Below are 55,715 nucleotides of genomic sequence, written 5' to 3'. Positions count from 1 at the left end.
GGGGCGGCATGTGCCGCCCCTCTTCGCCTTTAGTGGCGGAAGTGGCGCATCCCGGTGAACACCATCGCCAGACCGGCTTCGTCGGCCGCCGCGATCACCTCGGCGTCGCGGACCGAGCCGCCCGGCTGGATCACCGCCGTCGCTCCCGCCGCCGCCGCCGCCAGCAGACCATCGGCGAAGGGGAAGAAGGCGTCGGACGCCACCACCGATCCCACCGTCGCGGGTTCGGACAGACCGGCCGCCTCGGCGGCTTCGCGCGCCTTCCAGGCGGCGATGCGCGAGGAATCGACCCGGCTCATCTGACCGGCCCCGATCCCCACCGTCGCGCCGTCCTTGGCATAGACGATTGCGTTCGACTTGACGTGCTTGCAGACGCGGAAGGCGAACAACAGGTCGGACAATTCACGGTCGCTGGGCGCGCGCTTGGTGACGACCTTCAGATCAGTCAGGGCGATGCGGCCATTGTCGCGGGTCTGGAACAACTGGCCACCGGCGACGGTGCGCAGGGTGAAGCCGGTCGCCGCCGGGTCGGGCATCGCCCCGGTCAGCAGCAGACGCAGGTTCTTCTTCGCAGCGAAGGCGGCGATGGCCTCGTCATCGGCCTCGGGCGCGATCACCACTTCGGTGAACAAATGGGCGATCTCGGCGGCGGTGGCCCCATCCAGGCGACGGTTGACCGCGACGATGCCGCCGAACGCCGACACCGGATCACAGGCCAGGGCCGCGCGATAGGCCGAGACCAGATCGTCGCCGACCGACACGCCGCAGGGATTGGCGTGCTTGATGATCGCGACGGCGGGACGGTCGAACTCGGCGGCCAGCTCAAAAGCGGCGTCGGTATCGTTCAGATTGTTGTAGCTCAGTTCCTTGCCCTGGACCTGACGGGCGGTGGCGATGCCGGGACGAGCCGCGCCGCCGACATAGAACGCCGCCTGCTGGTGCGGGTTTTCGCCATAACGCAGGCCCTGGCGCAACTCGCCCGCGACGACGACGCGGCGGGGGAAGGTCTCGCCGACCTGGCTGGCGAACCAGCGCGAGATCGCGGCGTCATAGGCCCCGGTCCGGGCATAAGCGGTCGCGGCAAGGCGGCGGCGCAGTTCCAGCGTGGTGGCGCCGTTATTGGCCTCCATCTCGGCCTTCACCGCCGCGTAATCCTCGACATCGACCAGAACGGTCACGCCGTCATGGTTCTTCGCCGCGCCTCGGATCAGCGCCGGACCACCGATATCGATGTTCTCGACACAGGTCTCGAAATCGGCCCCGCGCGCCACCGTCGCTTCGAACGGATAGAGATTGACCACCAGCAGATCGATCGGGGCGATCTCATGCTCGGCCATCGCCGCCTCATGCGCCGCGTTGCCGCGAATGCCGAGCAGGCCGCCGTGAATCTTGGGGTGCAGGGTCTTGACCCGCCCGTCGAGCATCTCGGGAAAGCCGGTGTGATCGGCAACCTCGGTGACCTTCAGCCCCGCGTCGCGCATTGCCTTGGCCGAGCCGCCGGTCGACAGGATGTCAACGCCGCGATCGGCAAGGAACCGGGCGAACTCAATCAACCCGGTCTTGTCCGAGACCGAGATCAAGGCGCGACGAATGGGAAGAGAAGCGGACATGGGTCAGGGACCTCCGGGGCGAAATGGGCAAAAGTGGGGCGTGATTCTGCGCTGTATAGCACAGCCCGCCGCTCTGGAGAGGAGGATTTTGACGAAAAAGGGCGGCCAAACCGACCCGAAACCGGTCGGAGCGGCACGGCTCGCAGGCACGACGGCGGACTTAGTCCCGGTTTTCACCCGTCGCGGCCAGCGCCTTCGCCAATTCATAGACCCGCTTGCGCACATGCGGATCGGGAATGGCGAAATAGGCGCGAATCAGGTTCATCGTCTCCTGACGGCTGAGAAGATCGGAATCGAACCCGCTTGGCTCTTCGGCCAGACCGGTGGCGCGGCTGGAATATTCCGCCGGCGTGGCCTGGGCCATATCCTCGGGCATGTCGTCGTAGAAAAACGACACCGGGACATCAAGCACCTGCGACAAATCGAACAGCCGCGATGCGCCGATCCGATTGGCACCCCGTTCGTACTTCTGCACCTGCTGAAAGGTCAGACCGATCGCCGAGCCCAGTTTTTCCTGGCTCATCCCCAACAACGTACGGCGCAGGCGGACCCGTGCGCCGACATGGATGTCGACCGGATTGGGATCGCCGTCTTCGGTACGGCCCCGATTGGCCTTGCGGCGCGGCGCTTGGGGCTGGCCGGTTGTGTCGTCGCGGCGCTTGGGGGGAGCCATGGTCAGTCCCGCTGGATGAAGGTCGTAAGACGCTCAGATTAGGGCGAAGGCCCGATACAAGTCAACACGTCTTGCGGGTGGGACTGGAAAACCCCCAGACTCCATTCGACCCTAAGGCGAGGTTTTGCGGAACGCCAGACCGGCGGCAAAACAGGCCAGAACCAGCGCCAATGGCAGCGAATCGCCCCAGCGTCCATAGGGCGTGATCGCGACCGGCCGGGGCAAAACCACGTCGAAGCTGCCGCGCTCGCCCAAGCCCAACCGCGCCACCTCGCGGCCCAGCGGGTCGAACACTGCCGAGATGCCGGTATTGGCGGCGCGGACCAGCGGCAACCCTTCCTCGATCCCGCGCAGACGGGCGGCGGCGAGATGCTGGTACGGCCCCGCCGACAGGCCGAACCAGCCGTCGTCGGTGATATTCAAAATCCAGTCCGGCCGGGGCTGGTCGCGTCCCACCACCTGTCCGGGGAAGATCGCTTCATAGCAGATCAGCGGTGCGACCGGCGGCAGGCCGGGCAGGTCCAGCGTGCGCGGCCCCGGTCCGGGGGTGAAATCGGTCGAGCCATTGGTGATCTTGGTAATCGGCAGCAGCCAGCGCAGCGGCACGTACTCGCCAAACGGCACCAGATGGGCCTTGTCGAACAAAGCGACGATCGGGCCGCCGGGGGCGATGGCGTACAGACTGTTCCACAAGCGGAACGGATCTTCGCCGCGCGGGCTGATCCGCAACGCCCCGGTCAGCAGCAGCCCATCGGGCGGTGCCGCCAGCGCGGCATAGGCGCGGTGTGCATCGTCAAGATTGAGGAAGAACGGAGCCGCCGCCTCGGGCCAGATCACCGCCTTGATACCGTCCAGCGACGTCCCCCGCGACAGCGTCACCGCATCGAACAGATGGCCCTCGCGCCGCCCTTCCATCCATTTGGTGCCTTGGGGAATGTGCGGCTGGACCACCCGGAGCGTCAGCCCGGTCTCGGCGGGCGGCACCTGCGCCAGCCGGAGCGAGCCGCCGCCCCACGCCGCCAGCGGCAGAAGAACGGTCAGCAACCCGACCAGGGCCAGCCGCCGGGATGACGGCTGATCCGCCAGCAGCGCCGGAGCCATCGCCGCCAGCGCGGTCAGCAGGCTTAATCCCCACAGCCCGCCGAACGCCCCCACTTGCAGCACCGGCAGGCTGACATCCCACACCGATCCCAGCGAATTCCACGGAAAGCCGGTCAGCATCCACGAGCGCAGCCATTCCGCCAGCGTCCACAGCGCGGCCAGCACCGCAACCCGCCCAGGTCCGCGCGCGCCGACCAGCCGCGCCGCCAGGGTGGCGGCCCCCATGAACACAGCGAGCAGGCCGGACAAGCCGAACACCGCGAACGGAATCATCCAGCCGAATTTGGCGGCATCGACCAGCAGGGCATAGGAAATCCAGTACAGCCCGACGATGAACCAGCCACAGCCCCACCACCAGCCGACGCCAAAGGCGGCCCGACGGGTGGGAGCGGCATCAAACAGCCAGACCAAAGCGGGCAGCGACAGCAGCAACACCGGCAGCAGCGACAGCGGCGGCAAGGCCAGCGCCCCCAGCGCCCCCAGCCCGACCAGGGTCAGCCGCCGCCGCCAACCCGACAGGGCGGCCAGACGGTCGGCCAGGACGCGGGCGGCGGCAAAGACGCGGGCGACTTTGTTCATCGATAGCTTCCTTGGGGAAAAGTCAGTCCGGCAGAGACGACGCGGTGCGGTCCAGCGGCATCCGCCGCACCCGCAACCGCTTGACGCGGCGGGGATCGGCGTCCATCACCTCGAATTCGAGCCCGGCCGAGTGATTGATCAATTCGCCGCGATCCGGCACCCGCCCGGCGACGAACGAGACCAGACCACCCAGGGTCTCGACCTCTTCGCGCTCCTCGTCGGTGAGAACCTCGCCCATCCGCTCCTCGAAATCCTCGATCGCGGTGCGGGCGTCGGCTTCCAGCGTGCCGTCGGCCAGTTCGATCATGTCGGCATCTTCGATATGGTCGTGCTCGTCGGCGATCTCGCCAACGATCTGTTCGACCAGATCCTCGATCGTCACCAACCCGTCGATGCCGCCATATTCATCGACCACCAGGGCAAGGTGATTGCGGCGCAGGCGCATTTCCAGCAACAGGTCGGTGGCGCGCATACTGGGGGCGACGAACTGGACCCGGCGCACCATCCGGGGCAGGCTGAACGGCTTGCCCTGGCCCAGGATTTCCAGCAGGTCCTTGATATGGACCATGCCGATAACGTCATCGAGGGTGCGGCGATAGACCGGCAGCCGCGAATGGCCGCAGGCGATGAACAGCCGGATCAACTCTTCCTGGGTGGTGCGGGATTCAACCGCGACGATATCGGCGCGGGGAACCTTGACATCGGCGGCGGTGACACCGCGCAGATGCAGAATATTGCCGAGCATCTGACGCTCGTGATCGTCGATCGGACTCTCGGAATCCTCACGATCCTCGATCAGTTCTTCCAGCGCCTCGCGGACGGTTTCCCCGCCCCGCGCCCGACGCTTCAGACCCAACCAGCCCCGAACCGAACGCAGCAACGAATCCCGGGCCTCGGACTCGCGCTGGCTGGGACTGCCACCAGGGTCGTTCATCGCCGGTCATCCTCGTCCTGATAGGGATCGGAGATGCCCAGGCTGGCCAGCAGGCGGGTTTCCAGCCCCTCCATTTCGGCGGCTTCGTCCTCGTCCTGATGGTCGAAGCCGAGGAGATGGAGCACTCCGTGGATCACCAGATGGGAAAAATGATCGGCCAGCGGACGCCCGCTTTCCGTCGCCTCGGCCGCGACCGTCTCCCAGGCCAGGATCACGTCGCCCAGCAGCAGCGGAGCGCCTTCGACCAGGGGGGCCTCGTCATCGTCGAGGGCGGCAAACGACAGCACGTTGGTGGGCGCATCCTTGCCGCGCCAGTCGCGGTTGAGCGCCCGCACGGTCTCGTCGTCGGCCAGCACCACCGACAATTCCAGCGGCCCCTCGGGGACGTCGTCGGGAGAACCGGACAGAGCCAGCAGAACCAGGCTCTGCACGCGCGCCTCGACGTCGGGCAAGGCCTCGGCCCAGGCTGGGCACTCGAGGCTGACGGCAATCTCGGCAACGGGGGCGGTCATGATGGGACGTTTTCCTTGTCGGCTCGCCCGGCCCGGTCATAGGCGCGGACGATGCGGGAGACCAGATCGTGGCGCACCACGTCGCGGTCGGTGAAACGGACGAAGCGGACACCCTCCATGCCATTCAGCACGGACAGGGCATCGGTCAGGCCCGAGCGCACGCCGGACGGCAGGTCGGTCTGGCTCGGATCGCCGGTAATCGCCATGCGTGAATGTTCGCCCATCCGGGTCAGGAACATCTTCATCTGCATCGGCGTGGTGTTCTGGGCCTCGTCGAGAATGACGAAGGCGTTAGACAGGGTGCGGCCGCGCATGAAGGCCAGCGGCGCGACCTCGATCTCGCCAGCCAGCAGCTTCTTTGCCACCAGATCGCCCGGCAGCATGTCGTACAGCGCGTCATAGAGCGGGCGGAGATAGGGATCGACCTTGTCCTTCAGATCGCCGGGGAGGAAACCCAGCCGCTCCCCCGCCTCGACCGCCGGACGCGACAGGATGATGCGGTCAACCTCGCCCGCGCTCATCATCGCCACCGCCTTGGCCACCGCCAGATAGGTCTTGCCGGTTCCGGCCGGGCCAAGTCCAAAGGTCAGCGGCACCTGATCGAGCGCACGGATATAGTCGGCCTGGGTCGGCGTCCGCGCCGAGATCGTCCGCTTGCGGGTGCGGATCACCGCCTCGGGTCCGGCGGCGGCAGAGCCGACCATCCGCATCGCGGTGTCGATATCGGCGGATTCGACATAGCCCTGGCGACGGGCCAGATCGTACAGCCCGTCCAGCACTTCGGCGGTTTCGGCCACCGGACCGGCCCCGCCGGTCAGGGTGATGGTATTGCCCAGCGGATTGAGCGCCACCCCCATCCCCGCCTCGATTCGATTGAGATGTTCGTTATGCGGACCGAACAGCATCCGGGCCAGGGAATTGTCGGGAAACTCGCGGACCTCTACGGTCATCCCCGGGGAAGGCTCGCTCACGCCGGGACCGCTTCCAGGCTGTTGGGATGAACGGCGGCGATGCGCAGCCGCACCACGTCACCGATCCGCTGGCCGGGGGCGCGGACGTGAACCGGCTGCATATAGGGGCTGCGCCCCAGCAACTGGTCGGCATACCGGCCGGGACGATCGAGCAGAACCGTCATTTCACGCCCAACGCAGGCCTGGTTGAACGCCTCGGTCTGGCGGTACAGCAGGGCCTGAAGCTCGGCCAGCCGCGCTTCTTTCACCGGCTCGGGCACCTGGCCCTCCATCGCGGCGGCAGGAGTACCCGGACGCGGGCTGTATTTGAAGGAATAGGTCTGGACGAAACCGATCTCGGCCACCAGGGCCAGGGTGTCGGCGAAATCGGCATCGGTCTCGCCGGGGAAGCCGACGATGAAATCCGACGACAGCGCCAGATCGGGCCGCGCCTCGCGCAGGCGGTCGGCTAGACGGCGATATTGGTCGCGATCATGGCCACGATTCATCGCGGTGAGGATGCGGTTCGATCCCGACTGCACCGGCAGATGGAGGAACGGCATCAGTTCGGGCAGATCGCGGTGGACGGCGATCAGCGAGTCGCTCATGTCGCGGGGATGCGAGGTGGTGTAGCGCAGCCGCTCGATCCCGTCGATTTTAGCCAGCGCGGTCAGCAGTGTTCCCAGATCCCAGCCGGGTTCGCCGTGCCAGGCATTGACGTTCTGGCCGATCACGGTGATCTCGCGCACCCCTTGCGCCGCCAGCGCCGCCGCCTCGGCCAGCACCGCCGCCGCCGGGCGGGAATATTCCGCCCCCCGGGTATAGGGCACGACACAGAAGGTGCAGAACCGGTCACACCCTTCCTGAATCGCCAGAAAAGCGTTGGTCCCCTCGGCACGGGCCTCGGGCAGGAAATCGAATTTCGGTTCGGTGGGGAATTCGGTGTCGAGCACCGCGCCGCCCGCCCGCGCCGCCTGGGCCACCATCTCGGGCAGGCGGTGATAGGTCTGCGGCCCCAGCACGATATCGACGAAGGGGGCGCGGCGCAGCACTTCCTCGCCCTCGGCCTGGGCGACGCAGCCGGCCACCGCCAGCACCATCGGCAAGCCTTCGGCGGCACGCGCCTCCTTGATCTTGCGCAGCCGTCCCAGGTCCGAGAACACTTTCTCGGCCGCCTTCTCACGGATGTGGCAGGTGTTAAGGATCACCATGTCGGCATCGTCGGGCCGATCGGTCGGGCCATAGCCCAGCGGCGCCAGGACATCCGCCATGCGAGCGGAATCGTAGACGTTCATCTGGCAGCCGAAAGTTTTGATGAAAAGTCGTTTTGCCACGGTCGTTCGCGGGCGGGGGATCCGCCGGTCATACAAGGGGAAAGGCTAAGACACCGGTGCCGTCGAAGTCAAGGACCGGGAATACGTGTCTCTCAATGTTCACCGCCGCCGCCACCACCGCGTGCAACCGGCTGAAGCAGCGGCAACAGCAACAGGCTGATCGCGAACACCCCTGCCATCATCATCATGACGTCGGAAAAGGCCAGGGTCAGCGCCTCGCGCCGAGTCAGTTGCCACAGCGTCTTCAGCGCCACCAGATCGGCCCCGCTGCCCAGGGTGGGATCGAACCGGCTGGTCAAGCTCTCGACCATCGCGGTCGCGTTCCCCCGCGCCGCCGTCAGCCGTTCCGACAGCCGCAGCATGTGGTGGTCGATACGGTGGGTCAGCGCGGTATTGATCGCCGCCAGCCCGACCGCGCCGCCCAGATTGCGCATCAGATTATAAAGGCCCGAGGCGTTGGGCACCCGCTCGGGCGGCAGATGGCCGAGCGCCACCGTGTTGATCGGAACGAAGCAGAACATCAGCGACAGCCCGCGCACCGCCTGGGGCAGGAACATCTCCCAATAGCCCCAATCCGAGGTCAGGGCGCTGTTCAGCCACAATCCGCCACCGAACAGAGCCAGCCCGATCCCCAGCATCATCCGGGGATCGAGAAAGCGGATCAGATTCCCGGCCAGCGGTGCCGACAGGAACTGGAACGCGCCGGTCACCATCATCGCGATGCCGATCTCCAGCGCCGAATAGCCCCGCACCTGCCCCAGGAACAGCGGCACGATGTAAACCGAGCCATAGAGACCGACGCCGATCACAAAGCTGTAGAAACAGCCGACGGCAAAGTTGCTGTCAGAAAACGCGCGCAGATCGACAACCGGATGGTGGGCGGTCAGTTCGCGCCACAGAAACCCGATCCCGGCGATAACCGTCACCGTCGTCAAAACCGATATCGTGCGGTCGTTGAGCCAGTCGTTGCGGTTGCCCTCTTCCAGCACGTATTGCAACGTGCCGAGGAACAGCGCCACCAGCACGATTCCGGTCAGGTCAAAGCCTCTCAACATATCAAGCCGCATCGGCTCGCGGCGGGCGAACAGCAGAACCGTAACGGCGACCAGTGCGCCCGGCACGATATTGACCAGGAACAGCCAGTGCCAGCTGGTGCTTTCGGTCAACCAGCCGCCCAGGGTCGGCCCCAGGGTCGGCGCCATCGTCGCCACCAGCCCGATCAGCACCGACACCGATGGCTGACGCTTGGGCGGAAACAGGGTGAACGAGGTGGTAAAGACGGTCGGAATCATCGCGCCGCCCAGGAATCCCTGGAGGGCGCGAAACACGATCATCGATTCGATGCTCCACGACATCGCGCACAGCGCACTGGCCAGGGTAAACGACGCCGCCGACACGAAGAACAGCCAGCGGGTGCTGAACACCCGCGACAGCCACCCCGACAGCGGGATCATCACCACTTCGGCGACAAGGTACGAGGTCTGGACCCAGGTCGCCTCGTCGGCCGAGGCGGCGATGCCCGACTGAATCTGGGCAATCGAACTGGCGACGATCTGGATATCCAGAATCGCCATGAACATCCCCACCACCATCGCCATGAAGCCGATCCAGTCGCGGACCGAGACGACGCGGTCTTCGGGGCGAAGGTCGGCGGCGGCGGGCGAGCTCACTGCCCCGGCTCGCGCGTATCGATATGGGCGGTCACCGACAGACCGGGACGCAGCTTACCGGCCAGCGGATTTCCTTCGGCCAGATGGATGCGGACCGGAACCCGCTGCACCACCTTGGTGAAATTGCCCGTCGCATTTTCCGGCGGCAACAGGCTGAACCGCGCCCCCGAAGCCGGGGCAAAGCTGTCGACCCGCCCCTCGATCTCACGCCCGCCAAAGGCATCGACGGCAATCGTCGCCTTTTGACCCGGCCGGATCTGGCTCAACTGGGTTTCCTTATAATTGGCATCGACCCACACCGTCGCCAGCGGCACCACCGCCAGCAAGGTCTGGCCGGTGCGGACATATTGACCGTCGCGCACGGCGCGATTGCCTATCATCCCATCGGCGGGGGCGCGAATCACCGTTGCCTCAAGGTCGATCTCGGCCAGATCCAACGTCGCCTGGGCCTTCTCGACCTCGGCCTCGGCGATCGCGCGTTCGCTGATCAGAACGGCAAGCTGGCGGCGCGCTCCCTGGGCCTGCGCCCCCGATCCGGCCAACCCGGCCTCGGCCTTGGCGGCGTCGGCCTGGGTCAGGTCAAAGCGCTGGCGGCTGACGAAATCCTCGCGCACCAGCCGGGCGGTGCGTTCGTGATCGGCCTTGGCCCGGGCGACTTCGGCCCGCGCCGAGGCAACCGACGCACCGGATTGGGCGATCACCGATTCCTGCACCGCGATCTTCTGATCGAGCTGAACCAAACTGGCCCGTTTGGCCGCCAGAACGGCGCGGGCCTCGTCAACGCGAGCGCGATAATCGCGGTCGTCGATCCGGATCAGGATGTCGCCCTTGGCCACCGGGCTGTTGTCCCCAACATTAAGCTGGACGATATGGCCGGGAACCTTGGGCTGGATCGGGGTGATGTCGCCTTCGACATAGGCGTCATCGGTCGTCTCGATCCAGCGCCATTCGGTGACCCAGCGATAGGCAGCCCAACTTCCCGCAGTGACGGCGATCAGGGCAAGAGCGATGGCGGCTGGCTTTTTCATGGCGACCCAGAGACAAGGGGGGAGCGATTGTACTGAACGGTTCAGTTTCTATCGCGGGGCCGGACCCGAGTCAAACCAATGCGACACGTCTGGTCACGACCGGACACTTGTTCGGAAGTGACCGTCTCGGCATAATGAATCGGTTACCTTCGGCTTAGGCATAATGGTCGGGCGAAAGAACATGGCGGCGGATAAGAATGGCAGCGCCGAATCCGGTGACGACGATATCGGCTTCGAACATAAATTTTTCACGTCTTTCGAAGATTTGTATTTCCGGATGACCGATTCCGGTGAACCTGTCGCCGTCCTAAAGCTCGCCAATAACGAGGCGATCCTCTCCTTCGATGGGCTGAAACGCGAGTTCATGTTGAAGGAGGACAGCCGCGACTTCCGGATGCTTGACCGCGTCGCCGAAGGATTGCAATTCGTCCGTGGCTTGCGCCCCGGCGACCGCCTGCCCAAGGAAGTCACCTCGCGCGAAGCCTCGTGGGAACCGCAGGACCGCCACCGCCGCATCGCCTATCAGCGCCTGACGATGCAGTTGGTCACCTGGCTGACCGGCAACGAGAACGTCATCAGCAACGTCACCGAACTGGCCCAGGTCGCCGAAGACCCCCAGGTTAAGAAGAACGTCCAGCTTGCCTTTACCGAGGCGGCGGAGGAATTGGGACTGGGGCGCGAGCGCCGCGACGAGGTGGTCCAGTATATCGAGACCCTGGCCCGTGAACTGGCCTATATCGAAGCGTTGCGCGACACCTTCGCCGAGGTTGAGCGGATCGATGAAAAGCTTCAGGGATTGCGCCGCATCTATGGAGCCGAACGCTCGATGATCGAAACCGTCGATCAGGTCGCCCGCCTGTCGCAGCGGGCGATCAAGCTGTTCCGCGATTATTTCGACCAGATCGACGCCCAGACCGGTGAAATCCTATCGATGCTGAAAAACATCGATAATCAGATCGGCTATATCCGTCAGGTCCGCGATGCCCTGCATTGTCGCCTGTTGCCGTGGGAAGATTTTATCCAGATCTGGAAGACGGTGTTCATCGTCCGCTCCGACGAAAACACCAATAAAATCCGCGATATCTATCAGTTCCTCGCGCCGCGCTACATGCAGTTCAACGATTGGGTTCTGGTCACCCGCCGCGGGGCGCTGAAATCAAAACCGATCGGCGGTCAGATGCGCTGGTAATACCAAGCGGCATTGAATGGACCTCATTGCAGCGCAAGGTTAAGCCCGAAGGGGCGCCGGGGAGCGTAACTGTCCCTGCCTTGCGAGGGTCGGAAATACCCTCCATATCTTTGCAGTCAAGCGAAGGATAATCCCTGCCGCCGATCCGGGGGGGGATATCCGGTCGAGTCGGAGAGCATCCATGGATTTCGAAAAATTCACCGAACGCTGCAAGGGATTCATCCAGGCGGCGCAGACGCTGGCCTTGCGGTCCAACCACCAATTCCTCACCCCCGAGCATCTCACCCAGGTTCTGCTGGCCGATAAGGAAGGCCTGGCCGCCAACCTGATCCGCGCCGCCGGGGGCAACCCGGTCAAGGCGCTGAACGGGATCGAGGAGGCGCTGTCCAAGCTGCCCAAGGTCGGCGGCTCCGGGGCGGGCATGCACCTGTCGAACGAGCTGGCCCGGCTGCTCGATCAGGCGGTCCAGCTGGCCGAAAAAGCCGGGGACAGCTATGTCACCGCCGAGCGGCTGTTGCTGGCCCTGGCCCTGGCGACCGGAACACCGGCGGCGAAGGTGCTGGCCGAGGCCGGGGTCACGCCGCAGGGGCTGAACCACGCGATCGAACAGATCAGAAAGGGCCGCAAGGCCGAAAGCCCGGCCGCCGAAGACGGCTATGACGCCCTGAAGAAATACGCCCGCGACCTGACCCAGGCGGCCCGCGACGGCAAGCTTGACCCGGTGATCGGGCGCGACGAGGAAATCCGCCGTACCATTCAGGTGCTGTCGCGCCGGACCAAGAACAACCCGGTGCTGATCGGTGAACCCGGCGTCGGCAAGACCGCGATCGTCGAAGGTCTTGCCACCCGCATCGTCAATGGCGACGTCCCCGAGGCGCTGAAGAACAAGCGCCTGATGGCGCTGGATCTGGGCGCGCTGGTGGCTGGCGCGAAGTTCCGTGGCGAGTTCGAGGAACGGCTGAAGGCGGTGCTGGCCGAGATGACCGCCTCCAACGGTGAGGTGATCTTGTTCATCGACGAGATGCACACCCTGATCGGCGCGGGCGCGGCCGAAGGCTCGATGGATGCCTCGAACCTGCTGAAACCGGCCTTGGCGCGCGGCGAGTTGCATTGCGTCGGCGCGACGACGCTGAACGAATACCGCAAGCATGTCGAAAAAGACGCCGCCCTGGCCCGGAGGTTCCAGCCGGTGTTCGTCTCCGAGCCGGGGGTCGAGGATACCGTCTCGATCCTGCGCGGACTGAAAGAGAAGTACGAACTGCATCACGGCGTCCGCATCGCCGACAGCGCCCTGGTCGCGGCGGCGACGCTGTCGAACCGCTATATCACCGACCGCTTCCTGCCCGATAAGGCGATTGATCTGGTCGATGAGGCTGGGTCGCGTCTGCGGATGCAGATCGATTCCAAGCCCGAGGCGCTCGACGAGATCGACCGCCGGATCATCCAGTTGAAGATCGAGCGCGAGGCACTACGCAAGGAAACCGACATCGCCTCACGCGAACGCCTCGTCAAGCTGGAGGACGATCTGCCCAAGCTGGAACAGCAATCGTTTGATCTGACCGAACGCTGGCGGGCGGAAAAGGATCAGCTTGCCTCCTCGACCAAGGTCAAGGAACGGCTGGAGGAAGCCCGGATCGAACTCGCCAATGCCGAACGCGCCGCCGATTGGGGCCGGGCCGGAGAGTTGAAATTCGGGGTGATCCCTCAGCTTGAGCGCCAACTCGAAGGCGGGGACGAGGGAAAGCGGATGGTGACCGAATCCGTCACCGAGGAACATATCGCCCAGGTGGTATCGCGCTGGACCGGCATTCCGGTCGAGAAGATGCTGGCGGGCGAGCGCGACAAGTTGCTGGCGATGGAAGACCGGCTGAAGACCCGCGTCGTCGGCCAGGACGAGGCGCTGAAGGCGGTGTCCGACGCGGTGCGCCGGGCGCGCGCCGGGTTGCAGGACCCGTCGCGTCCGATCGGCTCGTTCCTGTTCCTGGGCCCGACCGGCGTCGGCAAGACCGAGCTGACCAAGGCCCTTGCCGAGTTCCTGTTCGACGACGAATCCGCTCTGCTGCGGATCGACATGTCCGAATATATGGAAAAGCATTCGGTCGCCCGCCTGATCGGTGCGCCTCCGGGCTATGTCGGCTATGAGGAAGGCGGCGCACTGACCGAAGCGGTGCGGCGGCGGCCCTATCAGGTGATCCTGTTCGACGAGATCGAAAAGGCCCACCCCGATGTGTTCAACGTCCTGCTCCAGGTACTCGACGACGGCCGCCTGACCGATGGCCAGGGCCGCGTCGTCGATTTCCGCAACACCCTGATCGTGCTGACCTCGAATCTCGGTGCCGACATCCTCGCCAACCAGGACGAGGGACAGGAGACCGAGGCGGTGCGCGGCGCGGTGATGGAGATCGTTCGGAGCGCGTTCCGGCCGGAATTCCTCAATCGTCTCGACGAAATCCTGCTGTTCCGCCGCCTCGGCCGGTCCGACATGACCGGAATCGTCGATATCCAGTTGGCCCGGCTGCGCAAGCTGCTGACCGACCGCCATGTCACCCTCGACCTTGACCCGACCGCCCAGGTCTGGCTGGCCGAGCGCGGCTACGACCCGGTCTATGGGGCCCGGCCGCTGAAGCGGGTGATCCAGCGCACCTTGCAGACCCCGCTGGCCGGTCTGATCCTCGAAGGCGCGATCAAGGACGGCGACACCGTCCGCGTCGCGGCGGCCGAGGGCGGGTTGCTGATCAACGGCCGCTCGGTCGGGGCCGATCTGGTGTAACCCAGGATCGAACGGAGGTCGGGGGCGTTTGCCCCCGAACCCTCCAGGTTTTTAACTGATAGAAATAAAACAAAATGGCGGTTCGGAGGCATGTGCCTCCGAACGGGTCTGGGCGGTCGCCCGGCCGCGAAGCGGAAGTTTTCTCTCGCCCGATCAGGGCCGAAAAAAAGCCCCCCTCTGATCGGAGGGGGGCTTTTCCGTCTCTAAATACCGGCCAACCTATGTTTCGACCTGTTGGCCGGTATCTGGCCGCCATTGAGGCGGCGGCCAAGCGGGCGGATGCCCGCGCCCGGCGAGGGGCAATACGGCGGGTCACCGCCGGTATAATGCGACGTCAGCCTAGGCCGAGGTGTCGAGATTGCCGCCGCCCGACTTCGGGCCGCCCTTGGCGATGCCGACCAGGGCCGGGCGCAGCAGGCGGTCATGCAGGGTGTAACCCGACTGCATTTCCACCACCACGGTCCCTTCCAGCTTGGTCGCGTCCTCGATCTCCATCATCGCCTGATGCAGGTTGGGATCGAACCGCTCGCCCATCGCCGGAACGCGGCGGATGCCGTACCGCTCGAAGGTGGCGATCAGTTCGCGCTCGGTCATCTCGACGCCGACGGTCAGGGAATTGACCGCCTCGTCGGCCTCACGCGCACCGGCGGGCACGGCATCGAGAGCGCGGCGGAGATTGTCGGCGACCGACAGCACGTCCTTAGCCAGAGTCGACACCGCGTACTTGCCGCGATCCTCGGCCTGCTGTTCCAGGCGACGGCGGACGTTCTCGGTGTCGGCGCGGGCGTACAGAACATCGTTCTTCAGCTTCGCCACCTGGGCTTCGAGTTCGGCGATTCGATCGGTGGGGGCCGGCTCAGCGGCCTCGGCGACCGGGGCCTCGGCCGGAGCCGCTTCGGCTACGTCAACCGGGCTGGTGTCCACCGGCTGTTCGCTGGTCTGGTCCTGGGTCATGCTCTGTCCTCGATCCTCAAGGTTGTCCGATAAGGCGGCCGATCACCTTTGCGGTGTAATCGACCATGGGGATGATCCGGGCGTAATTGATGCGTTGGGGGCCGATCACGCCGATGGCGCCCACGATGCATTCACGCGAATCGCGATAGGGGGCAACGATCATCGAGCAGCCGGTAACTCCGAACAGCTCGTTTTCCGCCCCGATGAAAATCTGAACGCCGTCGGCCTCGCGGGTCAAATCGACCAGCCGCAGAAACTGTTCCGAGGTTTCCAGCGCCTCGAACAGAGCGCGGATCCGTTCCAGATCCTCGACGGCGGTAACGTCTTCCAGCAGATGCGATTGGCCGCGCACGATCAGCGGCGCCGGGCTTTCGCCCCCGGCCCAGGTAGCCAGACCGGCTTCGATGACGCGGCGGGTCAGCGAATCCAGCGTGGTCCGCTGCTGCTCCAGTTCGGCGGTGATCTCTTCGCGCATCGCGTCGAGCGAGCGGCCGGACAAGCGTGCGGTCAGGTAGTTTCCGGCTTCGACCAGGGTCGAGCGGTCAACCCCCTCGGGCAAATCGAGAATGCGGTTCTCGACCATCCCGTCTTCGGTGACCAGCACCACCAGGGCGCGGCGCGGCCCCAGCCAGACGAACTCGACATGCTTCAGCGAGCGCTGAATCCGCGGTGCCACCACCATTCCGGCGCAGCGCGACAAACCCGACAGAGTCGTCAACGCCTCGGACAGCAATTGCTCGACGCTGCGGCCCGAGGCCCGACATTGCAGATCGATATGGGTGCGCTCGTCATCGGCGATCCGGCCAACTTCCAGCAGGCCATTGACGAACAGCCGCATCCCCGCCTGGGTCGGCAACCGTCCCGCCGAGGTGTGGGGCGCGTAGAGCAGGCCGCATTCTTCGAGATCGGCCATCACGTTGCGGATCGTCGCCGCCGACAGCGACAGGTTGGGCAGGCGCGACAGGGTGCGCGATCCCACCGGCTCGCCGGTTTCGACATAGGACTCGACCACCCGGCGGAAAATTTCCCGCGAGCGCTCGTTAAGCTCGGTGATGACTGGCGCGGTGCCGCGTACCATCCGTCCTGGTGACCTTCCTGCTCTGTCGCGAAAATCTAGTGTCGCCCGCCCCCTCCGTCAATCGCCGCCCAGCGATTGGGCAAAGATACGGAGACGGGAATCGCCGGTTCAGCGCCGCGAGGCAGCGCGGGCGATCATCATCAGGGCGCGGGCGGTGATCTCGGGCGCGGGAAGGCCGGTGGTCTTGCAATCGAGTTCGGCCTCGGTCAGCAATTCCAGCGCGCGGCCCAGCCGATCGACCGGCCAGCGCGATACCTGACGGCGAAAGCGGTCGGCCATTTTAAAGATTACCGGCGGCTTCAACGCCCCCATCGCCTGATCGACCGACTTGCCCTGGGCGATCAGCCCGGCGACGAGGTGAAGACGGATGAAATGCCGCGACACCGAGCGCAACATCGCGACCGGCTGCGCCCCTTCGTTCAACAGCTTGTCGAGCACCCGCTGCGCCCCGATATGGTCGCCGTCGGCGGTTGACAGCGCCAGATCGTCCAGCCCGCGCGCGGCACTGTCGCCGACACAAGCCACCGCATCCTCAAGCTTGACCCGGCCCGGTCCGCCCATATACAGCGCCAGCTTGGTCAGTTCCGAGCGGGTCAGACGGCGGTCGCCGCCGAGATGTTCGACCAGATAGGCCATCGCGTCCGGCTCGGCCATCAGCCCGGACGCCTTTAATTCGGCAACGATCACCGTTTCCAGCGTCCCCGCCTCGTCGCCATAGCAGGCCAGGACGGCGGCATTGTCGGCGCCTTCGACCAGCTTGCGCAACGACGAGCGCGGCCCCAACTCTCCCGCCTCGACCACCACCAGCGAATCGCCGCGCGGATTGGCCAGGAACGAAGCCAGCGACGCGCTTTGGCCGTCGGCGGCATCGCGCAGCACCACCACCCGTCGTCCGCCCCCCATCGCAATCGCGGCGGCTTCGTCGGCCAGCGCGGCCGGGCTTTCCTTCAACTGAGCGGCGCGGAGTTCGGCAACGCGGAACGGATCGGACAAATCCGCGACCACCCCGCGCATCAGCCGTTCAACCCGTTCGCGCACCAGCCCCTGGTCGGGTCCATAGACCAAAACGGCGCGAATCTGCGGATCGGGCTGGCGCAGGAAGGCCTCGATCCGCGCCGCCGCAATCTTCACGGCTGGGTAGACGGCAAGAGGTCATCCCCGGGCGACCATCCCTTATTTCGGCGACGGAAGCGGGGATCGTTGGGATTGGCCAGATACCGCTCGATCGCGGCGGCGACCCGGCCGCGAATATCGTCGGCGATCTGAGTTGCCGCCCGTTCGCGGGCATCGCGTTCCATCACCACACTGGCATAGCGCGGGCCAAGATAATCGAAGCTGGCCACCGTACTGGCGGACTCGTTCAGCAGGTATATCCCGTCGCGCTGTAACCGGATCGTCGCGGTCAGGGTCAGATTGCCCAGCGTGGCATAGCCGTCCTTGCGATAACCGACATCGGAGGTCGTTTCGGCCAATTCGATCCGCAGCATATAGAGCGGATCGGCCGGTTCCCCGCGCGGACTGAGCCGCTCGACCAGGGCGTTACGGACCTGCTGGCCGACCCGGTTGTTGATCGGCTCGATCCGAACACGGGCCATATCCGCCCCAACCGGACTGTCGGCGGCGGAGCTGCCCGCCGTGGCATGAATCGCACGGAAGCCGCAGCCGACGGGGCCAAGCCCCGCCAGCACGGCGACCAGCAGGAGTCTAGGCCACAACATTGACGATCCTGTTGGGCACGACCACCACTTTGCGCGGCGGCTTGCCCGCCAGGACGACAATCACCTGCGGCTGGTCGAGCGCGGTGCGCTCGGCCAGCGCCGGATCGGCGTTCTTGGGCAGTTCGATCGTGGCGCGCAGCTTGCCGTTGACCTGGACCGCAACGGTCACACTGTCTTCGACCAGCAAAGCGGGATCGGCCTCGGGCCACGCCGTCTCGGCGATCAGGCTGTCACGACCCAGGGCCGCCCACATTTCCTCGCCCAGATGCGGCATCATCGGCCCGATCAGACGGGCGGCGGCCTCCAGACCCTCGCGCAGGACCCAGGCGGCATCGCTCTCGACGGCGGGAGCCCCCAATTCACCCAGCGCGTTGGTCATCTCGCGGATATGCGCCACCGCCTTGTTGAACTGGAAGCGGTCGAGATCATCGCCGACCACGGCAATGGTCTTGTGAACAAGACGGCGAAGCTTGGCTGCTTCGGCGCCCAATTCCGGCATCGGAGCATCGATCGCGGGCAGATCGGCGGTCACCGCCATCCGCCACAGGCGGTTGACGTAGCGCCAAGCCCCGTCGATCCCGGCTTCGGTCCAGTCGAGATCGCGGTCGGGCGGGCTGTCCGACAACATGAACAGCCGGGCGGTATCGGCCCCGTAACCGTCGATGATCCCGGCGGGATCGACGACGTTCTTCTTCGACTTGCTCATCTTCTCCGAACGGCCGACCGTCACCGGCTGGCCGGTTTCGGCATGGACCGGGCGGCCATCGGGACCGTCGGTGACATCGGTCGGGAACAGCCAGGCCCCGGCCTCGTCCTTATAGGTCTCGTGGCAGATCATCCCCTGGGTCAGCAGACCGGCGAACGGCTCGGCGACGTTCAGATAGCCGCACTGGCGCAGCGCCCGGGTGAAGAAGCGCGAATAGAGCAGGTGCAGCACCGCATGCTCGATCCCGCCGATATATTGATCGACCGGCATCCAGTAATCGGCGGCGGCGCGGTCAAAGCCGACCGTGGTGCTGGTGGGCGAGGTATAGCGGGCGAAGTACCACGAGGATTCGAAGAAGGTATCGAACGTGTCGGTCTCGCGCCGGGCGGGCTTGCCACAGACCGGGCAGGCGACATCCTTCCAGGTCGGGTGATGGGCCAGCGGATTACCGGGAATGTCAAAGCGGACATCCTCGGGCAATTGCACCGGCAGTTCGGATTCCGGCACCGGCACCGCGCCACAGCACTCGCAATGGATGATCGGGATCGGGCAGCCCCAATAACGCTGCCGCGACACGCCCCAATCACGCAGACGGAAATTGACGGTACGTGCCCCCAATCCCTCGGCCTCGATCCGGTCGATCGCGGCGGCCTTGGCCGCTTCGACGGCGAGACCGTCGAGGAAACCGGAATTGATCAAGGCACCGTCGCCGGTATAGGCGGTTCCGGCGGCGATCTGGGCGGCCACCGCCTCGCGGTCGGCGGCCGGTTCGACCACTTGGGTATAGCCCAGCCCGTATTTGTTGGCGAAATCGAGATCGCGCTGGTCATGCGCCGGGCAACCGAAGATCGCCCCGGTGCCATAATCCATCAGCACGAAATTGGCGACATGGATCGGCAGGGTCCGCGACGGATCGAACGGATGCACCGCCTTCAGCCCGGTATCGAAGCCCTTCTTCTCCGCCGTTTCGATCGCCGCCTCGGAGGTGCCCATCCGGTTGCATTCGGCGATGAACTCGGCCAGCGCCGGATTGCCCACCGCCAGTTCGGCGGCCAGCGGATGGTTGGCGGCGATGGCGACGAAACGGGCCCCGAACAGGGTATCGGGACGGGTGGTGAAAATCTCCAGCCCGGTGGCGCGGCCTTCGACCTGGAACAGCAGCCGCGCCCCTTCGGACCGGCCGATCCAGTTCTCCTGCATCAGCCGCACCCGCTCGGGCCAGCGATCCAGCGTCTTCAGGCTGTCGAGCAGATCCTGGGCAAAGGCGGTGATCTTCAGGAACCATTGCGACAGTAGCCGTTTTTCGACCAGCGCGCCCGAGCGCCAGCCGCGCCCGTCGATCACCTGCTCGTTGGCGAGAACGGTGTTCTCGACCGGGTCCCAATTGACCCAGGATTCCTTGCGATAGACCAGCCCGGCCTTGAGGAAATCCAGGAACATCTTCTGTTCGTGGCGGTAATAGTCCGGCTCGCAGGTGGCGACCTCGCGGCCCCAATCGTAGGACAGACCCATCGACTTCAACTGCTCGCGCATCGCCGCGATATTCTCGCGGGTCCATTTCGCCGGATGGACCCCGTGCTGGATCGCCGCGTTCTCCGCCGGAAGGCCAAAAGCGTCCCACCCCATCGGATGCAGCACATTGTGGCCGCGCGCCCGCTTGTAGCGGGCAACGACGTCGCCCAACGTGTAATTGCGGACATGGCCCATGTGGATGCGCCCCGACGGATAGGGAAACATCTCCAGCACATAATATTTCGGGCGGTCGGATTCCTCACGCGCGATGAAGCAGCCGCGGTCTTCCCAGACCTTCTGCCACCGGGCTTCGGTGTCCTTGACGTTATAGCGATCGGCAATAAGAGAATCAGGGCGCGACATTTCGTCGTCTGTCTTTCCGGTTAGCGGCTAAAAGTAGGGTCGGTCAGTCCTGCGAGACGAGGCGAAGCTGGCGCGCCCGGGTCAGGATCGAGTTTTCAAGATCGGTCGCCATCTTGGGATCGACGCGGGCATCGACCCAGCTGCCGGTCAGGTCGCGGGTCTGCTTGAACAGCGACACCTTGACCCCGTCCGACCGCAAAGTGCGGTCCAGGATGAAGACGTTGACCTTGTAACGCTCGTTCGGCGTCTCGGGGAGCTGATACCAATCGGTGAAGATCGTCCCGCCAAAGGCGTCGGCGGTGGTGATCGGCATGAACGAGATGGTGTCAAGCGACGCCCGCCACAGGAAGGCATTGACGCCGATTCCCGATCCGGCATTGTCGGGCTTGCTTTTGCCGAACAAGCCTTCCGGCCCGAAAATGGTTTCCTGCTTCTCGTTGGACATGCGCGGCGCGCTGTCCCCTTTGTCACGGGTCGGATAAACCGCTTGGGAATTTTCGCAGGCGGACAGCAGCAGGCCGGCAAGAAAAGCGACCGGAACGGCGAAGCGAACCGCGTATCTGTATCTAATCATGTCGCGCCTTCATTCCGCCGCACGAAGGGCCGTGCGGCCTGTTGGCAAACCGAAAGCCCCGGACAGGACCAGGGCCGAGAACGGCCCCGAGCATGCAACGAGAGCAGCCCGCGCGGCAAGGGCGAAAAAGGCCGTCTGACGGTCGCGCTCAGTCGTGGGGCGATGCCGGATCGACCGGAACCGGGTTGGCCCGGATGTGGTGCCAGCCCGAGCGGAGATAATCCCAGCCGGTGATCAGGGTCAGCGCCGCCGCGACCGACAGGCCGACCTCGCCGATCTCCCGGGTCGGCAGGATCGTCAACGCATCGCCGACCAGCAACACCGGGATCGCCACCATCTGAATCCCGGTCTTCCATTTCGCCAGTCGGCTGACCGGCAGACCGACCCGGACCTCGGCCAGGAATTCGCGCAGGCCCGACACCATGATCTCGCGCAGCACGATCACCAGCGCCGACAGGATCGACAACTGACTGACGCGGTTGAACGCCACCAGCATGAACAGCACCGAGACAACCAGCAGCTTGTCGGCAATCGGGTCGAGAAAGCGGCCGAAGGTCGAGACCTGATTGCGCGACCGGGCGACATATCCGTCGAACCAGTCGGTGATCGCGGCCGCGATGAACAGGGCACAGGCCCCCCAGCGGGCGGTCGGGCCGTCGACATAGAACAGGGCGACCATCACCGGAATCACCACGATACGCGACAATGTCAAAAGATTGGGAAGGCTGGTCACCATCGCTCATGTCCGTCAGGCGCCCCCCGGGCCGGGGCGCGGCGCGGCGATACTAGACTGGATTCATCACCCTGTCACGATCCCGACAGCAGTTATTCCGGGCGAATTTCCCTCTCTTCGGGATGAAAATGGTCGTGCAGTTTCTTCGCCATCGTCCGGCTGATTCCCTCGACCGCCTCCAGTTCCGACAAAGCGGCCTCGGCGACGGCGCGGGCCGAGCCAAAATGGGTCAGCAACGCCTTCTTGCGTCGTGCCCCGATTCCCGTCACCTCGTCCAGCGTCGAGCGCACCAGCCCCTGGGAGCGGCGGGCGCGGTGGGTGCCGATGGCGAAGCGGTGAGCCTCGTCGCGCAGGCGCTGAAGGAAATACAGCACCGGATCGCGCAGCGGCAGCATGAACGGCTCGCGGCCGGGAATGAAGAAGCGTTCGCGCCCGGCGTCGCGGTCGGGACCCTTGGCGATACCGACGATGGCCAGATCGTCGATCCCCAATTCTTCCAGCACCGCCAGCGCGCTGGTCAATTGGCCCTGGCCGCCATCGACCAGGATCAGATCGGGCCAGTGTCCGCGTTCGCGGTCGGGGTCTTCCTTCTGGGCGCGGGACAAACGACGGGTCAGTACCTCGCGCATCATCCCGAAATCATCGCCCGGCGTCAGAGTGGTCGAGCGGATATTGAATTTGCGCCACGCCGATTTCAGCAGCCCCTCCGGCCCGGCAACGATCATCGCGCCCACCGCGTCGCTGCCCTGGATGTGGCTGTTATCGTAAACCTCGATCCGCTGCGGGGGAGCGTCCAGCCCCAGCGCGGTGGCAACGCCGTCGAGCAACTGACGCCACGCCCCGCTTTCGGCCAGCCGCCGCGCCAGGGCGTCGCGGGCATTGTCGGTGGCGTGATCGATCAGCCGCTTGCGATCGCCTCGCTTGGGCAGCAGCAGGGTGACCTTGTGCTTTGCCTTCTCGCTCAGCGCCTCGGCGACGATCCCCGCCTCGGCGGGCGCGATGTTGAGCAGAATGTCCGGCGGCGGCGGCCGGTCGGCGTAGAACTGGCCCAAAAAGGCGGCCATCACCTCGGGTGCCTCGGCATCGCGGCTGTGACTGGGGAAATAAGCCCGGTTGCCGCAATGACACCCGGCGCGGAAAAAGAACACCTGAACCGAGCTGGCCCCGCCCGCCTGATGCAGCGCGACGACGTCGGCGTTCTCCAAGCCCTCGGCTCCGCTTTCCGGGCTGGCCTGGACCCGGGCCAGCGCCCGCAGCCGGTCGCGGTACAGCGCCGCCTCTTCGAATTCCAGCGCTTCGCTGGCTGTTTCCATCCGCGCGGTCAGATCGTGGCGGATTTTCTGGCTTTGCCCGGACAGGAAGGCCCGCGCCCCATCGACCAGCTCGCGATAGGCCTCGGGGCTGATGCGGTCGGCGCACGGCGCGCTGCACCGCTTGATCTGAAACAGCAGACAGGGACGGGTGCGGGCGGCAAACACCGAATCGGTGCAGGAGCGCAGCAGAAAGGCGCGTTGCAGCGCGGCCAGGGCCTGATTGACCGACCCGGCCGAGGCGAACGGACCGAAATATTCCCCCGCCCGGGTGCGGGCACCGCGATGTTTGACCACCTGCGGCCAGTCATGGTCGGCGGTGATCAGGATATGGGGGAAGGTCTTGTCGTCCTTCAGCAGGATATTATAGCGCGGCCCCAGCGACTTGATCAGGGTGCTTTCCAGCAACAGCGCCTCGACCTCGGTGCGGGTAGTCACCACCTCCATCGTGGCGGTCTCGGCGATCATCCGCTGAATCCGCAGGGCCTGCCGGTCCGGCTTGGTATAGGCCACCACCCGCTTCTTCAGATTCTTGGCCTTGCCGACATACAGCACGTCGCCGCGCCCGTTCAGCATCCGGTACACCCCGGGGCTATCGCCCAAGGTGGCGAGAAACGCCTGGATCACCGCCACTCCGGCCGCAAGCGGACGCGCCGATTGGGTCGGCTCGGCCTCGTCCGGGCCGGGGTCCGCCGCATCGTCGCTACCGCTTTGGTATGGGACCACCTTTTCCTCTTGCGGTTCAGGATATCCACGATTCATGTGGATAAGTTTGTTGGAAAGTTCGGGATCGACTGGGGGCACCGAGAGACTTCCTGGAGTTTGCCTGTTTGCCTGTTTTCTGTGCATCACTGCGAAAGCATTTAAATTCAATACATTAGTTTTTCAGCGATCCGCTAAGCCTTGGTTTTTCGCGGAAATACGGCGATTTGATGACCACGCACACGCTGACCCGATCCTGTGCACAACTCTGCGGAGCCGGGGCGGACGCTGCTGGGGCGGCCGAGTCCGCGTCCCAATTCGGGGGAGTCGGGAACCGGTCCCTCCCCCGCTCCTCGCCGGGCGACAACAGGCCCGGCCCCCCTCTCCGCCCAGACTATCCACGAACTCTGTGGATAAGTATGTTGGAAAGTTGTGGGGAGGCTGGGGGCAGCGAGGGAGTCCCTAGGGTTCTGGCCTCTGCCTGTTTTTATGCACAAATCCGAAATCCATGTTTTCCAAGGCTTTAGCGCAAAATTTCCCGTATCCGATCCGGATTTGACCGGATTTATCCTACCGCCCTCCCGCCCCGGCGCAAGATTTCGCCCGGAATCGACGGTGTGCACAACTTACCGGTTGGTTCGATCCGCCCCGCGCCGTCGCGCCCGTCGCCGGTCGCCGCAACGGACACGCATCGGATAGACCCTTGATCGATTGTGGCTTTTTGCCCCACCAACGGAAATATCCACGGACTCTGTGGATAAGTCTGTTGGAAACCTCGGAATGAAAGACGCCAGCCCAGGGAGTCCCTTGGATTCTTCGGTTTGCCCGATTCGTGAGCATGCGAGACATATCATTATTTTTCATATGCTTAGCACGATTCGGCGAGAAACGCGGGCGGGCGAATTGTTGAGTTTTCAAGAAATGCGGCGACTTTGTGTCACTCTGCTTGCGGACTCGGTCCTGTGCACAAGTACTCGCGCCGCGTGACCGAGATCACTCTTCGAAACTGTCACCGCTGACACCCCAGCCGAGATGCTGACCGCCATCCAGGGCGATCATCTGGCCGGTGATCGACGGAGTCGACAGCAAGAAGCGCAAGGTTGCGCAAATTTCGTCTGGTCCGGTGCCGCGATTGAGCGGCAGCGACGAGGCCTGGACGGCAAAAGACTCGGCGCTTTGCCGCACCGACGGCAGCGCCGGGCCGGGACCGATCGCCACGACGCGGATTCGCGGTGCCAATGCCAGCGCCAGGGTCTGGGTCAGGGTCCACAGACCGGCTTTGCTGAGGGTGTAGGTGGTGAAATGAGGAGTCAGGTTCCAGACCCGCTGATCGATCAGATTGACCACCACCGCCTCGGCCGCCGCTGGCAGATGACGGGCCAGCGCCTGGGTCAGCACGAAGGGGGCGCGCAGATTGACCTCCATATGAAAGTCCCAGCTCGCGCGCGTGGCGTCCAGCGCCCCATCCCGTTCGAAGGTCGAGGCATTGTTGACCAGCACCCCCACCGGCCCCAATTCCGCCGCGACACGGTCGAGCAGGCCCGCCACCTCGTCCTCGCGGGCAAGGTCGGCGGCAATCGCCATCGCCCTCCCCCCTGGGCCACGATCGCGGCGACCACCGCCTCGGCCTCGGGACCCGAGCGGGAATGATGCACCGCGACGGCAAACCCGGCGCGGGCCAGATCGAAGGCGATCGCCCGGCCGATCCGCCGCGCCGCGCCGGTGACCAGGGCGACGCGGGGCAGAGCGGGCGAAAAGGAATCGATGGTCATCGCGGAAACTCCGGGGCTGCGGGGGATCGGGACAGGTGATTGAGGCTCTGCCCGGACGCGGGATCGCAGGCGTACCGCCAAGTCTAGCGCGCTTCGCGATGGCTGTCTGCCCGGACCACCCCCTCTTGCGGCGGGGCCGCGTCACCCCAACGTAATGTCATGCCGCACGGATCGGGCCCGATCCGCGCCGCCCCTCATTCGCCGGGCGCGGCCCCTTGGGCCCAAGACCAAGCTGCATCAAGAGCAGCTTGGTATAAGCACAATCGATCAAGGAGGGCCCTTCATGATACGTGACTCGATCAAGACCGTTCTTGCCGCCGCCGCTGCTGCCGTGGGACTGGCCGGGCACGCCTCGGCCAACGAGGCCCCTGCGCCCTCGCGGATCGAGTGGGGGGCGTTGCCGCTGCCCGCGATCGATGGCGGCACGATCGATCCCGCCACCCTGACCGGCAAGGTGGTTCTGGTCGTCAACACTGCCTCGAAATGCGGCTTCACCCCGCAATATGCCGGGCTGGAGGCGCTGTGGCGCGAGTTCCGCGATCGGGGGCTGGTCGTGCTGGGCGTTCCCTCGAACGATTTCGGCAGCCAGGAACCCGGCAATGATGCCGAGGTCGCCTCGTTCTGCGAAATCAATTACGGGGTCGATTTCCCGCTGCTGTCAAAACAGACCGTGTCGGGATCGAACGCGCATCCGTTCTATCGCTGGGCGGCCGAGCGCACCGGCCCGCTGGGGGTGCCGCGCTGGAACTTCCACAAGATTCTGATCGGACGCGACGGGCAGTTGATCGACTGGTTTTCCAGCGTCACCGGGCCGGACTCGTCCCGGCTGCGCTCGGCGATCGACCGTTCGCTTGATCTGACGGGGCATTAGAACATCGTGCGTCAAACCTGACGCACGATGTTCTTGCGGCCAAGTGCCCGGAGGGCACGCTTAGGCAGAGGGGATCAATGAATCGCGGTATCAGTCGCGGAAATTGACGTACTGAAGCGGACGGTCGGACTCGACCTTGCGCAGCAGGGCGATGGTTTCCTGCAACTCGTCGCGCTTCTTGCCGGTGATGCGCAGTTCTTCACCCTGGATCGCGGCCTGGACCTTGATCTTGCTGTCCTTGATCGCCTTGACCAGCAGCTTGGCGAGGTCCTTGTCGATCCCTTCCTTGATGTCGATCTGCTGGCGGACGGTGTTGCCCGAGGCCTTTTCGACCGTCTTGAACTCCATCACCTTGGGATCGACATTGCGGCGGGTGAAGTAGACCTTCAGCAATTCGTGCATCTGCTTCAACTTGGGATCATCGTCGGCGAGCACGGTGATGGTCTTGTCTTTGCGCTCGACCGAGCATTTCGCGCCTTTGAAATCGAAACGCTGGGCGATCTCACGGGTGACCCCGGCCAGGGCGTTGTCGATTTCGGCCAAATCGGTCTTGGAAACGACGTCGAAGGACGGCATCGCAGCCTCTCCTCTGCTGTGGCTTTGTTGCGGCCGGGTTGTAGCACAGCCGCCGCCCGCCCCCAAGCCGCCGCATCGCCTTGCCGTTTCGCGCTCCAGCCGCCCAAGGGAGAGTCTGCCCCGCCCCGTCCTTCACCCTGGCGCGGCGATATGGGTTTTGCTATCATTGCGTTTAAGTGCTGAGGTTAGAGGCCCTAACGGAAAGCCGCGTTCGTGGAAACAAGCTTGTTTCAGATCATCTCCGAGGCCTGTTCCTCGGCCCGACGGAACGGATTGGGTGCGGATGAAACGCACGATGCGATCCTGTCGGCGTTGCTGGCCTGTGACCCCACGTTGCGCCCGGCAACGGCGCGGGTCATCGCCGACCAGCTTTTCCCGATGGTCGACCGGGCCGAGGGATAGTAACGATACGCATGCGGGTCCTGGAACTGGCGGCGGACGACGATTACGTATAGTCTCCGGCTGTTCTTTCCTGTCCTGTCCCATAGGCTTGAATTTCATGTCATCCGCATCGACGCATCGTCCCCGCCCGGTTGTCCTGTGCATCCTCGACGGCTGGGGCTGGCGCGAAAAAACACCCGACAACGCCATCGCCCAGGCGACCCTGCCCAACTGGACCCGCTTTCTTGAGCGCTATCCCCACGCCCTGCTGCAAAGCTCGGGGCTGGAGGTCGGCTTGCCCGCCGGTCAGATGGGTAATTCCGAGGTCGGCCACATGAATCTGGGGGCCGGTCGGGTGGTGATGCAGGAACTGCCCCGCATCGATGCCGCCGTTGCCGATGGCTCGCTGGCCGCCAATCCGGCCCTGACCGCGATGATCGCCGGGCTGAAGGCCAAGGGCGGCACCTGCCACCTGATGGGCTTGATGAGCCCGGGCGGCGTCCATTCGCATCAGGATCATCTGGCAGCGCTGGCCCGCGCCGTTGCCACCGCCGGGGTCCCCGTCGCGGTTCATGCCTTCCTTGATGGCCGCGATACCCCGCCGTCGAGCGCGCGGGACTATCTCGCCCGCTTCCAGGCGGCCGTCGCCGGATTGAACGTCACCGTCGCCACGGTGTCGGGCCGCTATTACGCGATGGACCGCGACAAGAGGTGGGAACGGGTCACCCTGGCCTGGAACGCCCTGGTCGAAGCCAAGGGCGAAACTGCCCCGGACGCGCTGGCGGCCATCGACGCCTCGTATGCGGCGGGCAAGACCGACGAATTCGTCCTGCCCACCGTGATCGGTGGCTATCGCGGGATGCAGGACGGCGATGCCTTGCTGATGGGCAATTTCCGCTCTGACCGCGCCCGCGAGATTTTGACCACCCTGGTCGATCCGGCGTTCGACGGCTTTGCCCGCTCCCGTCAGGTGGCCTTTTCCGCCCGGCTGGGGATGGTCGAATATTCGGCCGACCTCACCCCCTTCCTGACCCCGTTGTTCCCGCCCGAGACCCTGACCGGCATCCTGGGCGAAGTGGTGTCAGCGGCAGGGATGACTCAGTTGCGGCTGGCCGAGACCGAGAAGTACGCTCACGTCACCTTCTTCTTCAATGGCGGGCGCGAGTTGGTCTTCCCCGGCGAGGAACGGATTCTGGTGCCCAGCCCGAAGGTCGCCACCTATGACCTGAAGCCCGAGATGTCGGCCGTCGGGGTTGCCGACAACGCCGTTGAAGCGATCGGCAGCGGCCGCTTCGATCTGATCGTGATGAATTTCGCCAATGGCGACATGGTCGGGCATACCGGCTTCCTCGACGCCGCAATTCATGCGGTCGAAGCGGTCGATGTCTGCCTGGGGCGGCTGGAACGCGCGATCGAGGCTGCTGGCGGTGTTCTTCTGGTCACCGCCGATCATGGCAATGCCGAGCAGATGAAAGACCCCGTCACCGGCCAGCCCCACACCGCCCACACCACCGGGCCGGTGCCGGTGGTGCTGGTCGCCCCGCCCGCCGGGGTCACGGGACTGACCGACGGACGGCTGGCCGATGTCGCGCCGACCCTGCTCGCCCTGCTGGGCCTGCCGCGTCCGCCCGAAATGACCGGGCAGTCGTTGCTTGTTTCGGCTTAGACCCCTTGCGCCGGTGCTGCTTCTGCTCCTGTCCGGAGCGGGAGCGGCATTGGCGCAGGGACTTCCCGCGGTTGATCCCAACCAGCGCCTGCGCGAGTTGGAGGCCGAGCTGGACCGCTCGCGTGCCGCGCACGACGAAATCCGCTCCAAAGCCGCCAATCTGGCCGAGGAAACCGGACGGTTGCGCGGCGACATGGTCAAGGCCGCCCGCGCCGCCCAGGAAAGCGAGGATTTGCTGTCCGAGCTGGAATTCCAGCTCGACGATTTGCGCGAACGCGAGGAAAGCCGCTCCGAGGCGCTGAAACGCCGCTCGCAGCAGATGGTCGGGGTGTTGACCGCGTTGCAACGGCTGGCCTGGCGGCCGACCGAGGCGCTGATCGCCCAGCCGCAAAGCCCCGCCGACACCGTCCGCTCGGCGATCCTGCTGCGCGCCGCCGTGCCGCAGATCGAGCAATCGGCTCATGATCTGCGCGGTGAGATCGATTCGGTCACCCGCCTGCGCGCCGAGATCGGCGAGCAGAAGAAACGGATCGCCGCCACCGCCGCCCGGCTGGAAGAGGAACACGAGCGCCTGAAGGATATGGTCGACCGCAAAAGCCAAGTTCAGCGCGCCACCGAGGAAGAGCGCCGCTCGGCCGAATTGCGGATGCGCGATCTTGCCGCCCAGGCCGAGGATCTGCGCGATCTGCTGGCCCGGCTGGAGCAGGAGCGCGAACGCCGCGTCGCCGAGGCCGCCGCCAAGGCCGCCGCCGAAAAAGCGGCGCGCGAGGCCGAGCTGGCGGCACAGAAAGCCGCCCACGACGCCGAACTGGCGGCGCAGAAGGCCGCGCGTGAGGCCGAGTTGGCGGCGCAAAAGGCCGAACAGCAGGCCGCCGCCGAGGCGAAAGAGCGCGAAAAGGCCCAGGCCCGCGCCGCCCGCGAGGCCGAAATCGCCGCCCAGGCCGAGGCGCGGGAAAAGCAATTAGTGGCGCAAAAGGCGACCGAAGAAGCCGAACAAGCCGCGCGCGAGGCCGCCGCCACCCGGCTGACCCGCACCGGCAAACCGTTCAGCCAGATGCAAGGGCATCTGCCCTTCCCGGCACGCGGGCGGGTGGTCGAGGCGTTTGGTCAGGTCAACGACGTCGGCCACCAGACCAAGGGTATTTCGATCCAGACCCGCAAAGGGGCGCAAGTGATCGCCCCCCACGATGGGCAAGTTGTGTTCGCCGGACCGTTTCGCGGCTATGGCCTGCTCTTGATCCTGGAACACAGCGAAGGCTATCATACTCTGCTCGCGGGAATGGCCCGGGTCGACTCCACCGTCGGCCAGCGGCTGACCGCGGGCGAACCCGTCGGCGTGATGGGACAGGACGACGCCAAACCCGCTCTCTATCTCGAGCTGCGCCACCATGGCCAGCCGGTCAACCCGTTGCCTTGGCTCATGGCACGAAATAATAAGGCTAGTGGATGATTCGCAAGATTCTGGTGGCGGCGGGGACCGTCGCCCTGCTGTCCTCGACCGCTCTGGTTCCGGTGGCCGCCGACGCGGCCGAGCGAAAGGAGACCTATCGACTCCTCGACCTGTTCGCCGAAGTCTTCGACAAGGTTCGCACCGAATATGTCGAGCCGGTCAATGACGAGGAATTGATCGAGGCGGCCCTGAACGGGATGCTGTCGTCGCTCGACCCGCATTCCGGCTATCTCAATCCGAAAAATTCCAAGGACATGGACATCCAGACCCGCGGCGAGTTCGGGGGCCTGGGGCTGGAAGTGACGATGGAAAACGGCTGGGTCAAGGTGGTGTCGCCGATCGACGATACCCCGGCCTTCCGCGCCGGATTGCAGCCGGGCGACTTCCTTACCCATCTCGACGGCGAGCCGGTCCAGGGTCTGTCGCTGACCGACGCGGTCGATCGGATGCGCGGCCCGCCCGGCACCGACATCAAAGTCACCGTTCGCCGCGCCGGACAGGAACCGTTCGACGTCAAGCTGACCCGCGCCGTGATCAAGGTTCAGACCGTCAAGGGCCAGGCGTTCGGCGAAATCGGCTATATCCGCATCTCGCAATTCAGCGCCACCACCGAAACCGATCTGCGCCGGGTGCTGACCCAGGTCCGCAAGGAGATCGGCAAGCCCGCGACCGGCTTCGTCATCGATCTGCGCAACAATCCGGGCGGCCTGCTCGATCAGGCGGTGGCGGTGTCCGACGACTTCCTCGAACAGGGCGAAATCGTCTCGACCCGCTCGCGCCGGCCCGAGGATACCCAGCGTTATAACGCCCGCTCGGGCGATATCACCGACGGCCTGCCGCTGGTGGTGCTGATCAATGACGGCTCGGCCTCGGCCTCGGAAATCGTCGCGGGTGCGCTTCAGGATCACAAGCGCGCGGTGATCCTCGGCACCCGCTCGTTCGGCAAGGGCTCGGTCCAGACCCTGATCCCGCTGCCGGGCCACGGCTCGATCCGCCTGACCACCGCCCGCTACTACACCCCCTCGGGCCGGTCGATCCAGGCAGTCGGCATCGAACCCGACATCAAGGTCTATCCCTCGAAGGTCGAGCCGATCGGCGGTGCCGAACGCGACCGCCGCAGCGAGGCCAGCTTGCGCAAGGCGCTGCCCAATCCCAACGGCACCCCCTCGCCGGACAAGGAAAAAGACAAGGACAAGGACGCCAAGCCCGCGCCGACGGCCAAGCCGGATGCGAAGTCCGATGCCAAACCTGACGCGAAGTCCGACGCCAAGCCGGATGCGAAGCCCGAGACTCCGCCCGCCCCGGTCAAACTGGGCGACCCGGCCCAGGATTACCAATTGTCCCGGGCGCTTGACCTGCTGCGCGGCCTGTCGGTCTATCGCCCGCCGGCGCGTTAAGGCGCCGGAATGGCCAAACGCCGCTATGACGACCTGGATGACGAGGATGATGAGGAAGACCTCTCCGCCTCCATCCGGGTCGTCGCCCCGCCGCCACCACGTCGGCGACTCAATCTCCGCCCGCTGCTGACCGGCCTGCTGGTTCTGGGGCTGGGCGGCGGGTTGGGTGCGGGGATTTACGTCCTGACCTCCTATGACGCCCGGGCGCTGATCGGTCTGCTCGATATCGGCGATACCGGCCCGCGCCTGTCGCTGCAATTGCCCGGCCGGAGCGAGGCGCCCCGCCCTGCTGCGCCAAGCGGCGGCGGCCTCCTCACCCCGCCCGGCTCACCCACCGCCGACAAAGGCGAGACCGCCCCCTCCCTGTCCTCAGAAGAGGCCCCCGCCGCCTCCCCCCCGGCGGCGGGCGCTCCTCCCTCCTCCGCTCCGACCGCTCCGCCACCCGTGGCAACGCCCTCCGCCGCGCCGGTTCCGCCGGTGGTGGCCGCGCCGCCAAGCGTGCCCTCCCGCAGCTCTGCCGCCAAGGCCGATCCCTACGCGATCCCGCCCCAGCCCGCGCCTCGGACCGCCGACAAGCCGCCCAGCTTCGATGCGTTACCCGAGATCAAGGGCGACCTGAAGCCGCTGGCTTCGGCCCCGCTGCGCGAGATGCTGAAGAAAAGTCAGGCGGGCGACCTGCCCGTTCCCGGACCCGATGGCCGCCAGCCCTGGCAGGTCTATGCCCGCCCCTGGGCCGATCCCGCCAACCGGGGCAAGGTGGCGGTGGTGGTGATCGATCTCGGCCTCGACCGCGTCGCCACCGAAGCGGCGATCTCGCGCCTGCCGCCAGAGGTCACCCTGGCCTTCAGCCCCTATGCCGCCAGTCTCGACAAATGGATCAGGAAGGCGCGCGACCACGGCCACGAGGTTCTGATGGTGGTGCCATCCGAATCGGTGGGACCGGATTCACCCGATCCCGGCCCCTATGGCCTGATTTCCGCCGCGACGCCCGAGGCCAATCTGGGTCGCCTGGAAACAGTGATGGCGCGGGGACCAGGAGCGGCCGGGCTGGTCCTGCTGGGCGAATCCTTTGCCGCCTCGCCGCAAATTTCGGGCGTGCAGGCCGCCGTGCGCGAACACGGGTTGCTGTTCGTCGGCCCCGGAGCCGCCGCCCCCGCCCGCACCCCGGCGCTGGCCCGGATCACCGCGATCATCGACCGCGATCTGTTCCGCGAGGCGATCGACCTGCGCCTTAATCAGATCGCCGTATCGGCCCGGGTCCAGGGCCGGGCGGTCGCGGTTGTCCAACCCCGGCCGCTGTCCTTCGACCGTCTGGTCGGATGGCTGGCCACCCTGTCCAGCAACGGCGTGGTGCTGACCCCGGTCTCTGCCCTGGTGACGCCGCCGCCGCCCGCCCCAGCCGCCAAGCCTTGATCTCGAACGGAAGGCCCAACCGATGAGTCCGCTGCCCTATCACGACCGCCCCTATCGCCCCTGCATCGGTCTGGTGCTGCTGAACCCGGCCGGGCTGGCCTTCGTCGCCCGCAGACTCGACACCCCGGATTCGTGGCAATTCCCCCAGGGCGGCATCGACGAGGGCGAAGCCCCCGAAACCACTGTCCTGCGCGAGATGAAAGAGGAAATCGGCACCGATTCGGCCAAGATCATCGCCCGGACCGCCGGATGGGTCAGCTATGATTTGCCGGTTGAGTTGGCCGACCGCTGCTGGCATGGCAAGTATCGCGGCCAGAAGCAAATCTGGTTCTGCGCCCGCTTCACCGGCTCGGATACCGAAATCGATCTCGCCACCGAGCATCCGGAATTCGACGCCTGGCGCTGGATTCCCCTGGCCGAGGTGCCGGACCTGATCGTTCCGTTCAAGCGTTCGCTCTACGATCAGGTGGTGGCCGAGTTCCTGCCGCTGGCGGTGCCGGTTTAGGAACGAAGACCGGCCAACCCTCGATTTGACCCGTTGGCCGGTATTGAGCCGCCATTGCGGCGGCGACCAAGGGCGCGGATGCGCCCGCCCGGCGCGGTCTTATTGCAGCGGCTCCCCGCAGGAAATCCGCTCGACGATTCCGTTGCATAGCCGGAACAAAGCGTTCTGAGGCGATTCGGCCTGCATCGCCAGATCCGGGTCCTGACCGAGATACAGCCCGCGCAGGACACGACCGGCGATCCCGTGGCTGATCACCACCACCTTTTCCTCCGGCCCAACCGAAGCCAGCCAATCGCTCAGCCGGGCGGTGAGAGCGGCGTGGGTCTCCCCACCCGGCGCCTTGAAGGCCCAGTGATCGAGGCCGCGCCCCCGCGTCAAATCGGGATCGCGGGCAGTCAGCTCGGTCTTGGTCAGACCGGAAAACGTTCCGGTATCGATTTCGGCCAGCCGGGGATCGAAGGTGATGGCACGAAAATCAAGCCCGGCGATCTCGGCGATGATCCCGGTGGTGCGGACGCAGCGCCCGAGCGGGCTGGAGGTGACCCGCCAGCCGGTACCGTCACCGATCAGACGGGTGACGGTCTGCCCGGCCCGGCGAGCCTGTTCGATGCCGTTCGGGGTCAGGGGCGAATCGCGATGCCCCTGAACCCGCCCCTCACGGTTGGAGAGGGTTTCTCCATGACGGATCAGCAGGATGGTTGGCCCCACGGCCCGGCTCATCCGCGCAATTCTCCGCCGGTAGCCTTGATGACGGCCTGAACGATCCGGGTCGAGACCGCCTCGATCTCTTCATCGGTGGGGGTCCGCTCGGTCGGCTGCAAGGTGACGCTGATCGCCAGCGACTTCTTGCCCTCGGGAAGATGAGCCCCCTCGTACAGATCGAACACGACGACGTCGCTAATCAAAACCTTGTCGGCGTTGCGGGCGGCGCGGACCACCTGTTCGGCGGCAACCTTGCTGTCGAGAATGAAAGCGAAGTCGCGGTCGAGCGGCTGGAACGCCGAGGCCTTCAGCAAGGGCCGGGCCCGGCTGGGCTTGGCCTTGGCAGGCGGCAACGCCTCGATGAACAGTTCGAACCCAACCAGCGGGCCCTTGACGTCAAGCGCGGCCAGAACGCCGGGATGGAGTTCGCCGAAATAGCCGACCGGCTTGTTGCCAAGGCGCAACGTTCCCGACCGGCCGGGATGGTACCAGGACGGCGCTTCGGCGATGGTCTGGAAGCCGTCGGGGCTGAGCCCGGTCGCCGCGATCGCCGCCAGCAGATCGGCCTTGGCGTCGAAGGCATCAACCGCACGCGGCGCGCCGGTCCAGTGGCGCGCGGCGGTCTTGCCGACCCGCAGGCCACCCGCGACCAGACGCTGTTGCCCCGGTTCCGGCCCGTCGAATTGCGGCCCGATCTCGAACAGGCTGAAATCGCGCAAGCCCCGATCGAGGTTACGCCCCACCGCCGCGACCAGATTGGGCAGCACCGAGGGACGCATTGCGTCGAGATCGGCCGAAATCGGATTGGCCAGTTGCAGCGCATCGCTGCCGCCGCCGAACAAGGCGGCCTGGGCCTGGGGCAGGAACGACCAGGTAACGGTCTCGATCAGACCGCGCGCGGCCAATTGACGCCGCACCCAGCCGACCCGACGCTGGGCCGGGGTCAGAATCGGCTTGGGCATCGGGTTGCGCGGCAGCGGCACCGCCGGAATCGCATCGAAGCCGACGATACGGACAACTTCCTCGACCAGATCCTGCTCGCCGCCGATATCGGCGCGCCAGGACGGCGGGTTGACCAGCAGCCCGTCATCATGTTCGGCCACGGCGCAGCCGAGCGCGTGCAAAATCCGCTCCTGCTGCGCGATCTCGACCTCGACGCCGCCCAGGGCGGCAACCCGGCCGGGGCGCAGTACGATTGATTTCTGCCAGTCCGGCTCGGTTCCGGCGATCACCGGCTCGGATGCCTCGCCGCCGCACAGGTCGAGAATCATCCGGGTGGCCAGTTCCATCGCCGGGACGACGAAGGCGGGATCGACGCCGCGTTCGAAGCGGAAGCGGGCATCGGACAGGATGTCGAGACGACGGCCGGTGGTGGCGGTCCGCGCCGGATCGAACCACGCCGCTTCAAGGAAGACCGAAGAGGTGGTTTCGGAGCAGCCCGAGCTGTCGCCGCCGATCACCCCAGCCAGACCAAGCGGGCCGGTCGCGTCGGCGATCACCGTCATCGCCTCATCAAGCGCGTAAGTCTTGCCGTTCAGCGCCGCCAGGGTCTCGCCGGGACGGGCCAGACGGGCGGTGATGTCGCCCTTGACCCGGTCGGCATCGAACACGTGCAGCGGGCGGTTGAGGTCGAAGGTGAAGAAATTGGTGATATCGACCAGCGCCGAAATCGGACGCAGCCCGATCGAGGCCAGACGATCCTTCAGCCATTGCGGGCTGTCGCCGTTCTTGACGCCGCGAATGAAGCGACCGGCGAACAGCGGGCAAGCCCCCGCCGCATCGGCAGCGAAATCGAGGGTGACCCCGATCGGGCTGGCGAAGCTGCCCGCCACCGGCTCGACCGACAGCGGCACCAGCCGCCCCAGACCGGCGGCAGCGAGATCGCGGGCGATGCCGCGCACGCCCAGGCAGTCGGCCCGGTTGGGGGTGACGGAAATGTCGATCACCGGATCGAACGACATCACATCAAGCAACGCCGCGCCGACCGTGAACGACTCGTCCAGTTCGGCGATGCCGTCATGGTCCTCGCCCAGCGCCAGTTCGCGCCACGAGCACATCATGCCCTGGCTTTCGATGCCGCGGACATTGCCCTTTTTCAGCGCATCGCCGGTGACCGGGATCACGGTGCCGGGACGGGCCAGGATCACCTTCAATCCGGCGCGGGCGTTGGGCGCGCCGCACACCACCTGGATCGTCGCCTCGCCGGTGGCAACCGAGCAGACCTGGAGCCGGTCGGCGTTGGGGTGACGCTCGGCGGTCAGGATATGGCCGACGATGAAGCCGGACAGACGGCGGGCGGGGTCTTCGACCTCTTCGACCTCAAGGCCGATCGCGGTCAGCGCCGCGACGATTTCGTCGAGGGTCGCGTCGGTTTCAAGATGAGACTTCAGCCAGGACAGCGAGAATTTCATCGGGTCAGCCCCCCCGAAAGCGTGGGAACGTCAAGCGGAACGAAGCCGTAATGGCGCAGCCAGCGCAGGTCGGAATCAAAGAAAGTGCGCAGATCGGGAATGCCGTATTTCAGCATCGCCAACCGCTCGACCCCCATGCCGAAGGCAAAGCCCTGATATTCGTCGGGGTCGATGCCGCAATTGCGGAGCACGTTGGGATGAACCATCCCACTGCCCAGCACTTCGAGCCAGCCCGCACCGGGGCCGATCCGCAGTTCGCCGCCTTCGCGCGAGCAGCCGATATCGACCTCGGCCGACGGCTCGGTGAAGGGGAAGAAGCTGGGACGGAAGCGAACGGGAACGTCGTCGACCTCGAAGAAGGCGCGGACGAATTCGATCAGGCAGCCCTTCAGATGACCCATATGGGTGGTCTTGTCGATCACCAGACCCTCGACCTGATGGAACATCGGGGTGTGGGTCATATCGGAATCGCATCGATAGGTCCGGCCGGGAACGATGACGCGGATCGGCGGCTTCTCGCTCAGCATGGTGCGGATCTGCACCGGCGAGGTGTGGGTCCGCAGCAAATGGCGGCCACCGTCGGCGCGCTCGCCGAAATAGAAGGTATCGTGCATCTGCCGGGCGGGATGCTCGGGCGGGATGTTGAGCGCGGTGAAATTGTGGAAATCGTCCTCGATATCCGGACCTTCGGCGATGGCAAAGCCCATCTGAGCGAAGATCTGGGTGATCTCCTCGATCGTCTGGCTGATCGGGTGGACGCGGCCCTGGCTTTCGGGACGGGGCGGCAGGGTCACGTCGATCCGTTCCCGCGCCAGCCGTTCGTTCAGCGCCTGGGCCTCAAGGGCGGCGCGGGCCGTTTCCAGGGCGGTGGCGACCTCGTCGCGGGCGACATTCAGCACCGCGCCGGCGGTCTTGCGCTCGTCCGGGCTCATCGCGCCCAACGACTTCATCAGCCCGGAAATGCTGCCCTTTTTGCCGAGCGCCGCGACGCGGGCGGCTTCAAGCTGCTCCAGGCTCGTTGCCGCCGCGATGGCGGCAAGCGCCTCGGCGCGCAGTCGATCCAGATCGTGCATCGGTCCGTTTCCTCTGCTTAAGACGCGAAGAGGGGCCGCACCCCAATGGGCGGGCCCCTCTCCTAACCATCGCTCCCCATAGGGAACCCTACCGGAGGGCGGCCTGAGCCTTTTCCACCAGCGAGCGGAACGCCTCGGGCTCGCGGATGGCGATGTCCGACAGCACCTTGCGGTCAAGGGCGATGCCGGCCTTCTTCAGACCATCCATGAAACGCGAATAGGGCAGACCGTAGGCGCGCGACCCGGCGTTGATACGCTGGATCCACAAAGCGCGGAAATTGCGCTTCTTGGCGCGACGGTCGCGGTAGGCGTAACGCAGCGCCTTCTCGACCTTTTCGATCGCGACGCGGAAGCAGGTGCTGGCGCGGCCACGATAGCCCTTGGCGAGCTTCAGAATCTTGCGGTGACGGGCGTGGGTCGTCACGCCTCTCTTGACGTGCGCCATGGGTTAGACTCCGTTCGGCAGGTAGAACTTCTTGACATTGTCCCCGTCCGTCTTGAACAGGACGAAGGTGCCGCGCGCCTGGCGCTTCATCTTCTGGGACTTGGCGGAGAGGCAGTGCCGCTTGAAGGCGACGTTGCCCTTAACCTTACCACTGCCGGTGATGCGGAACCGCTTCTTGGCCGCACTCTTGGTCTTCATCTTGGGCATTTTCGCTTTCCTTGATCTAAAGCGTTTATAAACAAGCACACGGCAAGGCAGCCCTGACGGCCTTGTCCGCGCGGAGAAGGGGACGCTTATACCGCTGCCCCCAGGCGAATGCAAGCATCGCCGCCGGTGCCGGGACCAGATCGGCCCGCTCGGAAAAGGCTGTGGCGGAGGGGCGGAATCGAGTCTCCCCCCCGGCAAAGCCTCCCAGAAACGCCGGGGGGGAGAGCCGGGGCTTTTCCGGCCCCGGTCGGGGCGGGCTCTAAGACCCGCTCTTGTCCTTCGTCTATCCTTCCTGGGCGGGGGCCGCATCTTCTATGGACGCTTGGCCCCCGCGCCCCTCCCTAATCCAACACCACCAGCAGATCCTTGGCCTCGACCTGGGTGCCGGGGGTCACCGCCACCTGAGCGACGGTTCCAGCGCGGTCGGCCCGCACCGCCGTTTCCATCTTCATCGCTTCGATCGCCACCAGCAGATCGCCCTTTTCCACCACCTGACCGGGGCGGACGGCGACGCTGACCACCAGACCCGGCATCGGCGCGCCGACATGGGCGGAATTGCCCGGTTCGGCCTTGGGACGGGCGACGCGGACGGTCGCAACCTTGCTGTCGGCGATGCGGACGATGCGCGGCTGGCCGTTCAGTTCAAAGAACACCTTGCGCTCGCCGTCCTCGTCGGCCTCGCCGATCGCCAGGAAGCGGACGATCAGGCTCTTGCCGCGTTCGAGGTCGATCGCGATCTCCTGACCGGGGGTCATCCCGTAGAAGAACACGTCGGTCGGCAGAGCCGAGACGTCACCGAAATTGCGCTCGTGGAGGGCGTAATCGGTGAACACCTTCGGGTACATCAGGTACGAGGCCAGTTCGGCGTCGCTGATGGTGCGGCCGGCCTTGGCCTCGGCGGCGGCGCGTTCGGCCGCGAGATCGGCGGGCGGCAGCACCGCGCCGGGACGGACCCGGATCGGCTCGGCCCCACCCAGCACCTTCTTCTGCAACGCCTCGGGGAAGCCGCCGACCGGCTGGCCGAGATCGCCACGGAAGAACGACACCACGGATTCGGGGAAGGCGATCTCCTTCTCCGGATCAAGCACGTCGGCCGGGGTCAGATTGCTGGTGACCATCATCAGCGCCATATCGCCGACCACCTTGCTGGTGGGGGTGACCTTGACGACATCGCCGAACATCAGATTAACGTCGGCATAGGCCTGAGCCACCCAGTCCCAATGCTGTTCGACACCCAGCGAGCGGGCCTGGGCGCGCAGGTTGGTGTACTGACCGCCCGGCATTTCGTGGCGATAGACGTCGGCAGTGCCCGAGCGGATATCGGCCTCGAACGGCGAATACAGCGTCCGCACCCCTTCCCAATAGCGCGACAGATCGTTCAACGCGCCATGATCGAGGCCGGGATCGCGGGGGTGATGCGCCAGGGCCGCGCAGATCGAGCCCAACGGCGGCTGCGAGGTCAGGCCGCTCATCGCGTCCATCGCCGCATCGACGGCATCGACTCCGGCATCGACCGCCGCCAGCACGCTGGCCGCCGACAGGCCCGAGGTGTCGTGGGTGTGGAAGTGGATCGGCAGCCCGACTTCCTGCTTCAGCGCGGTGACCAGCCGGGAGATCGCCTTGGGCCGGGCCAGACCGGCCATGTCCTTGATCCCCAGGATATGAGCCCCGGCCGCTTCCAGCTCGCGGGCCATCGCGACATAATATTTAAGGTCGTACTTCGACCGCGCCGGATCGTCGATGTCGCCGGTGTAGCAGATGGTGCCTTCGCACACCGCGCCGGTCTCGCGCACCGCGTCGATCGCGACCCGCATGTTGTCGACCCAGTTCAGCGAGTCGAACACCCGGAAGATATCGACCCCGTTTTCCGCCGCCTGGGCGACGAACTGGCGCACCACATTATCGGGATAATTGGTGTAGCCGACCGCGTTGGCCGAGCGCAGCAGCATCTGGAGCAGCAGGTTCGGCATTTCGCGGCGGAACAGACGCAACCGCTCCCACGGGTCTTCCTTCAGGAAGCGCATCGCGACGTCAAAGGTCGCGCCGCCCCAGCATTCGACCGAGAACAGGCCGGGCAGACGGCGGGCATAGGCCGGGGCCGCGGCGGCAAGATCGTAGGTCCGCATCCGGGTCGCGATCAGCGACTGGTGAGCATCGCGGAAGGTGGTGTCGGTGATCAGAACCCGCTGCTGCTCGCGCATCCACTGGGCCAGCCCCTCGGCACCCAGACGCTCGAGCAATTGCTTCGAGCCTTCGGGCGGGGCAATCGGCGGATAGGACGGCGCGTCGGGCATCGCGATCACCTTCGGCCGCCCCAGACCGGCGACTTCCGGGTTGCCGTTGACCATCACCTCGCCGACGAAGCGGAGCAGGCGGCTGGCGCGATCGCGCCGCTCCTGCCGGGCGAACAGTTCCGGCGTCTCGTCGATGAAGCGGGTGGTGTACTCGCAGGCGACGAAGCTCGGGTGGCTGATCACCGATTCGAGGAAGGTCAGGTTGGTGGCGACGCCGCGGATACGGAACTCGCGCAAGGCGCGGTCCATCCGGGCAATCGCTTCGTCCGGGGTCGGAGCCCAGGCGGTGACCTTTTCGAGCAGCGAATCGTAATAGCGGGTGATCAGCGCCCCCGAGAAGGCGGTGCCGCCATCAAGACGGATACCGAACCCGGCCGCGCCGCGATAGGCGGTGATCCGCCCGTAATCGGGGATGAAGGCGTTCGAGGGATCTTCGGTGGTGATCCGGCACTGGATCGCGTGACCGTTCAGCCGCACTTCGTTCTGGTGCGGCAGTTCGGCGCAACGGTCGCCGATCACCGCCCCGGCGGCGACGCGGATCTGCGCCTTGACGATATCGACCCCGGTAACGACTTCGGTAACGGTGTGTTCGACCTGAACGCGGGGATTGACCTCGATGAAGTAGAACGCGCCGCTATCGACATCCATCAGGAACTCGACGGTGCCGGCATTGCGATAGCCCGCCGCCCGCGCCAGCGTCAGCGCCGACTCGCACAGCGAGGCGCGGCTCGCCTCGTCGAGATAGGGAGCCGGAGCACGCTCGACCACCTTCTGATTCCGGCGCTGGACCGAACAATCGCGCTCGAACAGGTGGATCAGGTTGCCCTCGGCATCGCCCAGGATCTGGACCTCGACGTGGCGGGCACGGCGGACCAGCTTTTCGAGATAAACCTCGTCATTGCCGAACGCGGCCTTGGCCTCGCGCTTTGCCACCGCGATCAGTTCGGGCAGTTCGTCCGGGCCTTCGACCACCCGCATCCCGCGCCCGCCGCCGCCCCAGCTGGCCTTCAGCATCAGCGGATAGCCGATCTGGGCGGCCTGACGGCGGCATTCCTCGGGATCGGCGGGCAGCGGCCCGGTCGCGGGCATCACCGGCACCCCGGCGGAAATGGCGAGATTGCGGGCGGCAACCTTGTTGCCCAACAGCCGCATCACCTCGGAGGACGGACCGACGAAGACCAGACCGGCATCGCGCACCGCATCGGCAAAGTCGGGATTTTCCGCCAGGAAGCCATAGCCGGGATGAACCGCGTCACAGCCGGTTTCCTTGGCCACCCGCACGATCTCGTCGATGGCGAGATAGGCTTCGATCGGGCCTTTGCCCTTGCCGATCAGATAGGATTCGTCGGCCTTGAACCGATGCAGCGCAAAGCGATCCTCGGTTGAATAGACGGCAACGGTCGACATCCCCAGCTCGGTCGCGGCCCGGCAGATGCGGATCGCGATCTCGCCGCGATTGGCGACGAGCAGCTTGTGGAGCGGAAGGCGGCAGGGGATGGCGACGGTCATGGGTCATCCTTTTGAACGGCAGTGAGGAGACGGATAAATCTCTTTACCGAACTTGTAAACAGGGTTCTTGCACTTGCCTAACGAAGGTCTTTTAGCGTACCTAGATCGTTCGGCCGATTTCGGCGGAACAGGATACACCAAAGGCTGGCATGACCGAGCGGATCAGACCTCCAAAACTGGCGGACAGTATTTCCCACCATCTTGAACGGCTGATCCTGGAGGGAAGTTTGCGTCCGGGAGAGCGATTGCTGCCGGAACGTGAGCTGGCCACCCGCTTCGATGTCTCCCGCCCCTCGCTGCGCGAGGCGCTGGACAAGCTGGAGACCCGCGGCCTGCTGGTGTCGGAACGCGGCGGTGCCACCCGGGTCGCCCCCTTGCTGGGCGAAGCCTTTACCGGGCCGATCCGCGAATTGCTCAATTCCCGGCCCGACACGGTGCTGGATTACCTCGAATTCCGCCGTCAGGTCGAAGGGGCCGCCACCGGGCTCGCCGCCCTGCGCGCCACCGAGATCGACCATGTCTGCCTCAAGCGCCGGTTCGAGGCGATGGAAACGGCCAACGCCGCCGCCGATCACGCTGCCGAGGCCGAAGCCGGGGCCGAGTTCCACCTCGCCATCTACGAGGCGTCGCACAATCTGGTGATGCTGCATGTGATGCGGGCGCTGTCGGACCTGCTCTGTCACGACGTGTTCTATAGCCGGGCGATGCTGTATCGCCGTCAGGCCGTGCGCGATCTGCTGCTCGACCAGCACCGCGCCATCCTCGACGCAGTGTTGGCCGGTGACGAGGTCGCCGCCCGCGCCGCCGCCGAAACCCATATCGATTTTACCCGCGACGCCCTGCGCCAGATCGCCGAGGCCGATGCCCGCCTCGACGCCTCGCTGTCGCGAATCGGCCGCGTCGGCTGAGCGGAGCGGCCGCACCGACTTGATGCGATTTGGGGCCTTGCCCCAAACCCCAACCGGGAGGCAAGCCTCCCGGCCCCTCCCTTTTATTGATTCAAAAACAAAAGGGGGTGTTTGCGGGCTTCGCCCGCAAGCGGGTTCGGGCGGCAGCCCGACCAAAACGGGACCATTAAATCAGGCGCAGCACGCAGACTTCGAGCACGCGGGCGAGGAAGGTGACCAGTTCGGTCGCCTGACCGGCGTGGAAGGTATGGCTGTGGCGTGAGCCCAGCGCCATCATCCCGTCGGGACAGGCGCCGCCGGGCGAGATGCGGACCACGGCCGAGGATTGGACCAGCCCGGCACCGTCGCCGAACAAGGTCGGATCGCCCGGCATATCCTCGGTCAGGGCGCAATCGCGGTCGCTACCCCCCATCATCCGGACCACGGTACCGGGGGCCAGGGTCAGCAGGCCGGGGGCGGTCAGGGCGAGAATCGGGGCCTCGGGCGGTTCGAAGCACAAAGTGGCGACATCGACGTCAAGCAAGGCGGGTAGATCGTCGCTGACCGCCTCGGCCAACCCGGCCATATCGTCGGCGGCGATCAGAGCGAGAACCGCACGATGGGTGCGGGTCTGGATCGACATATTGCTGCGGCTGGTGTGGATCAAATGTTCGGCCGCACCGCGAACCCGATCAAGCTCGTCATGGAGACGGTCGATCATGAACATTTGCATGTCGAGAATGCCGTCGTCCCTGGACCAGCGCGACGGCGGCGACAGAGTCAGCAGCAAATCGGGGTGGCGGATCAGGTAGTCGGGATGAGTCCTCAAGAACGCATCGACCTGCCGTTCATCAGGCAGCGCCACCTCGGCGATCGCATCGTCGCGCTTGCGCGCCATGCCGAAAACCCCTTCTCGACCTATGGGAACGATAAAAGGCATAGATCATTGAGGCTCCAGCATCTGTCGTCCAGAGCCTTGATCGGATAGACTCTACTCTATGCCCGCCGCCTCCGCCACCCCCCCCGCCCCGAATTTTCGCCCGGCAGTCGTATTGCGGTGCTGCTACCACTTCCGCTGGCCGGTCCCTACGATTATCGCGCCGGTGACGAAGCGGTTGCAGCGGGCGATTTCGTCCGGGTTCCGCTGGGCAAACGCGAGGCGATAGGCGTGGTGTGGGGACCGGGCGGCGGCGATGTCGCACCCGACCGGCTGCGCGCGATCATCGGCCGGATGGAGGCCGCGGCCCCGTTGCCCGATCCGTTGCGCGCCCTGATCGATTGGGTTGCCGCCTATACCCTGGCCCCGCCCGGCGCGGTGCTGAAAATGGCGATGAGTGTCCCGGCAGCGTTAGAGCCGGTACGCGGCCCCCTGCTCTGCCGTCTCGCCCTGTCCGCCCCGTCCGATCTGCGGCCCAGCGCCGCCCGCGCCCGCGTTTTGGAGTGCGCGGCACGGCTGCCGCCCCTCACCGCAACCGACCTTGCCCGGGAATCCGGGGTCAGTCCGGGGGTGGTCAGCGGACTGATCAAAGCAGGCGCGCTGAGTGTCGCTCCCTCCGCCTTGCCGCCGCCGGTTCCGATCCCCGACACCGCCCGGCCGGGGCCGTCGCTGTCGCCGGATCAGGCCCAGGCGGCAAATGCGCTGACCCAGTCGCTGAACGGCGGCTTTTCCGTCACCCTGCTCGACGGCGTCACCGGATCGGGCAAGACCGAAGTCTATTTCGAGGCGGTGGCGGCGGCCCTGACCGCCGGGCGACAGGTTCTGGTGCTGCTGCCGGAAATCGCCTTATCGACGCAATGGCTGAACCGCTTCGCCGCCCGCTTCGGCTGCCCGCCCTCGGAATGGCATTCCGAACTGAGCGACGCCCGCCGCCGCGACACTTGGCGGGCGGTGGCCGACGGACGCGCCTCAGTCGTCGTCGGAGCCCGCTCGGCCCTGTTCCTGCCCTTTCCCGATCTCGGCCTGATCGTCGTCGATGAAGAACATGACGGCGCTTTCAAACAGGAAGACGGAGTCTGCTACCACGCCCGCGATATGGCAGTGGTCCGGGCGCGGCTGGGGGCGATTCCGGTGGTGCTGGCCTCGGCCACCCCGGCGCTGGAGACCGTCACCAACGTCCAGGCCGGGCGGTATCGCAAGCTGGTACTGCCCGACCGCCATGCCGGGGCGGCGCTGCCTGCGATCGCCGCAATCGATCTGCGCCGCACCCCGCCGCCGCGCGGCCGCTGGCTCAGCCCCGATCTGGTCACCGCCCTGACCGAGACCGTCGCCGCCGGTGAGCAGGCGATGCTCTATCTGAACCGGCGCGGCTATGCCCCGCTGACACTGTGCCGGAAGTGCGGCTTCCGGCTGCGCTGTCCCAATTGCACCGCGTGGCTGGTCGAACATCGCGGCGTGGGGCGGCTGGTCTGCCACCATTGCGGCCATGCGGTGCGGCGACCGGATTCCTGTCCCGAATGCGGCTCGGAAGAGGGCTTTACCGCCTGCGGCCCCGGCGTCGAGCGGGTCGCCGAGGAAGCCGCCTTGCTGTTCCCCGATCTGCGTCAGGCGGTGATGACCTCGGACACCTGCGGCGGTCCCGCCGCCGCCGCCGCCTTGGTCGACGCGATGGCCGAGGGTCGCCTCGACCTGCTGGTCGGGACCCAGATCGTCGCCAAGGGCTATCACTTCCCCCGCCTGACCCTGGTCGGCGTGGTCGATGCCGATCTGGGATTGGAGGGCGGCGACCTGCGCGCCGCCGAACGAACCTTCCAGTTGTTATCGCAGGTGGCAGGTCGCGCCGGTCGCGCCGAACGACCCGGCCGGGTGCTGCTTCAGACCTGGCAACCCGACCATCCGGTGATGCGGGCGCTGGTCGCGGGCGACCGCGACGGCTTCATGGAACGCGAGGCCGAGATGCGCCGGGCTGCGCTGATGCCGCCGTTCGGGCGGCTGGCGGCGCTGATTTTGTCCGGTCCCGAGCCCGATCCGCTCGACGATTTCGCCCGGAAACTGGCCCGCGCCGCCCCACCCGCGGCGGGGATCGACGTGCTGGGTCCGGCCCCCGCCCCGCTGGCATTGTTGAGGGGTCGTCACCGCCGCCGCTTCCTGATCAAGGCCGAACGCGGCGTCCCGCTTCAGCCCTGGCTGCGCGACTGGTTGGGGCGGGTAGCCCCGGCGGGGGGCATCCGGGTCCAGGTCGACGTCGATCCCACCGGGTTCCAATGAGACCGTCTTCAGACACCGCCTCCCCCGAATGGGCAGGTTCGGGGCTTGCAAGGCCTGACTTGATGTGTTAGTTAACCGGCGCGCTTAAAGGGGCCTTAACCCTGTCGGCGACGGAATGTTTTTGCTTGATCAGCATGTTGCGGCCGCCGCTTCGAACCTCGATCCTTAAGGACTTGCCCAGGTGCCATCCGAAACTATTGGCGTGATCGCCGACCGCTATGCCGGCGCCCTGTTCGAGCTGGCTGAGGCTCAAAACGGCCTTGACGACGTCGCCGGGGATCTCCGGACGTTGAAGGCCATGCTGCACGACAGCGCCGACCTCCGCCGCTTGGTGGGAAGTCCGGTGTTGAGCCGGGCCGAACAAGGCCGGGCGATTGTCGCCGTGGCGAAGGCCGCCGGCTTCACCGACCTCACCACCCGCTTCCTGGGACTGGCCGCGAAAAGCCGCCGCCTGTTCCTGATGGAAGCGGCGATCAATTCCTATCTCGGCCGGCTGGCCGCGCGGCGTGGGGAACGGACGGCCGAAGTGGCCTCCGCCGTTCCGCTGTCGCAGGCCCAGCAAGACGCCTTGTCCTCCGCCCTCCGCACCACCTTCGGCGGCTCCGTCGCCGTTGAGGTGAAGGTCGACCCCGGCCTGCTCGGCGGTCTGGTGGTCAAGGTCGGCTCCCAAATGGTTGACAGCTCGCTCAAGACGAAGCTGCAGCATCTCAAGCTCGCTATGAAAGGGGTTGGATAATGGAAATCCGCGCCGCGGAAATCTCCGCAATCCTCAAGCAACAGATCGCCAGCTTCGGAACCGAGGCGGAAGTTGCCGAGGTCGGTCAGGTCCTGTCGGTCGGAGACGGTATCGCCCGCGTGCATGGCCTTGATAAGGTCCAGGCCGGCGAGATGGTCGAATTCCCCGGCGGCATCAAGGGGATGGCGCTGAATCTCGAAGTCGACAATGTCGGCATCGTGATTTTCGGCAACGACCGCTCGATCAAGGAAGGCGATGTCGTCAAGCGCACTGGCGCGATCGTCGATGTGCCGGTGGGCAAGGGCCTGCTCGGTCGCGTCGTTGACGCGCTCGGCAATCCGATCGACGGCAAGGGTCCGATCGAAGCTGCGGGCCGTGCCCGAGTCGACGTCAAGGCTCCCGGCATCATTCCGCGTAAGTCGGTGCATGAGCCGATGTCGACCGGCATCAAGGCGATCGACACCCTGATCCCGATCGGGCGTGGTCAGCGCGAACTGGTGATCGGTGACCGTCAGACCGGCAAGACCGCGATCCTGATCGACACCATCATCAATCAGAAGCGCTGGCACAGCGGCACCGACGAATCGGCCAAGCTGTTCTGCATCTATGTCGCCGTCGGCCAGAAGCGTTCGACCGTCGCCCAGATCGTCAAGACGCTGACCGATTACGGCGCGATGGAATACACCATCGTCGTCGCCGCCACCGCGTCCGAGCCCGCCCCGCTCCAGTTCCTGGCTCCCTATGCCGGCTGTGCGATGGGCGAGTATTTCCGCGACAACGGCATGCACGCTCTGATCATTTATGACGATCTGTCCAAGCAGGCGGTCGCCTATCGTCAGATGTCGCTGCTGCTCCGTCGTCCGCCGGGACGTGAAGCCTATCCGGGCGACGTGTTCTATCTCCATTCGCGCCTGCTCGAACGCGCCGCCAAGATGGGCGACGCCGCCGGTAACGGCTCGCTGACCGCTCTGCCGGTGATCGAGACCCAGGCCAACGACGTTTCCGCCTACATCCCGACCAACGTGATTTCGATCACCGACGGTCAGATCTTCCTCGAGACCGAGCTGTTCTATAAGGGCATCCGCCCCGCCGTGAACGTCGGCCTCTCGGTGTCGCGCGTCGGTTCCGCCGCGCAGATCAAGGCGATGAAGCAGGTTGCTGGCTCGATCAAGCTGGAACTGGCGCAGTATCGTGAAATGGCGGCCTTCGCCCAGTTCGCTTCGGATCTCGATCCGGCGACCCAGAAGCTGCTCAATCGCGGTGCCCGTCTGACCGAATTGTTGAAGCAGCCCCAGTTCTCGCCGCTGTCGACCGAAGAAGAAGTCGTGTCGGTCTATGCCGGTGTGAAGGGCTATCTCGACAAGATCGACGTCCGTCAGGTCGGCCGCTTCGAAGCCGGTCTGCTGGCCGACATCAAGGCGAAGTCGCCGGAAATCTTGACCTCGATCGCCGCTGACAAGCAGATCAAGGCCGAAACCGAAGAAAAGTTGAAGGCGGCGATCGTCGCTTTCACCAAAACCTTCGCCTGATCGCCGCGACGATCCGCTCCCGCACCGGTGATCCGGTCGGGAGCGAGATCGTCGCTTCGTCACCCAAGGGTCGCGAGGGCGACCCTCCGAGAGCAGGCAAGCGCCCGCCGCCCCGGGGGGACGTCACGCAAGGGAGTGTAGGAGTTCATGCCGAGCCTCAAGGACCTAAGGCTGAGGATCACCAGCGTCAAATCGACGCGCAAGATCACCTCGGCCATGAAAATGGTCGCGGCCTCCAAGCTTCGCCGGGCCCAGACCGCGGCCGAAGCGGCCCGGCCCTTCGCCGAACGCATGGAACGGATGCTGGGCACCCTGGCGGGCGCGATGGCCGGTCAGGCTGGCGCCCCGGCGATGCTGACCGGCACCGGATCGGATCAGGTTCACCTGATCGTCCCGGTGACTGCGGACCGTGGCCTGTGCGGCGGCTTCAATTCGAGCATCACCCGGTCCACCCGGTTGCTCACCGCCGAGCTGCTGAAGCAGGGCAAGAAGGTCGTTATTCTGCCGGTCGGTCGCAAAGGCCGCGAGGCGTTGCGCCGCGATTACGGTCATCTGATGATCGAGGGTTTCGACAATCTCGGCCGTAAGGGGATCACCTTCCCCGAAGCCGATCAGGTCGCCACCCGGATCACCCAGATGTTCGCCAATGGCGAGTTCGATGTCTGTACCGTCGTCTACAACCGCTTTGTGTCGGCGATTTCGCAGAACGTCACCCGCCAGCAGCTGATCCCGTTCCCGGTTCCGGCCCAGTCCGAAACGGTCGATGCCTCGGCCCGGGCTGTCTATGAGTTCGAGCCCGGTGAAGCCGAAATCCTGGCCGAGATCCTGCCGCGCAATCTGGCCATCCAGTTGTTCCGCTCGATGCTGGAAAGCCAGGCGTCGGAACAGGGTGCGCGGATGACCGCGATGGACAATGCCACCCGGAATGCGGGCGACATGATCAATGCCTTGGCGATCAAATACAATCGGTCGCGCCAGGCCCAGATCACCAAGGAACTGATCGAAATCATCTCCGGCGCCGAAGCGCTGTGACGGAAGACGAGGAGCACACCATGGCAATCAACAATGTCGGCACGATCACCCAGGTCCTGGGCGCGGTCGTGGACGTGCGCTTCGAAGGCCCGCTGCCGGCCATTCTGAACGCGCTCGAGCTGGAACATCAGGGCCGCAAGCTGGTGCTGGAAGTCGCCCAGCATCTGGGCGAGTCCACCGTGCGGACCATCGCCATGGACTCGACCGACGGTCTGACCCGTGGGGCCAAGGCGGTCGACACCGGAACCGCGATCCGCGTTCCGGTCGGTCCCGAGACCCTGGGCCGCATCATGAACGTGATCGGCGAGCCGATCGACGAGCGTGGCCCGATCAACGCCAAGTCGAGCGCGCCGATCCACGCCGAAGCGCCCGAATTCATCGAACAGTCGACCGAGACCGAAATTCTCGTCACCGGCATTAAGGTCATCGATCTGCTGGCCCCCTACGCCAAGGGCGGTAAGGTCGGCCTGTTCGGCGGCGCCGGTGTCGGCAAGACCGTTCTGATCATGGAACTGATCAACAACATCGCCAAGGCGCACGGCGGTTACTCGGTGTTCGCCGGTGTCGGCGAGCGTACCCGCGAGGGCAACGATCTCTATCACGAGATGATCGAGTCGAACGTCATTAAGCTGGACGGCCCCGGTTCGAAGGTCGCCCTGGTTTATGGCCAGATGAACGAGCCGCCGGGTGCCCGCGCCCGCGTCGCCCTGTCCGGTCTGACCGTGGCGGAATATTTCCGCGACGTCGAAGCCCAGGACGTGCTGTTCTTCGTCGACAACATCTTCCGCTTCACCCAGGCCGGTTCGGAAGTGTCGGCTCTGCTGGGCCGCATCCCGTCGGCGGTGGGCTATCAGCCCACTCTCGCCACCGACATGGGCGCGTTGCAGGAGCGGATCACCTCGACCAAGAAGGGCTCGATCACCTCGGTCCAGGCGATTTACGTCCCGGCCGACGATCTCACCGATCCGGCTCCGGCCACCTCGTTCGCCCACTTGGACGCCACCACCGTTCTGTCGCGTCAGATCGCCGAGCTGGGTATCTACCCGGCGGTCGATCCGCTCGACTCGACCTCGCGCGTCCTCGACCCCCGCGTCGTCGGCAAGGAGCATTACGAGACCGCTCGCGAAGTGCAGCGCATCCTCCAGACCTACAAGTCGCTTCAGGACATCATCGCCATCCTTGGCATGGATGAACTGTCGGAAGAGGACAAGCTGATCGTCGCCCGCGCTCGTAAGATCCAGCGCTTCCTGTCGCAGCCCTTCCACGTCGCCGAAGTCTTCACCGGCTCGCCGGGTAAGCTGGTGTCGCTGGAAGAGACCATTAAGGGCTTCAAGGCGATCATCGCCGGCGAGTACGATCACCTGCCCGAATCCGCCTTCTACATGGTCGGCGGCATCGACGAGGCGATCGAGAAGGCCAAGAAGATGGCCGCCGAAGCCGCCTGACGTAAAGGAACATCGGCATGGCCGAGAAGATCCAGTTCGAATTGGTGTCACCGGCAAAGCTCTTGTTGTCAGAGCCGGTGGAAATGGTGGTGGTTCCGGGCGAGGACGGCGATTTCGGCGCCCTCCCCCTCCATGCTCCGTTGATTTCCACCGTGCGCCCCGGTGTCATCGACATCCATAACGACGGCAAGGTCACCAACCGGATCTTCGTCGCCGGTGGCTTCGCCGAAGTGACCGGCGAACGGGTCACCGTTCTGGCGGAAGAAGCGTTTCCGCTGGACGAGTTGACCAGCGAGATCGCGGCCGAGCGTCGTGCTGCCGCTGACCTCGCCGTCACCGATGCGCAGACCGACCTGGATCGCAGCCGGGCGGCCCGCCAGGTGGCGATTGCCGAAGCGATGGTTGTCGCTCTGCGCTGACCGACCGCCGATTTCGATCGATAAAGCGCGGGACCGCTCTCTGCCGAGGGCGGTCCCGTTGCTTTTGTACCCCCCTCCCCCAGGTCTCCCACACTTGAACCGGACGGGCGGCTGTGGTCTGCTTCGCTCCATGATCACTCTCCCCAGAGCCATTGCGGCCGGACTGATCGCGCTGCTTGTCCTCGCCGCGTCCCCGAACCGGGCAATGGCGGCCCCGCCGAACGACAGCGTCGACGTCGCGGCCCGCACCTTCCTGCTGGGCTGCGTCGCCTATGCGGGGGATTACGCCAAGCTGCGCGAGGTGTTGCGTCCGGGACGGGACATGTATCTGCCCGAACTGTCGCCCGCCGATGCCGCCCCCTTCCTCCAGGGTCGCGAGGGCTCGGCCTGGGCGCGGCCCGATGCCGGGGTTACCCTGGCGTTGCTGAACCCCGACGAAACCTGCATCGTCTTCGTCCGCAAGGTCGCGACCGACGCTCTCTTCCGCCGCCTTCAAGCCGATCTGCGCTCGGGATTGGGCAAATCCTTCACCGTGCGCGCCGCCGGAGAAGAGACGAAGGGAGCGATGCGATCGCGCTTCATTGATCTGATCCCGTCCGGGGCCTACCGCGAGGAGCTGATCCGGCTCTACACCGTCGAACCGGCGGGGATGCGGGTGATCCTCACCACCTCGGAAACGGCCAATCCCGATCTTCAGGCGATCATCACTCTTGGCGCGAGGTCCCCATGAGGCTGACACGGGTTCTGTCGGTACTGTCGCTGCTGTGTGCCGCTCCGGCCCTGGCCCAGACGGCCCCCGCGCTTGATCCCAGCGTTGTCCGCGACCAGACCAGCCGGTTGGCCACCGCCGTCCTGGGGCAGATTTGTCTGATCAATATCGGCGATGCCAGCGGAACCCTGGCCGCTGCCGCGGCGGGGGGCGAGTTCGGCTTTATCGATGCGCCGCCCGATGTCGCCAAGGCACTGCTGGGCGAGCGCAGCGGCAGCGTCCGGGTTCTGCGCCGGGCCGGATTGGGGGCATCACCCTGGTCGTCTCGCAAGACGGCCTCTGCTCGGTGATGGCGGAATTCGCCGATCCGATCGCCGTTCACCGCTATCTCGTCGCGATGGTCGAACGCGGCGGGATGAAGGATGGCGGATCGTTACTGCCGCTCGACAGCCGGGACGCCGAGGGGATGACCCTCAGCGATTATGTCTACACCCCAAGCGGATGGTTCGCCAAAATCCTGGCCAAACGCCTGGGCGGCAACGGCAGCGCTCCGGTGGCGCTGATGACCCTGGTGGCGCCCCCCGGCCGCACCGCGATGGAGGGCGTTTTGTCGGTCCGCTTGGCTCCGGCTGGAAAATAGCGCCCGACGGCGCCTAGCCGACCAGACGCTCGATCTGCGCCACCGCCGCAGCAAGATCGTTGACGATATAATCAGCGCGCGAGGTCGCCACCGCCTTGGCACCATGGCCGGTGCGGACCAGAAAGCTGACCGCCCCAACGCCGTGCCCCAATTCGACATCGACTTCCTTATCGCCGATGACAAAGGCCTGGGCCGGATCGAATCCGTGATCGGCAACCGCCTGATCGATCATGCCGGGGCGAGGTTTGCGGCACGCGCACTCCTCGTCCGGACCGTGCGGGCAGACATACAGCCCGTCGAGATGCGCCCCCTCGGCAGCCAGCACTTGGTCGAGGCGGCGGTGAATCTCCGCCAGCCGGGCCAGATCGAAATAGCCCCGGGCGATCCCCGACTGGTTGGTCACCACCACCACCCCCAGCCCAAGCTGGTTCAACCGCCGCACCGCCGCCCCCGCGCCGGGATACAGCTCGAGCTGATCGGGGTCGGACAGATAATGCTTCTCGACGTTCAAGGTTCCGTCGCGGTCGATCAGGACGAATCGGCGGCTCATCGACTTAGACCCGGCGCAGACGGGCGGCGAAGAAGGCATCCATGCCCCCCTTCTCGCCCAGATGGCAGGGCAGCGTGCGCAGATCGCCCGCCGGGGTAATCAGTTCGGCCAGCCCGCCGACCTCATCCGGCCGGATCGGCACCCGCTCCAGCGGAGCACCGGCGGCCAGGGCGCGCTCGACCTGATCAATCCCCTCCTGCGGCTCCAACGAGCAGACGCAGTAAATCAGCGTCCCACCGGGAACAAGCAGCGCGGTCGCGGCCTCGAACAGGCGGGCCTGGGCGGCAGACAGTTTGGTGACGTCAGCCGGGCTTTTGTGGCGGGCGACGTCGGGATGGCGGCGCAGCGTCCCGGTGGCGGAACACGGCGCATCGAGCAGTACGGCGTCGAAGGTTTCGCCCGGGGCCCAGGCGGCGGCATCGGCGGCGATAATCGTCGCCGACAATCCCAGCCGGGCCAAATTATCGGACAGCCGCCCCAGCCGGGGAGCCGAGCGGTCAAGCGCGGTCACCACTGCCCCGGCCGAGGCAAGTTGCAGCGCCTTGCCGCCCGGTGCGGCGCACAGATCGACAACGCGCTTGCCCCGGACATCGCCAAACAGCCGTGCTGGCAAGGCGGCGGCGGCATCTTGAATCCACCAGCCGCCTTCGTCGAACCCGGCCAGACGCGACACCGCCCCGCCCCCGCTGCGCCGAAGCGAGCCGGTGGGGAGAATCTCGGCCTCGAGCCGGGCGGCCCAGCCCTCGGGATCGGCGGCAACGGTGATATCGACCGGAGCCTCGGTCAGATGGGCGGCGGCGATGGCGTGGGCCACCTCGTCGCCATAGGTATTCGACCACGACCGCCACAGCCAGTCCGGGGTATCGAGCCGGGCGGCATCCTGGGCCGCGACCATCTCGGCCCCATCGCGCGACAGACGGCGCAGCACCGCGTTGATCAGCCCGGTGAACCCGGCCAGCGGGGTATGCTTGACCAGATCGACGGTGGTCGAGATCGCCGCATGCGGCGGCAGATCGAGGAACAGCAACTGGCAAACGCCGAGCCGCAAGGCGTGGCAGGCCATCACCGCGCGCGGCCCGAGCGGACGGTCGAGACAGAGCGCGATCAGGGCGTCAATCTGGCCGAGGCGGCGCAGCGTCGTCGCCAGCAACAGCCGCACAAAGGCGCGGTCGCGGTCGTCCAGCGTCGCCAGTCGGCGGTCTTCGAGCATGTCGTCGAGCAGACGGTCGCGATCGAGGATGGTGGACAGAAGCTCAAGAGCAAGGGCACGGGGAGTCGGCTTGGGCGCCATGGATTACCTTTGTGGATCGTCAAGCCAATGCGGCTCGACCACCGAACGGGTCTTGCGGCTTTCGGCCAGTTTGCGGACATGGGCCAGGTTGCGCGCCGCCACCTTGGCCGGGCGCTTCGCGCCATGGGTCTGGAATACGTCCAGGGCGGCGGTCAGGGCCAGTTCGGCCTCGACCAGATGGCCACCGCCTTCGGAATGGCGGTCGAGCAGGAACAGGGCCGAGCCCAGGGTGTTCTGAGTCGCCGCCCAGGCCAGCGGCGTCCGGTCGCGGCTGCGGATCTCCAGCACGGAATGGCAGGCATCGACCGCCCGCTGCAATACTTCGACGTTGCGCAATTGATCGCCATAGACCTCCAGCACCTGAGCGACAGTGTGCATCACGTCGGCCCAGCGGGACGGGGTCTCGGTGCGGGAATAGACCTGAAGGGTCGATTGCAGCGCCTGGAGCGCCTCGCGCAGCAATTCGGTCTGGCCGGTCAGCAAATCGAGCCGGTACAGCGCCGTCCCCAGCCGGAGCTGGGTCGCCGCCCAATCCTGCGGCATCACCGCCCGCGGCAGGGTTTCCGCCGCCGAACGCCATTCGCGGATCGCCTCTTCCAA

At 65.8% G+C, this 55,715-nt stretch carries 47 protein-coding genes and 1 pseudogene (1 of these 48 running past the window's edge); 19 read left to right on the top strand and 29 right to left on the bottom strand.

Annotated features, from left to right (window positions below; translation table 11 throughout):
* Positions 1-29 precede the first annotated feature (29 nt).
* The 9 genes from purH to K678_RS01730 form a co-directional block, all read right to left on the bottom strand.
* Positions 30-1,610 carry a bifunctional phosphoribosylaminoimidazolecarboxamide formyltransferase/IMP cyclohydrolase gene (purH, locus tag K678_RS01770; protein ID WP_021130743.1) on the bottom strand — a complete coding sequence of 527 codons (1,581 nt, stop codon included), beginning with the start codon at positions 1,608-1,610 and terminating at the stop codon, positions 30-32.
* A 160-nt stretch (positions 1,611-1,770) separates the two neighbouring features.
* Complete coding sequence (locus K678_RS01765; RefSeq protein WP_021130742.1) at positions 1,771-2,283, bottom strand: helix-turn-helix domain-containing protein; 513 nt, start codon at positions 2,281-2,283, stop codon at positions 1,771-1,773.
* 111 nt (positions 2,284-2,394) lie between these two features.
* Positions 2,395-3,963 (bottom strand): apolipoprotein N-acyltransferase, encoded by a 1,569-nt coding sequence (gene lnt, locus K678_RS01760; RefSeq protein ID WP_021130741.1) that lies wholly within the window; start codon positions 3,961-3,963, stop codon positions 2,395-2,397.
* A 22-nt stretch (positions 3,964-3,985) separates the two neighbouring features.
* Complete coding sequence (locus K678_RS01755) at positions 3,986-4,897, bottom strand: hemolysin family protein (protein WP_021130740.1); 912 nt, start codon at positions 4,895-4,897, stop codon at positions 3,986-3,988.
* Positions 4,894-5,409: an rRNA maturation RNase YbeY gene (gene ybeY / locus K678_RS01750; protein ID WP_021130739.1), complete on the bottom strand. Its 516-nt coding sequence runs from the start codon at positions 5,407-5,409 to the stop codon at positions 4,894-4,896. Before ybeY ends, K678_RS01755 begins: the two co-directional genes overlap by 4 nt.
* Entirely contained in the window at positions 5,406-6,380 is a 975-nt protein-coding gene (locus K678_RS01745; RefSeq protein WP_081673138.1) for a PhoH family protein, read from the bottom strand. The genes ybeY and K678_RS01745 overlap by 4 nt, the downstream gene beginning before the upstream one ends.
* A complete protein-coding gene (gene miaB, locus K678_RS01740) occupies positions 6,377-7,693 on the bottom strand; it encodes a tRNA (N6-isopentenyl adenosine(37)-C2)-methylthiotransferase MiaB (protein WP_039851800.1) in 1,317 nt (438 codons plus the stop codon). The genes K678_RS01745 and miaB overlap by 4 nt, the downstream gene beginning before the upstream one ends.
* A 92-nt stretch (positions 7,694-7,785) precedes the next feature.
* Positions 7,786-9,291 (bottom strand): DHA2 family efflux MFS transporter permease subunit, encoded by a 1,506-nt coding sequence (locus K678_RS01735; protein ID WP_414532522.1) that lies wholly within the window; start codon positions 9,289-9,291, stop codon positions 7,786-7,788.
* Between the two features lie 68 nt (positions 9,292-9,359).
* Positions 9,360-10,391, bottom strand: coding sequence for an HlyD family secretion protein (locus K678_RS01730; protein ID WP_021130735.1), 1,032 nt, complete (start codon positions 10,389-10,391; stop codon positions 9,360-9,362).
* Between the two features lie 181 nt (positions 10,392-10,572).
* Here K678_RS01730 and K678_RS01725 point away from each other — a divergent pair, with 181 nt between their 5' ends.
* Together K678_RS01725 and clpB are read left to right on the top strand one after the other, a co-directional pair.
* Positions 10,573-11,580 (top strand): hypothetical protein, encoded by a 1,008-nt coding sequence (locus K678_RS01725; protein WP_021130734.1) that lies wholly within the window; start codon positions 10,573-10,575, stop codon positions 11,578-11,580.
* A gap of 181 nt (positions 11,581-11,761) precedes the next feature.
* Positions 11,762-14,350 carry an ATP-dependent chaperone ClpB gene (clpB, locus tag K678_RS01720; RefSeq protein WP_021130733.1) on the top strand — a complete coding sequence of 863 codons (2,589 nt, stop codon included), beginning with the start codon at positions 11,762-11,764 and terminating at the stop codon, positions 14,348-14,350.
* A gap of 339 nt (positions 14,351-14,689) precedes the next feature.
* Here clpB and grpE read toward each other — a convergent pair whose 3' ends face one another.
* The 9 genes and pseudogenes from grpE to K678_RS01675 all read right to left on the bottom strand — a co-directional run bounded on the left by grpE (position 14,690) and on the right by K678_RS01675 (position 25,772).
* Complete coding sequence (grpE, locus tag K678_RS01715) at positions 14,690-15,304, bottom strand: nucleotide exchange factor GrpE (protein ID WP_021130732.1); 615 nt, start codon at positions 15,302-15,304, stop codon at positions 14,690-14,692.
* Between the two features lie 16 nt (positions 15,305-15,320).
* Entirely contained in the window at positions 15,321-16,382 is a 1,062-nt protein-coding gene (gene hrcA / locus K678_RS01710; RefSeq protein ID WP_021130731.1) for a heat-inducible transcriptional repressor HrcA, read from the bottom strand.
* Positions 16,383-16,490: 108 nt separating this feature from the next.
* Complete coding sequence (gene holA / locus K678_RS01705) at positions 16,491-17,513, bottom strand: DNA polymerase III subunit delta (protein ID WP_021130730.1); 1,023 nt, start codon at positions 17,511-17,513, stop codon at positions 16,491-16,493.
* Positions 17,510-18,100: an LPS assembly lipoprotein LptE gene (lptE, locus tag K678_RS01700; protein ID WP_021130729.1), complete on the bottom strand. Its 591-nt coding sequence runs from the start codon at positions 18,098-18,100 to the stop codon at positions 17,510-17,512. The genes holA and lptE overlap by 4 nt, the downstream gene beginning before the upstream one ends.
* Complete coding sequence (gene leuS, locus K678_RS01695) at positions 18,087-20,681, bottom strand: leucine--tRNA ligase (protein WP_021130728.1); 2,595 nt, start codon at positions 20,679-20,681, stop codon at positions 18,087-18,089. The genes lptE and leuS overlap by 14 nt, the downstream gene beginning before the upstream one ends.
* A 43-nt stretch (positions 20,682-20,724) precedes the next feature.
* A complete protein-coding gene (locus tag K678_RS01690; RefSeq protein WP_021130727.1) occupies positions 20,725-21,255 on the bottom strand; it encodes a DUF3576 domain-containing protein in 531 nt (176 codons plus the stop codon).
* A 148-nt stretch (positions 21,256-21,403) separates the two neighbouring features.
* Positions 21,404-21,991: a CDP-diacylglycerol--glycerol-3-phosphate 3-phosphatidyltransferase gene (gene pgsA / locus K678_RS01685; RefSeq protein WP_021130726.1), complete on the bottom strand. Its 588-nt coding sequence runs from the start codon at positions 21,989-21,991 to the stop codon at positions 21,404-21,406.
* Between the two features lie 89 nt (positions 21,992-22,080).
* Positions 22,081-24,060, bottom strand: a complete 1,980-nt coding sequence (gene uvrC / locus K678_RS01680; RefSeq protein WP_021130725.1) for an excinuclease ABC subunit UvrC — start codon at positions 24,058-24,060, stop codon at positions 22,081-22,083.
* Between the two features lie 933 nt (positions 24,061-24,993).
* Positions 24,994-25,772 (bottom strand): annotated as a pseudogene (locus K678_RS01675) (SDR family oxidoreductase).
* Positions 25,773-26,055: 283 nt separating this feature from the next.
* Between K678_RS01675 and K678_RS01670 the strand changes: the two are divergent.
* Positions 26,056-26,643: a glutathione peroxidase gene (locus tag K678_RS01670; RefSeq protein ID WP_021130722.1), complete on the top strand. Its 588-nt coding sequence runs from the start codon at positions 26,056-26,058 to the stop codon at positions 26,641-26,643.
* A 90-nt stretch (positions 26,644-26,733) separates the two neighbouring features.
* Here the strand turns inward: K678_RS01670 and K678_RS01665 are convergent, their stop codons facing one another.
* Entirely contained in the window at positions 26,734-27,219 is a 486-nt protein-coding gene (locus K678_RS01665) for a YajQ family cyclic di-GMP-binding protein (RefSeq protein ID WP_021130721.1), read from the bottom strand.
* A 225-nt stretch (positions 27,220-27,444) separates the two neighbouring features.
* Between K678_RS01665 and K678_RS01660 the strand changes: the two genes are divergently transcribed.
* From K678_RS01660 to K678_RS01635, 6 genes are all read left to right on the top strand, one after another.
* Positions 27,445-27,621, top strand: coding sequence for a hypothetical protein (locus K678_RS01660; RefSeq protein WP_155804403.1), 177 nt, complete (start codon positions 27,445-27,447; stop codon positions 27,619-27,621).
* Between the two features lie 97 nt (positions 27,622-27,718).
* The gene (gene gpmI, locus K678_RS01655) at positions 27,719-29,266 is read left to right on the top strand and encodes a 2,3-bisphosphoglycerate-independent phosphoglycerate mutase (protein ID WP_021130719.1); all 1,548 of its coding nucleotides are present in this window, start codon (positions 27,719-27,721) and stop codon (positions 29,264-29,266) included.
* 13 nt (positions 29,267-29,279) lie between these two features.
* Positions 29,280-30,716, top strand: coding sequence for a murein hydrolase activator EnvC family protein (locus tag K678_RS01650; RefSeq protein ID WP_039851798.1), 1,437 nt, complete (start codon positions 29,280-29,282; stop codon positions 30,714-30,716).
* Complete coding sequence (locus tag K678_RS01645) at positions 30,713-32,113, top strand: S41 family peptidase (RefSeq protein ID WP_021130717.1); 1,401 nt, start codon at positions 30,713-30,715, stop codon at positions 32,111-32,113. The genes K678_RS01650 and K678_RS01645 overlap by 4 nt, the downstream gene beginning before the upstream one ends.
* A 9-nt stretch (positions 32,114-32,122) precedes the next feature.
* A complete protein-coding gene (locus K678_RS19660; RefSeq protein WP_021130716.1) occupies positions 32,123-33,526 on the top strand; it encodes a divergent polysaccharide deacetylase family protein in 1,404 nt (467 codons plus the stop codon).
* Positions 33,527-33,548: 22 nt separating this feature from the next.
* A complete protein-coding gene (locus K678_RS01635) occupies positions 33,549-34,031 on the top strand; it encodes an RNA pyrophosphohydrolase (RefSeq protein ID WP_021130715.1) in 483 nt (160 codons plus the stop codon).
* 99 nt (positions 34,032-34,130) lie between these two features.
* Here K678_RS01635 and K678_RS01630 read toward each other — a convergent pair whose 3' ends face one another.
* The 6 genes from K678_RS01630 to K678_RS01605 all read right to left on the bottom strand — a co-directional run bounded on the left by K678_RS01630 (position 34,131) and on the right by K678_RS01605 (position 42,672).
* Positions 34,131-34,751, bottom strand: coding sequence for a histidine phosphatase family protein (locus tag K678_RS01630; RefSeq protein ID WP_021130714.1), 621 nt, complete (start codon positions 34,749-34,751; stop codon positions 34,131-34,133).
* Positions 34,748-37,144 carry a phenylalanine--tRNA ligase subunit beta gene (gene pheT / locus K678_RS01625; RefSeq protein ID WP_021130713.1) on the bottom strand — a complete coding sequence of 799 codons (2,397 nt, stop codon included), beginning with the start codon at positions 37,142-37,144 and terminating at the stop codon, positions 34,748-34,750. The genes K678_RS01630 and pheT overlap by 4 nt, the downstream gene beginning before the upstream one ends.
* Entirely contained in the window at positions 37,141-38,217 is a 1,077-nt protein-coding gene (gene pheS, locus K678_RS01620) for a phenylalanine--tRNA ligase subunit alpha (RefSeq protein ID WP_021130712.1), read from the bottom strand. Before pheS ends, pheT begins: the two co-directional genes overlap by 4 nt.
* Before the next feature lie 88 nt (positions 38,218-38,305).
* Positions 38,306-38,662 (bottom strand): 50S ribosomal protein L20, encoded by a 357-nt coding sequence (rplT, locus tag K678_RS01615; RefSeq protein WP_002728693.1) that lies wholly within the window; start codon positions 38,660-38,662, stop codon positions 38,306-38,308.
* Positions 38,663-38,665: 3 nt separating this feature from the next.
* Complete coding sequence (gene rpmI, locus K678_RS01610; RefSeq protein ID WP_002728697.1) at positions 38,666-38,869, bottom strand: 50S ribosomal protein L35; 204 nt, start codon at positions 38,867-38,869, stop codon at positions 38,666-38,668.
* 341 nt (positions 38,870-39,210) lie between these two features.
* Positions 39,211-42,672 carry a pyruvate carboxylase gene (locus tag K678_RS01605; protein ID WP_021130711.1) on the bottom strand — a complete coding sequence of 1,154 codons (3,462 nt, stop codon included), beginning with the start codon at positions 42,670-42,672 and terminating at the stop codon, positions 39,211-39,213.
* A gap of 149 nt (positions 42,673-42,821) precedes the next feature.
* Between K678_RS01605 and K678_RS01600 the strand changes: the two genes are divergently transcribed.
* The gene (locus K678_RS01600; RefSeq protein WP_021130710.1) at positions 42,822-43,580 is read left to right on the top strand and encodes an FCD domain-containing protein; all 759 of its coding nucleotides are present in this window, start codon (positions 42,822-42,824) and stop codon (positions 43,578-43,580) included.
* Positions 43,581-43,746: 166 nt separating this feature from the next.
* Here the strand turns inward: K678_RS01600 and K678_RS01595 are convergent, their stop codons facing one another.
* Positions 43,747-44,457, bottom strand: coding sequence for a DUF484 family protein (locus tag K678_RS01595; protein WP_021130709.1), 711 nt, complete (start codon positions 44,455-44,457; stop codon positions 43,747-43,749).
* Between the two features lie 159 nt (positions 44,458-44,616).
* Between K678_RS01595 and K678_RS01590 the strand changes: the two genes are divergently transcribed.
* From K678_RS01590 to K678_RS19325, 9 genes are all read left to right on the top strand, one after another.
* Complete coding sequence (locus tag K678_RS01590) at positions 44,617-46,764, top strand: primosomal protein N' (RefSeq protein WP_021130708.1); 2,148 nt, start codon at positions 44,617-44,619, stop codon at positions 46,762-46,764.
* 181 nt (positions 46,765-46,945) lie between these two features.
* On the top strand, positions 46,946-47,500 hold the full coding sequence (locus K678_RS01585) for a F0F1 ATP synthase subunit delta (protein WP_021130707.1): 555 nt from the start codon (positions 46,946-46,948) through the stop codon (positions 47,498-47,500).
* Positions 47,500-49,029: a F0F1 ATP synthase subunit alpha gene (atpA, locus tag K678_RS01580; protein WP_021130706.1), complete on the top strand. Its 1,530-nt coding sequence runs from the start codon at positions 47,500-47,502 to the stop codon at positions 49,027-49,029. Before K678_RS01585 ends, atpA begins: the two co-directional genes overlap by 1 nt.
* Positions 49,030-49,176: 147 nt before the next feature.
* Positions 49,177-50,061, top strand: coding sequence for a F0F1 ATP synthase subunit gamma (locus K678_RS01575; protein WP_021130705.1), 885 nt, complete (start codon positions 49,177-49,179; stop codon positions 50,059-50,061).
* A 20-nt stretch (positions 50,062-50,081) separates the two neighbouring features.
* Positions 50,082-51,506, top strand: coding sequence for a F0F1 ATP synthase subunit beta (gene atpD / locus K678_RS01570; RefSeq protein ID WP_021130704.1), 1,425 nt, complete (start codon positions 50,082-50,084; stop codon positions 51,504-51,506).
* Positions 51,507-51,523: 17 nt separating this feature from the next.
* On the top strand, positions 51,524-51,925 hold the full coding sequence (gene atpC / locus K678_RS01565; protein WP_021130703.1) for an ATP synthase F1 subunit epsilon: 402 nt from the start codon (positions 51,524-51,526) through the stop codon (positions 51,923-51,925).
* Between the two features lie 205 nt (positions 51,926-52,130).
* Positions 52,131-52,655 (top strand): NMCC_0638 family (lipo)protein, encoded by a 525-nt coding sequence (locus K678_RS01560; protein ID WP_231376185.1) that lies wholly within the window; start codon positions 52,131-52,133, stop codon positions 52,653-52,655.
* Positions 52,652-52,984, top strand: a complete 333-nt coding sequence (locus K678_RS19330) for a hypothetical protein (RefSeq protein ID WP_021130701.1) — start codon at positions 52,652-52,654, stop codon at positions 52,982-52,984. Before K678_RS01560 ends, K678_RS19330 begins: the two co-directional genes overlap by 4 nt.
* Entirely contained in the window at positions 52,984-53,274 is a 291-nt protein-coding gene (locus K678_RS19325) for a hypothetical protein (protein WP_021130700.1), read from the top strand. Before K678_RS19330 ends, K678_RS19325 begins: the two co-directional genes overlap by 1 nt.
* A 13-nt stretch (positions 53,275-53,287) precedes the next feature.
* Here the strand turns inward: K678_RS19325 and gmhB are convergent, their stop codons facing one another.
* The 3 genes in view from gmhB to K678_RS01540 are tightly spaced (at most 4 nt apart) and all read right to left on the bottom strand, a layout consistent with a single transcriptional unit that may run on beyond the window.
* Complete coding sequence (gmhB, locus tag K678_RS01550) at positions 53,288-53,824, bottom strand: D-glycero-beta-D-manno-heptose 1,7-bisphosphate 7-phosphatase (RefSeq protein WP_021130699.1); 537 nt, start codon at positions 53,822-53,824, stop codon at positions 53,288-53,290.
* Between the two features lie 4 nt (positions 53,825-53,828).
* Positions 53,829-55,115 (bottom strand): RsmB/NOP family class I SAM-dependent RNA methyltransferase, encoded by a 1,287-nt coding sequence (locus K678_RS01545; protein ID WP_021130698.1) that lies wholly within the window; start codon positions 55,113-55,115, stop codon positions 53,829-53,831.
* 3 nt (positions 55,116-55,118) lie between these two features.
* Positions 55,119-55,715, bottom strand: the 3' portion of a protein-coding gene (locus K678_RS01540) for a hypothetical protein (protein WP_021130697.1). Its footprint extends 984 nt past the window's final position; 597 of the gene's 1,581 nt are visible here — the last part of the coding sequence; its start codon lies beyond the right edge, outside the window — the gene reads right to left on this strand; the stop codon is at positions 55,119-55,121.

The organism is Magnetospirillum fulvum MGU-K5, from assembly GCF_000442515.1.
GTDB lineage: Bacteria > Pseudomonadota > Alphaproteobacteria > Rhodospirillales > Magnetospirillaceae > Phaeospirillum > Phaeospirillum fulvum_B.
The sequence above is the reverse complement of the archived record's forward strand: the minus strand, read 5'-3'. Positions and strand labels throughout refer to the sequence as shown.

Coding starts and splice junctions, on each gene's coding strand:
- K678_RS01600 (WP_021130710.1), top strand. CDS start 42,822: ATGACCGAGCGGATCAGACCTCCAAAACTGGCGGACAGTATTTCCCAC.
- K678_RS01560 (WP_231376185.1), top strand. CDS start 52,131: ATGGCGGCCCCGCCGAACGACAGCGTCGACGTCGCGGCCCGCACCTTC.
- K678_RS19330 (WP_021130701.1), top strand. CDS start 52,652: ATGAGGCTGACACGGGTTCTGTCGGTACTGTCGCTGCTGTGTGCCGCT.
- K678_RS01765 (WP_021130742.1), bottom strand. CDS start 2,283: ATGGCTCCCCCCAAGCGCCGCGACGACACAACCGGCCAGCCCCAAGCG.
- gmhB (WP_021130699.1), bottom strand. CDS start 53,824: ATGAGCCGCCGATTCGTCCTGATCGACCGCGACGGAACCTTGAACGTC.
- K678_RS01545 (WP_021130698.1), bottom strand. CDS start 55,115: ATGGCGCCCAAGCCGACTCCCCGTGCCCTTGCTCTTGAGCTTCTGTCC.
- K678_RS01670 (WP_021130722.1), top strand. CDS start 26,056: ATGATACGTGACTCGATCAAGACCGTTCTTGCCGCCGCCGCTGCTGCC.
- atpD (WP_021130704.1), top strand. CDS start 50,082: ATGGCAATCAACAATGTCGGCACGATCACCCAGGTCCTGGGCGCGGTC.
- pheT (WP_021130713.1), bottom strand. CDS start 37,144: ATGAAATTCTCGCTGTCCTGGCTGAAGTCTCATCTTGAAACCGACGCG.
- K678_RS01690 (WP_021130727.1), bottom strand. CDS start 21,255: ATGATTAGATACAGATACGCGGTTCGCTTCGCCGTTCCGGTCGCTTTT.
- K678_RS01630 (WP_021130714.1), bottom strand. CDS start 34,751: ATGAGCCGGGCCGTGGGGCCAACCATCCTGCTGATCCGTCATGGAGAA.
- atpC (WP_021130703.1), top strand. CDS start 51,524: ATGGCCGAGAAGATCCAGTTCGAATTGGTGTCACCGGCAAAGCTCTTG.
- K678_RS01645 (WP_021130717.1), top strand. CDS start 30,713: ATGATTCGCAAGATTCTGGTGGCGGCGGGGACCGTCGCCCTGCTGTCC.
- K678_RS19325 (WP_021130700.1), top strand. CDS start 52,984: ATGGCGGAATTCGCCGATCCGATCGCCGTTCACCGCTATCTCGTCGCG.
- K678_RS01730 (WP_021130735.1), bottom strand. CDS start 10,391: ATGAAAAAGCCAGCCGCCATCGCTCTTGCCCTGATCGCCGTCACTGCG.
- K678_RS01725 (WP_021130734.1), top strand. CDS start 10,573: ATGGCGGCGGATAAGAATGGCAGCGCCGAATCCGGTGACGACGATATC.
- K678_RS01575 (WP_021130705.1), top strand. CDS start 49,177: ATGCCGAGCCTCAAGGACCTAAGGCTGAGGATCACCAGCGTCAAATCG.
- lptE (WP_021130729.1), bottom strand. CDS start 18,100: ATGTTGTGGCCTAGACTCCTGCTGGTCGCCGTGCTGGCGGGGCTTGGC.
- rpmI (WP_002728697.1), bottom strand. CDS start 38,869: ATGCCCAAGATGAAGACCAAGAGTGCGGCCAAGAAGCGGTTCCGCATC.
- pheS (WP_021130712.1), bottom strand. CDS start 38,217: ATGCACGATCTGGATCGACTGCGCGCCGAGGCGCTTGCCGCCATCGCG.
- K678_RS19660 (WP_021130716.1), top strand. CDS start 32,123: ATGGCCAAACGCCGCTATGACGACCTGGATGACGAGGATGATGAGGAA.
- purH (WP_021130743.1), bottom strand. CDS start 1,610: ATGTCCGCTTCTCTTCCCATTCGTCGCGCCTTGATCTCGGTCTCGGAC.
- uvrC (WP_021130725.1), bottom strand. CDS start 24,060: ATGAATCGTGGATATCCTGAACCGCAAGAGGAAAAGGTGGTCCCATAC.
- grpE (WP_021130732.1), bottom strand. CDS start 15,304: ATGACCCAGGACCAGACCAGCGAACAGCCGGTGGACACCAGCCCGGTT.
- gpmI (WP_021130719.1), top strand. CDS start 27,719: ATGTCATCCGCATCGACGCATCGTCCCCGCCCGGTTGTCCTGTGCATC.
- rplT (WP_002728693.1), bottom strand. CDS start 38,662: ATGGCGCACGTCAAGAGAGGCGTGACGACCCACGCCCGTCACCGCAAG.
- hrcA (WP_021130731.1), bottom strand. CDS start 16,382: ATGGTACGCGGCACCGCGCCAGTCATCACCGAGCTTAACGAGCGCTCG.
- K678_RS01605 (WP_021130711.1), bottom strand. CDS start 42,672: ATGACCGTCGCCATCCCCTGCCGCCTTCCGCTCCACAAGCTGCTCGTC.
- clpB (WP_021130733.1), top strand. CDS start 11,762: ATGGATTTCGAAAAATTCACCGAACGCTGCAAGGGATTCATCCAGGCG.
- atpA (WP_021130706.1), top strand. CDS start 47,500: ATGGAAATCCGCGCCGCGGAAATCTCCGCAATCCTCAAGCAACAGATC.
- leuS (WP_021130728.1), bottom strand. CDS start 20,681: ATGTCGCGCCCTGATTCTCTTATTGCCGATCGCTATAACGTCAAGGAC.
- pgsA (WP_021130726.1), bottom strand. CDS start 21,991: ATGGTGACCAGCCTTCCCAATCTTTTGACATTGTCGCGTATCGTGGTG.
- lnt (WP_021130741.1), bottom strand. CDS start 3,963: ATGAACAAAGTCGCCCGCGTCTTTGCCGCCGCCCGCGTCCTGGCCGAC.
- K678_RS01755 (WP_021130740.1), bottom strand. CDS start 4,897: ATGAACGACCCTGGTGGCAGTCCCAGCCAGCGCGAGTCCGAGGCCCGG.
- K678_RS01735 (WP_414532522.1), bottom strand. CDS start 9,291: ATGGCGATGGTGGTGGGGATGTTCATGGCGATTCTGGATATCCAGATC.
- K678_RS01665 (WP_021130721.1), bottom strand. CDS start 27,219: ATGCCGTCCTTCGACGTCGTTTCCAAGACCGATTTGGCCGAAATCGAC.
- K678_RS01595 (WP_021130709.1), bottom strand. CDS start 44,457: ATGGCGCGCAAGCGCGACGATGCGATCGCCGAGGTGGCGCTGCCTGAT.
- ybeY (WP_021130739.1), bottom strand. CDS start 5,409: ATGACCGCCCCCGTTGCCGAGATTGCCGTCAGCCTCGAGTGCCCAGCC.
- K678_RS01635 (WP_021130715.1), top strand. CDS start 33,549: ATGAGTCCGCTGCCCTATCACGACCGCCCCTATCGCCCCTGCATCGGT.